This is a genomic window from Paraburkholderia ferrariae NBRC 106233 (assembly GCF_000685035.1).
Lineage (GTDB): Bacteria > Pseudomonadota > Gammaproteobacteria > Burkholderiales > Burkholderiaceae > Paraburkholderia > Paraburkholderia ferrariae.
Map to the genome: position 1 here is coordinate 1 of NZ_BAYB01000037.1, position 56,023 is coordinate 56,023.

At 65.1% G+C, this 56,023-nt stretch carries 54 protein-coding genes, 1 tRNA gene and 1 pseudogene (1 of these 56 cut by a window edge); 24 read left to right on the forward strand and 32 right to left on the reverse strand.

Features of this window, described 5'->3' with window-relative positions; all coding sequences use genetic code 11:
• The 6 genes and pseudogenes from BFE01S_RS40820 to BFE01S_RS30725 form a co-directional block, all read right to left on the reverse strand.
• Nucleotides 1-415 (reverse strand): annotated as a pseudogene (locus BFE01S_RS40820) (formimidoylglutamate deiminase); the annotation flags it as partial.
• A gap of 69 nt (nt 416-484) precedes the next feature.
• The gene (locus BFE01S_RS30705; protein ID WP_028228801.1) at nt 485-1,099 is read right to left on the reverse strand and encodes a HutD/Ves family protein; all 615 of its coding nucleotides are present in this window, start codon (nt 1,097-1,099) and stop codon (nt 485-487) included.
• Between the two features lie 46 nt (nt 1,100-1,145).
• The gene (locus BFE01S_RS30710; protein WP_028228802.1) at nt 1,146-1,913 is read right to left on the reverse strand and encodes an amino acid ABC transporter ATP-binding protein; all 768 of its coding nucleotides are present in this window, start codon (nt 1,911-1,913) and stop codon (nt 1,146-1,148) included.
• Nucleotides 1,910-2,578 carry an amino acid ABC transporter permease gene (locus BFE01S_RS30715; protein WP_028228803.1) on the reverse strand — a complete coding sequence of 223 codons (669 nt, stop codon included), beginning with the start codon at nt 2,576-2,578 and terminating at the stop codon, nt 1,910-1,912. Before BFE01S_RS30715 ends, BFE01S_RS30710 begins: the two co-directional genes overlap by 4 nt.
• Nucleotides 2,579-2,595: 17 nt before the next feature.
• Nucleotides 2,596-3,351 carry a transporter substrate-binding domain-containing protein gene (locus tag BFE01S_RS30720; RefSeq protein ID WP_028228804.1) on the reverse strand — a complete coding sequence of 252 codons (756 nt, stop codon included), beginning with the start codon at nt 3,349-3,351 and terminating at the stop codon, nt 2,596-2,598.
• Nucleotides 3,352-3,396: 45 nt separating this feature from the next.
• The gene (locus tag BFE01S_RS30725; protein ID WP_028228805.1) at nt 3,397-4,146 is read right to left on the reverse strand and encodes an IclR family transcriptional regulator; all 750 of its coding nucleotides are present in this window, start codon (nt 4,144-4,146) and stop codon (nt 3,397-3,399) included.
• A gap of 577 nt (nt 4,147-4,723) precedes the next feature.
• Between BFE01S_RS30725 and BFE01S_RS44740 the strand changes: the two genes are divergently transcribed.
• The gene (locus BFE01S_RS44740) at nt 4,724-5,056 is read left to right on the forward strand and encodes a hypothetical protein (RefSeq protein WP_156967215.1); all 333 of its coding nucleotides are present in this window, start codon (nt 4,724-4,726) and stop codon (nt 5,054-5,056) included.
• The gene (locus BFE01S_RS30730; RefSeq protein WP_028228806.1) at nt 5,053-5,487 is read left to right on the forward strand and encodes a lysozyme inhibitor LprI family protein; all 435 of its coding nucleotides are present in this window, start codon (nt 5,053-5,055) and stop codon (nt 5,485-5,487) included. Before BFE01S_RS44740 ends, BFE01S_RS30730 begins: the two co-directional genes overlap by 4 nt.
• Before the next feature lie 220 nt (nt 5,488-5,707).
• Here BFE01S_RS30730 and BFE01S_RS30740 read toward each other — a convergent pair whose 3' ends face one another.
• The 3 genes from BFE01S_RS30740 to acs all read right to left on the reverse strand — a co-directional run bounded on the left by BFE01S_RS30740 (nt 5,708) and on the right by acs (nt 10,203).
• A complete protein-coding gene (locus tag BFE01S_RS30740; RefSeq protein WP_028228807.1) occupies nt 5,708-7,726 on the reverse strand; it encodes a sodium:solute symporter family protein in 2,019 nt (672 codons plus the stop codon).
• Nucleotides 7,723-8,088 carry a DUF4212 domain-containing protein gene (locus BFE01S_RS40825; protein WP_028228808.1) on the reverse strand — a complete coding sequence of 122 codons (366 nt, stop codon included), beginning with the start codon at nt 8,086-8,088 and terminating at the stop codon, nt 7,723-7,725. The genes BFE01S_RS30740 and BFE01S_RS40825 overlap by 4 nt, the downstream gene beginning before the upstream one ends.
• A 132-nt stretch (nt 8,089-8,220) precedes the next feature.
• On the reverse strand, nt 8,221-10,203 hold the full coding sequence (gene acs / locus BFE01S_RS30750; RefSeq protein WP_028228809.1) for an acetate--CoA ligase: 1,983 nt from the start codon (nt 10,201-10,203) through the stop codon (nt 8,221-8,223).
• Between the two features lie 366 nt (nt 10,204-10,569).
• Between acs and BFE01S_RS30755 the strand changes: the two genes are divergently transcribed.
• From BFE01S_RS30755 to BFE01S_RS30795, 9 genes are all read left to right on the forward strand, one after another.
• Nucleotides 10,570-11,460 (forward strand): DMT family transporter, encoded by an 891-nt coding sequence (locus tag BFE01S_RS30755; protein WP_028228810.1) that lies wholly within the window; start codon nt 10,570-10,572, stop codon nt 11,458-11,460.
• A gap of 284 nt (nt 11,461-11,744) precedes the next feature.
• Entirely contained in the window at nt 11,745-12,335 is a 591-nt protein-coding gene (locus BFE01S_RS30760) for a TIGR00645 family protein (protein WP_028228811.1), read from the forward strand.
• An 82-nt stretch (nt 12,336-12,417) separates the two neighbouring features.
• Nucleotides 12,418-13,941: a fumarate hydratase gene (locus tag BFE01S_RS30765; RefSeq protein ID WP_028228812.1), complete on the forward strand. Its 1,524-nt coding sequence runs from the start codon at nt 12,418-12,420 to the stop codon at nt 13,939-13,941.
• Nucleotides 13,942-14,156: 215 nt separating this feature from the next.
• Nucleotides 14,157-14,636 (forward strand): bacterioferritin, encoded by a 480-nt coding sequence (bfr, locus tag BFE01S_RS30770; RefSeq protein ID WP_028228813.1) that lies wholly within the window; start codon nt 14,157-14,159, stop codon nt 14,634-14,636.
• Nucleotides 14,637-14,720: 84 nt separating this feature from the next.
• The gene (gene murI / locus BFE01S_RS40830; RefSeq protein ID WP_042339125.1) at nt 14,721-15,590 is read left to right on the forward strand and encodes a glutamate racemase; all 870 of its coding nucleotides are present in this window, start codon (nt 14,721-14,723) and stop codon (nt 15,588-15,590) included.
• A gap of 251 nt (nt 15,591-15,841) precedes the next feature.
• Entirely contained in the window at nt 15,842-16,093 is a 252-nt protein-coding gene (locus BFE01S_RS30780) for a (2Fe-2S)-binding protein (protein ID WP_028228814.1), read from the forward strand.
• A 242-nt stretch (nt 16,094-16,335) separates the two neighbouring features.
• Nucleotides 16,336-17,067: an energy transducer TonB gene (locus BFE01S_RS30785; RefSeq protein ID WP_028228815.1), complete on the forward strand. Its 732-nt coding sequence runs from the start codon at nt 16,336-16,338 to the stop codon at nt 17,065-17,067.
• Between the two features lie 50 nt (nt 17,068-17,117).
• On the forward strand, nt 17,118-17,837 hold the full coding sequence (locus BFE01S_RS30790) for a MotA/TolQ/ExbB proton channel family protein (RefSeq protein ID WP_028228816.1): 720 nt from the start codon (nt 17,118-17,120) through the stop codon (nt 17,835-17,837).
• A 14-nt stretch (nt 17,838-17,851) separates the two neighbouring features.
• Nucleotides 17,852-18,271, forward strand: a complete 420-nt coding sequence (locus BFE01S_RS30795; RefSeq protein WP_028228817.1) for an ExbD/TolR family protein — start codon at nt 17,852-17,854, stop codon at nt 18,269-18,271.
• A 396-nt stretch (nt 18,272-18,667) separates the two neighbouring features.
• On the opposite strand, the gene BFE01S_RS40835 is transcribed toward BFE01S_RS30795, so the two are convergent.
• Nucleotides 18,668-19,714: a LysR family transcriptional regulator gene (locus BFE01S_RS40835; RefSeq protein ID WP_084170253.1), complete on the reverse strand. Its 1,047-nt coding sequence runs from the start codon at nt 19,712-19,714 to the stop codon at nt 18,668-18,670.
• Between the two features lie 122 nt (nt 19,715-19,836).
• Between BFE01S_RS40835 and BFE01S_RS30805 the strand changes: the two genes are divergently transcribed.
• The 4 genes from BFE01S_RS30805 (at nt 19,837) to BFE01S_RS30820 (ending at nt 22,220) form a co-directional block, all read left to right on the forward strand.
• Complete coding sequence (locus BFE01S_RS30805) at nt 19,837-20,718, forward strand: pirin family protein (protein WP_028228818.1); 882 nt, start codon at nt 19,837-19,839, stop codon at nt 20,716-20,718.
• Nucleotides 20,719-20,859: 141 nt separating this feature from the next.
• Complete coding sequence (locus BFE01S_RS30810; RefSeq protein ID WP_028228819.1) at nt 20,860-21,258, forward strand: OsmC family protein; 399 nt, start codon at nt 20,860-20,862, stop codon at nt 21,256-21,258.
• A gap of 35 nt (nt 21,259-21,293) precedes the next feature.
• Complete coding sequence (locus tag BFE01S_RS30815) at nt 21,294-21,776, forward strand: SRPBCC family protein (RefSeq protein WP_028228820.1); 483 nt, start codon at nt 21,294-21,296, stop codon at nt 21,774-21,776.
• Between the two features lie 147 nt (nt 21,777-21,923).
• Nucleotides 21,924-22,220 carry a hemin uptake protein HemP gene (locus tag BFE01S_RS30820; protein ID WP_028228821.1) on the forward strand — a complete coding sequence of 99 codons (297 nt, stop codon included), beginning with the start codon at nt 21,924-21,926 and terminating at the stop codon, nt 22,218-22,220.
• A 272-nt stretch (nt 22,221-22,492) separates the two neighbouring features.
• Here BFE01S_RS30820 and BFE01S_RS30825 read toward each other — a convergent pair whose 3' ends face one another.
• From BFE01S_RS30825 to uvrB, 6 genes are all read right to left on the reverse strand, one after another.
• Nucleotides 22,493-22,906: a GlcG/HbpS family heme-binding protein gene (locus BFE01S_RS30825; protein WP_028228822.1), complete on the reverse strand. Its 414-nt coding sequence runs from the start codon at nt 22,904-22,906 to the stop codon at nt 22,493-22,495.
• Nucleotides 22,907-22,936: 30 nt separating this feature from the next.
• Entirely contained in the window at nt 22,937-24,364 is a 1,428-nt protein-coding gene (locus BFE01S_RS30830) for a 4Fe-4S binding protein (RefSeq protein WP_042339128.1), read from the reverse strand.
• A complete protein-coding gene (locus tag BFE01S_RS30835) occupies nt 24,361-25,209 on the reverse strand; it encodes an FTR1 family iron permease (protein ID WP_028228824.1) in 849 nt (282 codons plus the stop codon). Before BFE01S_RS30835 ends, BFE01S_RS30830 begins: the two co-directional genes overlap by 4 nt.
• 96 nt (nt 25,210-25,305) lie before the next feature.
• Complete coding sequence (locus tag BFE01S_RS30840) at nt 25,306-25,635, reverse strand: cupredoxin domain-containing protein (protein WP_407668256.1); 330 nt, start codon at nt 25,633-25,635, stop codon at nt 25,306-25,308.
• A gap of 125 nt (nt 25,636-25,760) precedes the next feature.
• The gene (locus BFE01S_RS30845) at nt 25,761-26,309 is read right to left on the reverse strand and encodes an iron transporter (protein WP_028228826.1); all 549 of its coding nucleotides are present in this window, start codon (nt 26,307-26,309) and stop codon (nt 25,761-25,763) included.
• A 375-nt stretch (nt 26,310-26,684) separates the two neighbouring features.
• Nucleotides 26,685-28,766 (reverse strand): excinuclease ABC subunit UvrB, encoded by a 2,082-nt coding sequence (gene uvrB / locus BFE01S_RS30850; RefSeq protein ID WP_028228827.1) that lies wholly within the window; start codon nt 28,764-28,766, stop codon nt 26,685-26,687.
• Nucleotides 28,767-29,138: 372 nt separating this feature from the next.
• Here uvrB and BFE01S_RS30855 point away from each other — a divergent pair, with 372 nt between their 5' ends.
• Nucleotides 29,139-30,338 carry an amino acid aminotransferase gene (locus tag BFE01S_RS30855; protein WP_028228828.1) on the forward strand — a complete coding sequence of 400 codons (1,200 nt, stop codon included), beginning with the start codon at nt 29,139-29,141 and terminating at the stop codon, nt 30,336-30,338.
• 145 nt (nt 30,339-30,483) lie between these two features.
• Here BFE01S_RS30855 and BFE01S_RS40840 read toward each other — a convergent pair whose 3' ends face one another.
• Both BFE01S_RS40840 and BFE01S_RS30865 read right to left on the reverse strand, forming a co-directional pair.
• Nucleotides 30,484-31,764 (reverse strand): patatin-like phospholipase family protein, encoded by a 1,281-nt coding sequence (locus BFE01S_RS40840; RefSeq protein ID WP_042339129.1) that lies wholly within the window; start codon nt 31,762-31,764, stop codon nt 30,484-30,486.
• 15 nt (nt 31,765-31,779) lie between these two features.
• Entirely contained in the window at nt 31,780-32,586 is an 807-nt protein-coding gene (locus tag BFE01S_RS30865) for a 3-hydroxybutyrate dehydrogenase (RefSeq protein WP_028228829.1), read from the reverse strand.
• Between the two features lie 205 nt (nt 32,587-32,791).
• Here BFE01S_RS30865 and BFE01S_RS30870 point away from each other — a divergent pair, with 205 nt between their 5' ends.
• Nucleotides 32,792-33,763 carry a potassium channel beta subunit family protein gene (locus BFE01S_RS30870; protein ID WP_028228830.1) on the forward strand — a complete coding sequence of 324 codons (972 nt, stop codon included), beginning with the start codon at nt 32,792-32,794 and terminating at the stop codon, nt 33,761-33,763.
• A 172-nt stretch (nt 33,764-33,935) separates the two neighbouring features.
• Nucleotides 33,936-34,781 carry a 23S rRNA (adenine(2030)-N(6))-methyltransferase RlmJ gene (locus BFE01S_RS30875; RefSeq protein ID WP_028228831.1) on the forward strand — a complete coding sequence of 282 codons (846 nt, stop codon included), beginning with the start codon at nt 33,936-33,938 and terminating at the stop codon, nt 34,779-34,781.
• A 37-nt stretch (nt 34,782-34,818) separates the two neighbouring features.
• Here BFE01S_RS30875 and BFE01S_RS40845 read toward each other — a convergent pair whose 3' ends face one another.
• The 3 genes from BFE01S_RS40845 to cueR all read right to left on the reverse strand — a co-directional run bounded on the left by BFE01S_RS40845 (nt 34,819) and on the right by cueR (nt 36,256).
• Entirely contained in the window at nt 34,819-35,169 is a 351-nt protein-coding gene (locus BFE01S_RS40845; RefSeq protein ID WP_052421031.1) for a hypothetical protein, read from the reverse strand.
• Nucleotides 35,170-35,382: 213 nt separating this feature from the next.
• Nucleotides 35,383-35,529, reverse strand: coding sequence for a DUF3563 family protein (locus BFE01S_RS44745; protein WP_156967216.1), 147 nt, complete (start codon nt 35,527-35,529; stop codon nt 35,383-35,385).
• A 298-nt stretch (nt 35,530-35,827) separates the two neighbouring features.
• Nucleotides 35,828-36,256, reverse strand: a complete 429-nt coding sequence (gene cueR, locus BFE01S_RS30890) for a Cu(I)-responsive transcriptional regulator (RefSeq protein ID WP_028228832.1) — start codon at nt 36,254-36,256, stop codon at nt 35,828-35,830.
• A gap of 187 nt (nt 36,257-36,443) precedes the next feature.
• Here cueR and BFE01S_RS30895 point away from each other — a divergent pair, with 187 nt between their 5' ends.
• Nucleotides 36,444-36,677, forward strand: coding sequence for a heavy-metal-associated domain-containing protein (locus BFE01S_RS30895; protein ID WP_028228833.1), 234 nt, complete (start codon nt 36,444-36,446; stop codon nt 36,675-36,677).
• 11 nt (nt 36,678-36,688) lie between these two features.
• Nucleotides 36,689-37,609, forward strand: coding sequence for a dTDP-4-dehydrorhamnose reductase family protein (locus BFE01S_RS30900; RefSeq protein ID WP_028228834.1), 921 nt, complete (start codon nt 36,689-36,691; stop codon nt 37,607-37,609).
• Between the two features lie 33 nt (nt 37,610-37,642).
• Here BFE01S_RS30900 and BFE01S_RS30905 read toward each other — a convergent pair whose 3' ends face one another.
• Genes BFE01S_RS30905 through imuA form a run of 3 tightly spaced genes read right to left on the reverse strand, consistent with a single transcriptional unit; the run spans nt 37,643 to nt 43,527 of the window.
• Nucleotides 37,643-41,161 carry an error-prone DNA polymerase gene (locus BFE01S_RS30905; protein WP_084170255.1) on the reverse strand — a complete coding sequence of 1,173 codons (3,519 nt, stop codon included), beginning with the start codon at nt 41,159-41,161 and terminating at the stop codon, nt 37,643-37,645.
• A 16-nt stretch (nt 41,162-41,177) separates the two neighbouring features.
• Complete coding sequence (locus tag BFE01S_RS30910) at nt 41,178-42,785, reverse strand: Y-family DNA polymerase (RefSeq protein ID WP_042339131.1); 1,608 nt, start codon at nt 42,783-42,785, stop codon at nt 41,178-41,180.
• On the reverse strand, nt 42,694-43,527 hold the full coding sequence (gene imuA / locus BFE01S_RS30915; RefSeq protein WP_028228837.1) for a translesion DNA synthesis-associated protein ImuA: 834 nt from the start codon (nt 43,525-43,527) through the stop codon (nt 42,694-42,696). Before imuA ends, BFE01S_RS30910 begins: the two co-directional genes overlap by 92 nt.
• 293 nt (nt 43,528-43,820) lie before the next feature.
• On the opposite strand from imuA, the gene BFE01S_RS30920 reads away from it, so the two are divergent.
• Nucleotides 43,821-44,504 (forward strand): hypothetical protein, encoded by a 684-nt coding sequence (locus BFE01S_RS30920; protein ID WP_028228838.1) that lies wholly within the window; start codon nt 43,821-43,823, stop codon nt 44,502-44,504.
• An 89-nt stretch (nt 44,505-44,593) separates the two neighbouring features.
• Here BFE01S_RS30920 and BFE01S_RS30925 read toward each other — a convergent pair.
• A tRNA-Pro gene (locus tag BFE01S_RS30925) sits at nt 44,594-44,670 on the reverse strand.
• Nucleotides 44,671-44,811: 141 nt separating this feature from the next.
• Here BFE01S_RS30925 and sixA point away from each other — a divergent pair.
• Entirely contained in the window at nt 44,812-45,276 is a 465-nt protein-coding gene (gene sixA / locus BFE01S_RS30930; RefSeq protein ID WP_028228839.1) for a phosphohistidine phosphatase SixA, read from the forward strand.
• Nucleotides 45,277-45,530: 254 nt separating this feature from the next.
• Nucleotides 45,531-46,349 (forward strand): GNAT family N-acetyltransferase, encoded by an 819-nt coding sequence (locus BFE01S_RS30935; protein WP_028228840.1) that lies wholly within the window; start codon nt 45,531-45,533, stop codon nt 46,347-46,349.
• Between the two features lie 130 nt (nt 46,350-46,479).
• On the opposite strand, the gene ppx is transcribed toward BFE01S_RS30935, so the two are convergent.
• The gene (ppx, locus tag BFE01S_RS30940; RefSeq protein WP_245621240.1) at nt 46,480-48,060 is read right to left on the reverse strand and encodes an exopolyphosphatase; all 1,581 of its coding nucleotides are present in this window, start codon (nt 48,058-48,060) and stop codon (nt 46,480-46,482) included.
• A 202-nt stretch (nt 48,061-48,262) separates the two neighbouring features.
• Here ppx and ppk1 point away from each other — a divergent pair, with 202 nt between their 5' ends.
• Nucleotides 48,263-50,326: a polyphosphate kinase 1 gene (ppk1, locus tag BFE01S_RS30945; RefSeq protein WP_028228842.1), complete on the forward strand. Its 2,064-nt coding sequence runs from the start codon at nt 48,263-48,265 to the stop codon at nt 50,324-50,326.
• A 125-nt stretch (nt 50,327-50,451) separates the two neighbouring features.
• Here the strand turns inward: ppk1 and phoR are convergent, their stop codons facing one another.
• The 6 genes from phoR to pstC form a co-directional block, all read right to left on the reverse strand.
• Nucleotides 50,452-51,765, reverse strand: coding sequence for a phosphate regulon sensor histidine kinase PhoR (gene phoR, locus BFE01S_RS30950; protein WP_028228843.1), 1,314 nt, complete (start codon nt 51,763-51,765; stop codon nt 50,452-50,454).
• 66 nt (nt 51,766-51,831) lie between these two features.
• Nucleotides 51,832-52,533, reverse strand: a complete 702-nt coding sequence (gene phoB, locus BFE01S_RS30955) for a phosphate regulon transcriptional regulator PhoB (RefSeq protein ID WP_027795211.1) — start codon at nt 52,531-52,533, stop codon at nt 51,832-51,834.
• Nucleotides 52,534-52,563: 30 nt separating this feature from the next.
• The gene (phoU, locus tag BFE01S_RS30960) at nt 52,564-53,268 is read right to left on the reverse strand and encodes a phosphate signaling complex protein PhoU (protein ID WP_028228844.1); all 705 of its coding nucleotides are present in this window, start codon (nt 53,266-53,268) and stop codon (nt 52,564-52,566) included.
• A 19-nt stretch (nt 53,269-53,287) separates the two neighbouring features.
• Nucleotides 53,288-54,136 (reverse strand): phosphate ABC transporter ATP-binding protein PstB, encoded by an 849-nt coding sequence (gene pstB / locus BFE01S_RS30965; protein ID WP_028228845.1) that lies wholly within the window; start codon nt 54,134-54,136, stop codon nt 53,288-53,290.
• A 15-nt stretch (nt 54,137-54,151) separates the two neighbouring features.
• Complete coding sequence (pstA, locus tag BFE01S_RS30970) at nt 54,152-55,048, reverse strand: phosphate ABC transporter permease PstA (protein ID WP_028228846.1); 897 nt, start codon at nt 55,046-55,048, stop codon at nt 54,152-54,154.
• On the reverse strand, nt 55,045-56,023 hold the 3' portion of the coding sequence (gene pstC / locus BFE01S_RS30975) for a phosphate ABC transporter permease PstC (protein ID WP_028228847.1). The gene runs 8 nt beyond the window's last position; the window shows 979 of its 987 coding nt (coding positions 9-987); the start codon falls outside the window, past its right edge; it ends in the stop codon at nt 55,045-55,047. The genes pstA and pstC overlap by 4 nt, the downstream gene beginning before the upstream one ends.

Consider the following 56,023-nt stretch of genomic DNA (forward strand, 5'->3'; position numbering starts at 1 on the left):
TTTCCGCATGGTGCACGTAGTGGAATTCGCAGACGGACGTATAGCCCGCCTTCAGCATTTCCACATAGAGCCAGCCCGCAATTGCGCCGAGGTCTTCAGGCGTGATGCGCGCGGCGAACCGGTACATGAGGTCGCGCCAGCTCCAGAAGCTGTCGGTGGGGTTCGCGCGATATTCGGTGAGGCCCGCCATCGCGCGTTGAAACGCATGCGAATGAAGATTAGGCATGCCAGGCATAACCGGGCCTGCCGCCTGCGGAACGCCCTCGGGCACGCGGGCGAAATCGGGTGTCACTGCTACGAGACGGCCTGCGTCGTCCCATTCGAGCAGGGCGTTGCGGCGCCAGCCGCCGGGCAGATACGCGTCGGCGGCGAAAAGTGCGCGTCCGGCTGACGTCGCCTTGATGCGGGTATTCATAGTTCGAGATCCGTTGCCGTACAGGTTCTGCCTGGACGGTCTGTGGAAACGTAAGGGGTACGCCTCGGGCTAAGTATCGAGTGCAACGACGAGAAGCACGCCGTCACCGAGCGATTCGATGGGCACCGCGCAGGCCGAGTCCACGCGCAACGTATCGCCCGTCGCCAGGCCGACGAAACCGGCGCCGGCCACGTTGACTTCGAGCGGGCCTTGCGCCGCATGCAGCAACACGGTCTGCGCCGCCACCGTGCGGCGCCCCGCCTCTCGCCATATCTGGAGCCCGCCGCGAACCGCGCCTCGAAGCACCATCAGATTGAAAACGCTCACCGGGCCATCGACAAGCCGCGCATCGACTGCAGATTCCCCGCCAAAGCAGACCGCGTCTCCCGTCAATGCGAGCGCATGACTAAGGCGCGACGTCGGCTCTGCAACGCGTGCTTCGTCAATCAGCAGGCCCGCACCGCTCGCCAGCACGAGTGTCCGGTCGATGTCTGCAAAGCGCGAAAAGGGCCCGTCTTGCGCGATATCCGCCAGACTCGCACGCCATGCAAACGTACTGAGCGACGCGCCCGCTTGTGGGAACGCCACGATCTCGCGCGTGACCCCGTTGCCGTTCTTCCAGGGCGAAGGCACAAGGTCGGCTCCGCGCAGTAGTTCAACCCGCGACGGCAGCGGCTGGCTCATCGCTTGCCCCCTGGCACCAGAATCTCAGCCCGTAAAGAACGCGGCGTCATGCTCGCGTCAGCACGGCTTGCAGAAAAGTCCGCGTACGCGGCTGCGCGGGCGCGGTGAAGATCTCCGAAGGCGGTCCCGCCTCGACGATCTCACCGCCATCCATCACCACCACGACGTCGGCCACCTCCCTCGCGAAACCCATCTCGTGCGTGACAACCACCATGGTCATCCCTTCGGCGGCCAGCAGCTTCATGACCTGCAGCACCTCGCCCACGAGTTCGGGATCGAGCGCCGAAGTCGGCTCATCGAACAGCATGACGCGCGGCTGCATCGCAAGTGCCCGCGCGATCGCCACGCGCTGCTTCTGGCCACCCGAAAGGCTCGCCGGCATGACATGCGCCTTGTGCGCGAGCCCCACTTTTTCGAGCAGAGCTAGCGCGGCCGCTTCCGCGTCGGATTTCGAAGCGCCGCGCAGCATGCGCGGCCCAACCGTAATGTTGTGCAGCACTGACAAATGCGGGAACAGGTTGAACGACTGGAAAACCATGCCGACTTCAGTGCGCAGCGCGTTGAGCGCGCGCTCCTTGAGCATCGCGCCCTCGTTGACGAGACGATGCCCGCAGATGTCGATGGTGCCGCCCTCGGGCTGTTCGAGTCCATTGCAGCAGCGCAGGAAGGTGCTCTTGCCCGAACCGCTCGGGCCGATCACCACCACCACCTGCTGCGGCTGGATATCAAAGTCGATACCGTTCAGCACGCGATGCGAGCCAAACGACTTGGTCAGTCCGCGAATGCGGACGATCGGATCGGGTTTGCTGCTCATTGAACCATCCCTCCTGCGCGCAGACGGCGCTCGACACGATGCAGCACATAGTTGGTTGTCTGCGTGAGGACGAGGTAGACCAGCGCAATCACGATGTACACCTCGAGAGACCGGTACGACACGCTGATGATCTTCTGGCCTTCGTGCATGAGATCGTCGATCGTCAGCAGCGAGACAAGCGCAGAATTCTTGATCAGCGCAATGAACTCGTTGCCGAGCGGCGGAATCATGCGCACGATGGCTTGCGGCAGGATAATCGCGCGCATCGCCTGCCCCGCCGACATGCCGATCGAACGCGCGGCTTCTGTCTGCCCGCGATCGACCGACTGGATCGCGCCACGCACGATTTCCGATACATACGCCGCCGAGTAGAGGCCGAGCCCCAGCATCCCGCAAACGAACGCGGGCAGCAGGATATTGAACTGCGGCAGCCCGAAGAAGAGCAGGAAGAGTTGCACGAGCAGCGGCGTGCCGCGGAAAAAAACGAGGTACGCGGTGCAGAAGCCATAAACGAGGCGTCGCTTTGGCGCAAGCCTCCCGATACCGATCAGGAGTCCTAGCATACAGCTCAGCACGAGCGAGGCTGCGGTCACTTCGACCGTGACCAGTGCGCCGTGCGCGATGTCCGCCCAGCCGGCAATCGCAGGAGAGAAGTCGAGTTGCATGGTTCAATTCTGCCATGTCACTTCGAAGTCGTACTGAACCACTTGTTCACGATCTGCGCATAGGTACCATCCGCCTTGATCTTGGCAAGTGCAGCGTTCAGCGCATCGCGCAGTTGCGGTTCGTCCTTGCGCACGGCGATGCCGTACTCCTCCTTCGTCAGCTCGGTGTCGAGCACGCGAAAGCCGGGCCGCGTGCGTACGAACTGATACGCGGCAGGCTTGCCAGTCACGGCAGCGTCCGCGCGGCCGATACCGACGAGGTCGAACATCTCCTGATTCTTTTCTACCTCGACGCGCGTGACCTTCGGGTAGTTGTCGCGCAGGTAATTCACCGACTTCGTGCCGACCTGTACCGATACCTTCTTGCCGTCGAGATCGGCCAGCGTCTTGATAGGCGAATCGGCCTTGACGAGCGCGACGAGCCCCCCTCTGAAGTAGGGCTGGGTGAAGTCCACGACCTGGCTGCGTTCTGGCGTGATGTAAATGCCCGAGATCGCAGCGTCGAAGCGATGTGCGATCAGCCCGGGAATCAAGCCTTTGAAGTCGATGTCGGTCCACTGGACCTGCTTGCCCATCGCTTTCGCCAGCGCGTTCATGAGGTCAACGTCGAAACCGGTACGCTGGCCGTCCTGGGTGAACTCCATCGGCGGGAAGGTCGCATCGGTTGCGACCTGGAGCACGTTCGCAGACTGCGCCCGGACGGTAGCCGGCGCGGCAGCGGCGAACATCGCCGCGAAGAGGCAGGCAGCGGACAGAATTTTATGCAGTTTCATGGCAGGACTCCTTATTGGATGGTTCTTGCATCGGGTGGCTGAACGTCAATCGGCTTGCAGCCTGGCGGAAATGGAGTGAGCCGTGCGCAAGGTCCAGTCGGCTAGCTGCAGCTCCCGACCGGCCACACGCGAAGACGGCGCCATCAAGGTGATCGAAGCGTTCGCAACCGCGCCGCGCGCGCTGCGCCGGAACACGGGGGCGCTCACGCCCCACACGCCCGGATCGACTTCGCTGTCGCTCACGGCATAGCCTCGAGCCCGGATCTGGTCCAGCTCTGCATCGATGGCGGCACGCCCCTGCGTGTCCGGGCCGAAGACACGGTCCAGTGTTTCGGCGCGCAATTTCTCGGGCAAAAATGCGAGCAACGACTTCGCCGAAGCACCGGCCTTGAGCGGAACCGCCCGTCCCTTTTCGAATGAGCAGCGCAAAGAATGGGGGCTCTCTACCATTTCGAGGCAGATCACCTGATCGTTGAGCACGACAACCAGCCCGACACTTTCCTGCGATGCCCGCGCGAGCTGGCGCATGCCTTCGCGGCTCGCTTCGACGAGCAGCGAATTGATGTCGAAGCCAAGTGCGAGCTGCAGACTCACCGGACCTGGCGCGTAGTAGCCCGAGTCCTCGGTCACGAAGCCCCAACGCTTGAGCAGCGCGATCTGGCGGTAGAGCGTGCTCTGGGCGAGCCCCGTGGTGCCGAGCATGTCCTTCACGGACATGGCCTTGCCATGGCTGGCGAGCGCCGTGAGGACCAGCAGCAGCCGCTCGGCACCGGTAACGCCGGGTTCCTGGTTCATCGGGAGAAAAAAGCCGAAATTGATGCAGTGAGCATGCCACGCGACTCCCGCAATTCAAAAATGTAATTCTCATTGGGTGAGAATCAAGGGTGAGGGTTTCCACCAATGCGGCAGGCGAGGTGCATTGGGCAAATCAGGGAAATAGGCGGGAGGCCCTGCGGCAGGCTTGCGTGGAAGGAGAGGAAATCAGGCAGTCCGGAAACGTACGGACTGTATGGTCAGGGAAAATCAGCGCTGCAGTATCGGCGCCGCGCCGTCGCACGGATGCCGGATGTAATCGACAAGCGCCGCCGTATAACCCCGTATGTAACGTTCCGCCGCATTCGCGGCGTGCGAAACGCAGCGTACAACTGGTGACTACCCGACACCCGAACCACGGGTGGTGATTGAACCCGCGTTGCGGTAGGCCCTCTCTGAGCCTTTCGGCGGTCGCACATCGTTGATGTTCGATCAACCCGGCCAATAAAACCAGGCAGCCGGTCCAAGCCAATTGAAGTCGCATCGTATTGTCCGATGCTAAGGTACTTCAGCCACGCGATCATCACGGAACACGAGCAGCATGTTGAGAGGACAACCGATGGCAAACGAAAATATGGGATTGATTCAGCCTGGCTGGGCCGCATTGCCCACCCGGGAACAAGCGGCCATGGCCCACTACAACGATCTGGCAAACAACTGTACCTACGGTGTGGGAACACTCGCCCACACCGGACCCTGCACGCCCGAAGAACTGCGCCGCCCGGTCACGATCTCCGAAGTCAATGCACAACTCGTTGTTCGCGTCAGTCGAGCGGAGTCCCACGTGCGCAGAACCGTGACACAACGCGCGATTTCCCGCGGTCCGCTCGACCGGCTCGTCAGTCGACGACATCTCGAAGCTGCTCCGTTCCAACCGCAGAGGGCTCGATGAAAAGGTACACCCTCTGGCTGCTTATGCTGGCATCAGTGGCTGCGCATGCAGACCAGACCCCGACCGACGAAATCTCGGCACGCAGCGGGCTGCCGGCTAGCAAGGTTGCCGCGCTGCTCAATGACTGTGATGCGAGCCAAACCAGCATGAACTTCTGCGCATGGCGTGACCAGATTGTCGCGGAGCATGAGTTGCAGAAGGTCCTGGACAAGCAGATCGAAGAGCATCCGGAGCACAAGGCCGCATTGGAGGAAAAAATCGCGAGGTGGAAGAAGGCCCGCGATGCTTCGTGTGAGAAGTCGGCGCGCAAGGAATGGGGCGACGGATCCATGCGTCCGGCCGCGCAAGCTATTTGCGCGACTGCGGCAACAAAACGGATGACAAGAAAACTTTCAATCGGCCCAGTAAACCGCCCCCCATCCAACCCTTAGCGATACTCATCAATCTCCACCGCACCGCCCAGCGATTCCATCAACGCGAGGATATCGGCAGGCACGTCAGGCACGCGGTCGCCGAGACAGTTGATCCCCATTGTCGATCCCGTTAATCAGCCCAATCGTTCAAGTCTGCGATATCGCCACCATCGAACCACACGTTGCCGTTGTCACGCCCTCACGCATCATAAGCAGTTTCAATGCTGGCGAACAATCCCTAAGGATGCCGAATATAATCCACCAATGCCTCCGTATAACCATCCGGCCGCCGATCCAGAAGGCTCACGACGATCGCCGCAAGAAACCCCGCCGGCACCCCGAACACCCCCGAGCTGATCGGCTCGATCCCGAACCACCTCCCCCCCTCAAACCCCGTCAGTTCCGTAAAGAACGGATAAGTCGCCACGATGTAATAAACGCACACCGCCAGCCCCGCAATCATCCCCGCCACCGCCCCCAATCGCGTCGTCCGCTTCCAGAACACCCCCAGCACGAGCACCGGAAACAGACTCGAAGCCGCCAGCGAAAACGCCGCGCCCACGAGAAACAGAATATTCCCGGTATTGAGCGAAGCCACCCACGAAGCGAACAGCGCCACCCCGAGCAGCAGAATCTTCGACATCGTCACGCGCCGCTGGCTCGAAGCCTCCGGATCGACCATGTGGTAATACACGTCGTGCGAGAGCACGTTGGAGATCGTGAGCAGCAACCCGTCCGCGGTCGAGAGCGCAGCCGCGAGCGCGCCGGAAGCAATGAGCCCCGACATCACATACGGCAGCCCCGCAATCTCGGGCGCCGCCAGCACGACCATATCGGGCTGCATCTGAATATCGCCCCAGCGCACGATACCGTCGCCATTCACGTCGGTAATGCTGATGAGATACGGTTCGAAGCGCCGCCACTGCATGACCCAATGCGGCAGATCGTCGATACGCTGCCCCACCAGATGCGAAAGGATCTCGTACTTGATCAGCACCGCCAGCACCGGCACGGTCAAATAGAAGATCGCGACGAAGAAGAGCGTCCACCCCACCGAACGCCGCGCCGATGCCACCGAGGTCGTCGTGTTGTAGCGCGTGAGAATATGCGGCAGGCTCGCCGTGCCGAGCGAGAGGCACAGCAGCAGCGAAAGGAAGTTGCGCTGATGAATGCGCCTCGCCTCTTCGTTCGCGGCCGGAAACGGCTCGTGCATGGGCACCGGAGTCGCCGCGCGCGCAAGCAGGTCGTCGCGCATTTGCGTCCACACCACGCGCGCCGCTTCCGGGTCGTGCGGGAACGCCGCCAGTTCGCGCTCTTGCGAATCGATCTCGCGCAGCGGCCCGTTGTGGCGACGCAGGTTCGCGAGCGTGTCCGCAATGCGGTTGCGCTCCTCCCTATACGACTGCGGCAGCGTATCGAGCCGCGACTGCCAGACCGCCGCGCGCCGCCGGTATTCGTCGCGCACGCTCTGCTCGGCGTTAGCGTCGCGGACGTTGCCCTCCAGCGTTTCCACCCGCTCCATCAGGTGGCCGTAGTCGAACTGCGGCAGCCAGCTCAATCCATCTCGATGCGCGATCAACGAAACGGGAATCAGGATCGCCGCAATCAGGATGATGTATTGCGCAACCTGGGTCCACGTCACCGCGCGCATGCCGCCCAAAAACGAGCACACGAGTATGCCCGCGAGCCCGCAGAAAATGCCGATGGCAAAATCCACGCCGATGAAGCGCATCGCAATCAGCCCCACGCCCTGGATCTGCGCGACGAGGTAGACGAACGAGCACAGGATGGTGGCGAGCACGGCGAGCGCGCGCACGAGGTTACTGGAGAAGCGCGTGCCGAGGAAATCGGCGATCGTGTAGCGCGCGAGCTTGCGCACGTAGGGTGCGAGCAGGAACGCGACGAGGCAGTAGCCGCCGGTCCAGCCCATCATGTACGCGAGGCCGTCGTAGCCGCTGGCGTAGAGCGAGCCCGCGAGCCCGATGAACGATGCCGCCGAAAGCCAGTCCGCCGCCGTGGCCATGCCGTTGAAGAACGATGGCACGCGGCGCCCCGCTACGTAGTACTCCACGAGATCCGAGGTGCGCGAGAGCAGGCCGATCACGGCATACACGGCGATCGGCACGAACAGGAACACATAACCGATCCACATGCCGGGACCGGTCACGAGTTCGATGCGCCACATCACATACACGAAGGCGAGAAAGCCGAGCGTGTAGAGCGCATACGAGCGGATCAACCGGTGCGCCAGCCTCATCGTTGCGGCGCCTTGCCGGCTTCGCGGATCGCGAGATCGGCTTCGAGCGCAGCCTGCAGTTCGCGGTCGGCGCGCTGCATCAGCAGGATATAGACGGCCACCAGCAGCACGTACACCAGAATCGCGCCCTGGGCGCCGACATAGAACGGCAGAGAAAAACCCGCGAAGCGCACGGTCGCAAGCGTGCGGGCAAAGAGCGGCACGACGAACGAGACGGCGAAGCCGATCGTCATGAGCACCGCGATCAACGCCATGTTGAAGCGCCAGTAGCGCCGATGGGCGAGCGCCATCGCCTCGCTGACCGGCGGCGGCTCAGGCAGGGGATTGACGTTGTTCCGGGGGGTAGGGTGTCGCGCGGCCATGCGCCTGTGTAGCAAAAACGCGCAGGGCCGGCAATCGGGAACAACCGGGGGGCGATCGGGGGGCGATCGGGGGGCTACCGGGGGGCGGCCGGACGCCATGCGTCCTGAGTCAAGCCCCCCGTTGGCAAACCGTTACAGCGACTCGCCGAGCTGATCGAGAATCGCCGGGTTTTCCAGCGTGGAGACGTCCTGCGTAATCGCCTCGCCCTTGGCGAGCGAGCGCAGCAGGCGCCGCATGATCTTGCCCGAGCGCGTCTTCGGCAGGTTCTCGCCGAAGCGGATGTCGCGCGGCTTGGCGATCGGCCCGATCTCCTTGCCCACCCACGCGCGCAGTTCGTTGGCAAGCTTCACGGCATCCTCGCCCTGCGGCCGCGTGCTCTTGAGCACGACGAACGCCACCACCGCTTCGCCCGTCGTGTCGTCGGGGCGGCCCACCACGGCCGCTTCCGCCACGAGCGGGTTCGCCACCAGCGCCGACTCGATTTCCATCGTGCCGAGGCGGTGGCCCGAAACGTTCAGCACGTCGTCGATCCGGCCCATGATCGTGAAGTAGCCCGTTTCCTTGTCGCGCACGCTGCCGTCACCGGCCAGATACAGCTTGCCGCCCAGTTCCTCGGGGAAGTAGCCCGACTTGTAGCGCTCGGGCTGGCCCCACACGTTGCGGATCATCGAAGGCCACGGGCGCTTGACGACGAGAATGCCGCCCTGCCCGTTCGGCACGTCCTGGCCGGTTTCGTCCACGATCGCGGCCATGATGCCCGGCAGCGGCAGCGTGCACGAACCCGGCACGAGCGGCGTGGCGCCCGGCAGCGGCGTGATCATGTGGCCGCCGGTTTCGGTTTGCCACCACGTATCGACGATCGGACAGCGCGAGCCGCCCACGTTCTCGTAATACCAGACCCAGGCTTCGGGGTTGATCGGCTCGCCCACCGTGCCGAGTATGCGCAGCGAGGAGAGGTCGTAGCTCTTCGGATGCACCTTCGCATCGGCTTCGGACATCTTGATGAGCGAGCGGATGGCCGTAGGCGCCGTGTAGAACAGCGTGACCTTGTGCTTCGCGATCATGTCCCAGAAGCGGCCCGCGTTCGGGTAGGTGGGCACGCCCTCGAACACCAGCTGGGTCGCGCCGATGGAGAGCGGGCCGTAGGCGATATAGCTGTGGCCCGTGATCCAGCCGATGTCGGCCGTGCACCAGAATACGTCGGCGGGCTGGTAGTCGAAGGTCCACTTCATGGTCTGCGCCGCCCACAGCAGGTAGCCGCCCGTGCTGTGCTGCACGCCCTTCGGCTTGCCCGTGGAGCCGGACGTGTAGAGGATGAAGAGCGGATGCTCGGCGCCGACCGGCACCGGTGCGCAGATATCGCTCTCGGCATCGGCCAGTTCGTGCATCCAGCAGTCGCGGCCTTCGTGCCATGCCACCTTGCCGCCCGTGCGCCTGTAGACGATCACGCTCGTCACGGCTTCGCAGCCGCCCATCGCGATCGCTTCGTCGGCAATGTTCTTGAGCGGCAGCGCCTTGCCGCCGCGCATCTGTTCGTCGGCGGTGATGAGCGCCACGGCGCCCACGTCCACCATGCGCTCATTGAGCGACTTCGACGAGAACCCGCCGAACACCACCGAGTGCGTGGCGCCGATGCGCGCGCAGGCCTGCATCGCGACGATGCCTTCGACCGACATGGGCATGTAGATCACCACGCGGTCGCCCTTCTTCACGCCGCGCTTCTTCAGCGCGTTTGCAAAGCGCGAGACGCGCGCGAGCAGGTCCTGGTAGGTGATGCGGGTGACGGTGCCGTCGTCGGCTTCGAAGATCACGGCCACGCGTTCGCCGTTGCCGGCTTCGACGTGACGGTCGAGGCTGTTGTACGAGGCGTTGAGTTCGCCGTCTTCGAACCATGTGTAGAACGGCGCTTTCGATTCGTCCAGTACCTTCGTGAACGGCTTCTGCCAGGTCAGGGTTTCGCGCGCGAGCCGCGCCCAGAAGCCTTCGTAATCGCGTTCGGCTTCGGCGACGAGCGCCTTGTAGGCGTCCATGCCGGACACGGTGGCATTCGCCACGGCTTGTGCGGAAGGCGCGAAAACGCGGCGCTCCTGAAGAACCGATTCAATCGCAGACATCGACAACCCCTTGGTGAAGATGAAACGTAAAACGTGTAGATACGCGCCGCGCTTTTCGTAGCGGAGCGCGCACCGTCTCCATACCGCCTCGTCCTGGCGTGCGCCCAAATGGGCACCGCAGGACGGCGGCGCTGTTGTTCCTGCTGCCCGCACCGGCTTGCGCGCGTGACGATGCGGCAACGCAGCATACATGGACCGCCGGCAAGGCCGCTCTGTCCATGGCGCCTAGATTAAGCGTAGCAACTTACCGGCCACTTACGTAACACAACTTCGCGGCCCAACCCGGCAGCCTCGCCCGATAAGTCTGTGACGCGGAAGTAAGCAGGCATTTAGAATGCTAACTGAACTGTGTGTCCGGATTCCAGCTTGAACCGCTATTCTCTCTTCCTCGTCGCCGCCATGCTGCTGGTGGGCAGCAATGTCGGCATCGGCAAGTCGATCGTCGCTTTCGTTCCCGTTCCGCTCTTCGCGCTGCTGCGTTTCGTCATCGCGCTCGCGGTGCTCGGCCCGCTGCTGCGCATGGCGAAGATGCGGCGCGTGAAGCGCGGCGAATGGATCAATCTGTTTTTGCAGGCCCTGTTCGGTACATTCGGGTTTACGCTGCTCATGCTCGGCGGCGTGCATCGCACGAGCGCCGTCGCGGCCGGCGTCATCACGAGCACGATCCCGGCCGTGGTCGCCCTCTTCTCGTGGCTCTTCCTGCGCGAGCGCCCGGACGGCCGCGCGCTCGCCTCGATCGTGCTCGCCATCGCGGGCATCGCCGTCATCAACCTGGCGCACGCCGACGCAGGCGGCTCGCCGCAGTCGTTCGCCGGCAATCTGATGGTGCTCGGCGCGGTGTGCTGCGAATCGCTCTACGTGATCCTCTCGCGCCGCCTCACACAGACGCTCGAACCCCTCGACATCTGCGCCTACACGCATCTGTTCGGCTTGCTGCTGATGCTGCCCGTGGGCCTGCCTTACGCACTCTCGTTCGATTATTCAGCGGTGCCCGCCGGCATCTGGGAGCTCTCGCTGTGGTACGGGCTTTCCGCCAGCATTTTCTCGTTCTGCCTCTGGATGAAGGGCATCCGGCACGTGCCGGGCAGCGTCGCGGGCGTGTTCACAGCCGTGCTGCCCGTGGCCGCCGCGCTCTACGGGATCGCCTTCCTCGGCGAGCGGCCCACGCCCGCGCACGGCGTCGCGCTCGCCTGCGTGATCACCGGCATCGCCCTCGCGAGCGTGAAGACGAAGCGGCTGCCGCCCGTCGCGTCCTGAGGCCGCGGCCCCAGCGGCCGGGCCGGGTTGGCGCCGGGTTGGCACCGCGGCCGGATTCGCAGCAGGGCTCACCGTCTGGGCCACGCTCGCTCCAAGGCTGCGCCACGGACGCCTCCCGCGCAGTCCGCCTTGCCCGTGAGCCGGCGAACCGCCGCGCCGACGCTGTACAATAGCGCGCGCCCGGCCCCATGCGGCGCGCATCCGCCGGTGGCGCCTCCATGCGCCGCCGCAGGCGGACAGCGCAGCCCCGCGGCCCGGCCCGATTAATCCCCACGTGATCGCCCATGTCCGCTGCACGTCCCTCGCCGCTTCCGCGCCGCACGCGCCTGCTGCCGCGCGTCATCTTCATGAGCCGCTGGCTCCAGGTGCCGCTCTACCTCGGCCTGATCGTCGCGCAGGCGGTCTACTGCGTGCTGTTCCTGAAGGAGGTCTGGCACCTCGTCACGCATGCCATGTCGCTCGACGAGACCAGCGTCATGCTCGCCGTGCTCGGCCTGATCGACGTGGTGATGATCTCGAACCTGCTCATCATGGTGATCGTGGGCGGCTACGAAACCTTCGTCTCGCGCATGGGCCTGGAAGGCCATCCCGACGAGCCCGAGTGGCTCGATCACGTGAACGCCGGCGTGCTGAAGGTGAAGCTCGCCATGGCGCTCATCAGCATTTCGTCGATTCATCTGCTCAAGACCTTCATCAATCCCGATGCTGTCTCCCCGCATACCGTGATGTGGCAGGTGATCATCCACGCCGCGTTCCTCGTTTCCGCGCTCGTCATGGCGTGGATCGACCGCCTCACCACGCACACGCACCCCGAGCACTACCAGGACCTCGCCGCGCGCCATCCGGTGCGAGCGGATGCCGTCGCGCCGGAGTGAGCACGCCGGCACGCCACTCCGGCCCACGAAACGCGCCACACGATACCGATTCAAAACACCCAGTCCCCACTGAAGCCTAGCCATGACCGTCATCAAACAGGAAGACCTGATCCAGAGCATTGCGGATTCGCTGCAGCACATCAGCTACTACCATCCGCAGGATTACATCGAGGCGCTCGGCCGCGCGTACGAGCTTGAAGAAAGCCCGGCCGCGAAGGACGCGATCGCGCAGATCCTCACGAACAGCCGCATGTGCGCCGAAGGCCGCCGCCCGATCTGCCAGGACACCGGCATCGTCACAATCTTCGTGAAGGTCGGCATGGACGTGCGCTGGGACGGCGCGACGATGGGCGTCACCGACATGATCAACGAAGGCGTGCGCCGCGGTTATCTGAACCCGGACAACGTGCTGCGCGCCTCGATCGTGAGCCCGCCCGAAGGCGGCCGCAAGAACACGAAGGACAACACGCCGGCCGTGATCCACTACGAGATCGTGCCGGGCGACAAGGTGGACGTTCAAGTGGCGGCCAAGGGCGGCGGCTCGGAAAACAAGTCGAAGTTCGTGATGCTGAACCCGTCCGACTCCATCGTGGACTGGGTGCTCAAGACCGTGCCGACGATGGGCGCGGGCTGGTGCCCGCCGGGCATGCTCGGCATCGGCATCGGCGGCACCGCTGAAAAGGCGATGCTGATGGCCAAGGAATCGCTGATGGAGTCCATCGACATCCAGGACATCATCAAGCGCGGCCCGAAGGACTGGATCGAAGAACTGCGCGTCGAGCTGCACGAGAAGGTCAACGCGCTCGGCATCGGCGCGCAGGGTCTCGGCGGCCTCGCCACCGTGCTCGACGTGAAGATTCACGCGGCGCCCACGCATGCGGCTTCGAAGCCCGTCGCGATGATCCCGAACTGCGCCGCCACGCGCCACGCGCACTTCGTGCTGGACGGCTCGGGCCCGGCGAAACTCGAAGCGCCCTCGCTCGACGCCTGGCCCAAGGTCAACTGGGAGCCGAATACGGAAACCAGCAAGCGCGTGGATCTGAACACGCTCACGCCGGAAGAAGTGGCTTCGTGGAAGCCGGGCCAGACGCTGCTGCTCTCGGGCAAGATGCTCACGGGCCGCGACGCCGCGCACAAGCGCATCGCCGACATGCTGGCGAAGGGCGAAAAGCTGCCGGTGGACTTCAGGAACCGCGTGATCTACTACGTCGGCCCGGTCGATCCGGTGCGCGACGAAGTGGTGGGCCCGGCCGGCCCCACCACTGCCACGCGCATGGACAAGTTCACGGAAACGATGCTCGCGCAAACGGGCCTCATCTCGATGGTCGGCAAGGCCGAGCGCGGCCCCGTTGCCATCGAGTCGATCAAGAAGCACAAGGCCGCGTACCTCATGGCCGTGGGCGGCGCCGCCTACCTCGTTTCGAAGGCGATCCGCGGCTCGAAGGTTCTCGCGTTCGAAGACCTCGGCATGGAAGCGATCTACGAGTTCGACGTGCAGGACATGCCGGTCACGGTGGCCGTCGATTCGTCGGGCACCTCGGTGCACAAGACCGGCCCCGCCGAATGGCAGGCAAAGATCGGCAAGATTCCGGTTGCGACGGCCTGATGCCAGGCCATCGGTTCGTACCGATGCACAAAACCGGGGCCTCGCGCCCCGGTTTTTTTTCCGCTTTATCGTGATTAATGCGAAACAGACTGAGATTAATTCTCAGCACCCTGCAAAGGTCTGAATAGAATCGGGATTCGGTCTTGGCAATTGCCGGCACAGCGTTTATTGTTCAGTACCAGAACCCACACCGCCCCACCAGGTAAGGAAAAATTATGCAAGGCGACAAGAAGGTCATCGAATATCTGAATGCGCAGCTCAAAAACGAGCTCACCGCAATTAATCAATATTTTCTCCATGCGCGCATGTACCGGCATTGGGGACTCGAAAAACTCGGCAAGCACGAATACGACGAATCGATCGGCGAAATGAAGCATGCCGACTGGCTCATCGAACGCATCTTCATGCTCGACGGCCTGCCCAACCTTCAAGACCTGCACAAGCTCCTGATTGGCGAAGAGACCAAGGAAATCCTCGAATGCGATCTGAAGCTCGAGCAGATTTCCCAGTCCACCTGCAAGGAAGCCATTGCTTACTGCGAATCGGTGCGCGACTTCATTTCGCGCGAGATCTTCACGAAGATCCTCGACGACACCGAAGAGCACATCGACTGGCTCGAAACGCAGATCGACCTCATCGACAAGGTCGGCATCCAGAACTACCAGCAGTCGGCCATGGGTTCGGTAGAATCCTGATCGCCGTCCGGCTCGCGCGGCGCATTCGTCCCACCGGCGAATGCGCTTTTTTCACCCTGCCCCGCCTCCCCTGAACGACTCGTCGTGAACGCCACGCCCAACGCCTGCACCGCGCCCGTCGGCATCTTCGACTCCGGTCTTGGCGGCCTCTCGGTGCTGCGCGCCGTGCGCACGCTGCTGCCTGCCGAGCGGGTCGTCTATGTCGCCGACTCGCGCTATGCGCCTTATGGCCAGCGCGACGACGATTTCATTGCCGACCGCACGCTGGCGATAGGCGAATGGCTCGTGCGCCAGGGGGCCAAGGCGCTGGTCGTGGCCTGCAATACGGCCACGGCGCAATCCATCGAACTCGTGCGCGGGCAGTTGCCGATTCCGCTCGTGGGCGTGGAGCCGGGCGTGAAGCCCGCCGCGCTGCAGTCGGTCTCGCGCGTGGCCGGCGTGCTCGCCACCCAGGTCACGCTGCGCAGCGCGCGCTTCCAGGCGCTGGTGGCGCGCCACGCGGGCGACCTGCGCGTGCTCAGCCAGCCCGGCCACGGCCTCGTAGAGGCGGTGGAACGCTGCGACGTGGGCTCGCCCGAACTGCTCGTGCTGCTGCGCGGCTATCTGCAGCCCATGCTCGACGCCGGTGCCGATACGCTCGTGCTCGGCTGCACGCACTACCCGTTTCTGGATGACGCGATCCGCTCGATCGTCGGCGAACGCATGACGCTGATCGACACCAGCGTCGCCATCGCGCGCCAGCTCGAACGCGTGCTCGCCCAGCACAGGCTGCTCGCCGAGGCGCCCGAAGGCGCCGCGGAGCCGGCCCCCACGCGCTTTTGCTCGACGAGCGACGGCGCGCACCTGCGCCTGCTCGCCGCGGCGCTGCTCGGCATCGACGCCGCGGTCGAAACCGTGCAAATCCCCTCGCGCCGCACGCTTGAACTCGACAAGCTGGAAAAGTCGGCCGCCTGATCGGCGTGACACCCGGCTACCCCTCTTGTTTCCACCCTTTTAGCCTGCCAAGGTCGTCCGCCTTGCTCCGCGGGCCTTCGGCCCTTCTGCCCCCGATTCCCCGCCCCGCGTCGCGCCGGACGCCGTCCTGACCCTGAGCAAAATCCCTGCTAAGGGTCCGGTTTTGTTACAAATTTTCCGTCAAGGCGCTTGCCAAGCGCATCAAACATAATGATAATAATTCGCATTAACTCTCTCTATCGCGCTTCATCATGATTGTCTGCGTGTGCAAGTCCGTTTCCGACCGGACGATTCGTGCCTCGATCGCGGAAGGCATGGACTCCTTCGACGAACTCCAGTTCGAGCTCGGCGTCGCCACCTGCTGCGGCAAGTGCGAAGAGTCCGTGCGCGATGTCATGTCGCAAAGCGGCGTCTGCGCGAGCCGCTGCGGCGTGACGCACGCGCACCCGGTCGCGGTGCCTGCCGTGCAACCTCTCATGTTCTACGAGCGCAAGGCCGCCTGAACACCGCGGCGCGCCGCCGGCCACTCCGCCGGCATCGCGCGCCGCGTTCGTGCCGACAGCAAGCCAGTTTCACGACCAGCCAGCTACCGCTCGTTCCCCTCTCTCAGGAGGCCGGAATGGAATTGCTGATCGGATTCGTGACTACGCTGTGCATTTCGCTGTTGATATTCCGCAAATGAATTTGTCCGACACGGTGCGCCGGCAAGCCGGCGCACCGTCTTTTGTCCGGCCCCCACGCTAACATGCAGGCTCTCCACACTACAGCCGGCACGTTGCCGGGTTCCCCCTTACGCGCGAACCGCCGTATCGTCGTCGCGACGGCCCTCGTACTGGCCGCCCATGCGGCACTCATCGCCTTCGTCCTCGCGAACCGCGACACGGCCGTGCCCGTCGCGCTTCAGTCGCACACGATCACGGCCGAGCTGATCCAGCCCGATCCGGTTGCCGCACCCGCCGCGCTCCAGTCCACGCCCACGCCGCCACCGCCCAAACCGGTGCCGCACGTGACGCGGGAAAAGCCCCGGGTCCAGCCGAAGCCCAGGCCCACGCCGCTGCCCGTCGCCGAGGCGCCCTCGCAGCACGCCGTCGAAGCGCCCGCCCCCGCGGACCCGACGCCGCCGCCCGCGGCCCCGACGCCTGCGCCCGCAGCGGCGGCCGCACCCGCAGTGGGCAAGCCCACCATGGCCATCGACGCGCCGAAGAACGTCTCGCACCTCGACTGCAACATCGTGAGCCCCGATTACCCGACGCTCTCGAAGCGCCGCGGCGAAACCGGCGTGGCCTACGTGCGTTTCGTGGTGGGTCTCACGGGCAAGATCGAGAACATCGAACTGAAGAAGAGCAGCGGCTACAGCCGGCTCGACGACGCCGCGCTCGCCGCCATGCGTGACAGCGCATGCAAGCCCTATACGGAGAACGGCCAGCCCGTGCGCGCGGCCTATACGCAGCCTTTCGACTTCAGCCTGCACGACTAGCGCGGCCGAAGCCACACCGCTTTCATGAATTGAATAACGAGGAATTGAGAATGCAGAACTACGGTATCGCCCACGTCTGGGCGCAAGGGGATTTCGTGACGCGCGGCATCGCGCTCGCGTTGCTGGTGATGTCGGTGCTGTCGTGGTGCGTGATCCTCGTGAAGGGCTGGAACGTCATACGCCTGAAGCGCCTCACGAAGAACGCCGAGCAGTCGTTCTGGCATTCGGACGATTTCGACGACGGCATGAAGAAGCTCGGCAGCGGCACCCGCGACGACAACCCGTTCCTCGCCCTCGCACTCTCGGGCCAGGAAGCCTCCGAGCACCATCATCAGACGCAGCCGCACCTGCACGACCGCATGGACGTTTCGGACTGGGTCACGCGCTGCCTCAAGGACGCGATGGACGAATCGATCGCGAAGATGCAAAGCGGCCTCGCCATTCTCGCCTCGATCGGCAGCACGGCGCCGTTCGTGGGCCTTTTCGGCACCGTATGGGGCATCTATCACGCGCTGCTCACGATCGGCGCAACGGGACAGACGTCGATCGACGCCGTCGCGGGCCCGGTGGGCGAAGCGCTCATCATGACGGCGTTCGGCCTGTTCGTCGCGATTCCGGCCGTGCTCGGCTATAACGCGCTCACGCGCGCCAACAAGGCGCTCGTCACGAAGCTCAATCGCTTCGCGCACGGCCTGCATGCGTTCTTCGTCACGGGCGCGCGCCTTTCGTCCACCAAGGGCAACCTGCGCGTCGCCGCGCGCACGCACTGAAACGGAGGCGCACCATGGCGATGAGCCCTTTTGTCAGCGATGAAGACGACGGCCTGATGAACGAAATCAACATGACGCCGCTCGTCGACGTCATGTTGGTTCTCCTGATCGTTTTCATGGTGACGATTCCCGTGATCCGTCACGCCGTGAAGATCGACCTGCCGCACGCGAGCAGCCAGAAAGAAGACACGAAGCCCGCGCAGATCAACGTCTCCATCGAAGCGGACGGCACCGTGCTGTGGGACGGCACCGCCGTGGACGACAAGACGCTGCGGGCAAAGATCGCGGCCGCCGCGCAAACCGAGCCGCAACCCGAGTTGCACCTGAACGCGGACCGCAAGGTGGCCTACGAGAAAGTGGCGCAGGTGATGTCGGCGGCGCAAAGCGGCGGGCTCACGAAGCTCGGCTTCGTGACGGATCCCGCGCATCGCTGAGGCGGGCGCGCTGCCCGCGCCATTGCTGTTTTTCCTGCGTTTTTCCTGCGCTGCAAAGTAAAAGGCCTTCATCGTCAGATGAAGGCCTTTTTTCGTGCGCACGCAGCGCATTCGGGCGGTATCGACACTCACCGTCGGCCAGTTCGTGCCGGCACATGCGACATGCCGTGGGCAACACGGACAGCGCTCTCAGCCCTGAAGGCCCACTATGATAGCGGCCATCAATTCCCGCTCAAGACCGGTCTTGGCGAGAGGGATTTCAATATATTCCTCTCGCCCTGCGCATTCAAGACTTTGCCCATTGAAAGTAACGATTGCCGGCGACGCTTAAATGCGAAAAGACATAGGCATGTCGCTGCTTACATCAACGCTTGCATCACCGGGATGCAACCGGGCTCATGCCGTTTCGATGTTGCGGCCCGGCTTGGGGCGCACTGCCGATGTATGCGGAGACGCGGTCTCGCCCTGCGCTTCGCGATAGCGCTCCAGCAGCGGCGCGATCTCGCTGCGCAGCGGACACTCCTGTTGCAGATGCTTGTCCGCATCGAGCACTTCGACGAGGTAATCGACGAACGCGCGCACCGCGGGCACCATCCCCTGGCGTGACAGAAACACCGCATAGAGCTGCGGCACCGGCAGCGTCCAGCCCGGCATCACCGGCGAAAGCTTGCCCGTGCGCAGCGCGGCGCCGTACATCATCTCCGGCATCGCCGCGATGCCGAGGCCCGCAAGCGCGGCCTCGCGGATCGTCGTGAGGTCCGCGGTAATGAGGCGCGGCTCGTGCTCGTGCGAATGGCGCGTGCCGTCCGGTGCGATCAGATGGAACACGTGGCGGCCATCGCTCGTGGGCGTGTCGAGTGTTTCGAAACGTGCGAGGTCGTCGGGCGTGAGCGGCGGCGCGTTCTGCGCCAGCAGGCTCGGCGCCCCCACCAGCATCTGCTCGGTGCGCCAGAGCGGCCGCACCACGATGTTGGCGTTTTGCGGCGGCTCGGAGCGCACGCGCAACGCGATATCCACGGAATCTTCGAACAGGTCGATCACGCGGTTCGTCACGCGCATCACCACGCGCACTTCCGGGTAGCGATGCATGAACTCCGGCATGATCTGCGAAAAGATCGTCTGCGACAGCGTGACCGGCACGCTCACGCGCACCGTGCCGCGCGGCGACGAGCGCAGCGACTGGACGACGTTGACGGCCGCCTGCGCTTCGGAGAGCATGGCGCGGCAATGCTGGTAGAAAAGTTCGCCCGCTTCGGTAAGGGCCAGCTTGCGCGTGGAGCGCTGCAAAAGACGCACGCCCAGCGACGCTTCGAGTTCGCTCACCCGGCGCGACAGACGCGACTTCGAAATACCCAGCACGCGTTCGGCCGCGGAAAAGCCACCGTGCTCGACCACCTGCGAGAAGTACATCAGGTCGTTCAGGTTATGCGAGTCGATCTTCATGTCGTCGTTCCAGCGCTGGGACAATCCATTGCGTCAGGGCCCTAAAACAGGCCGAATGGGCTACCTATAATAGCGGTTTGTTTCGCATATCGCGCAATTCCCATATTTTCGAGGTGACATCCATGACGACCACCCGCACGATCGAACGCGTCTTCCCCGCGGTTCGCACCACCGAGGGCGCTGGATTCATCGTCCATCGACCGTTCCCTACCCGGCAGTTGATGGACTTCGATCCGTTCCTGCTGCTCGACGAAATGGGGCCGGTGGACTATGCGCCGGGCACGGCCAAGGGCGCGCCCGACCATCCGCATCGCGGCTTCGAAACCGTCACCTATGCGCTCGAAGGCAGCTTTGGCCACAAGGATTCGGCGGGACACTCCGGCACGCTCGGCCCCGGCGACGTGCAATGGATGACCGCCGGCGCGGGCGTGGTTCACAGCGAGATGCCCGACCCCGAATTCGTGCGCAGCGGCGGCCGCGTGCACGGCCTGCAACTGTGGGTGAACCTGCCCGCGCGCGACAAGATGATCGCGCCGCGCTATCAGGAGATGCCCCACGCGCGCATTCCGGTGGGCCGGTCGGCGGACGGCAAGGTGTCGGTGAAGGTGATCGCGGGCGAAGCGCTGGGCGTGAAGGCCGCGATCGAAACGCGCACCCCCATCCTCTATCAGCACTTCACGATCGCGCCGGGCGGCCGCGTCGAGCAGCCGGTGCCGCGCGCGTGGAACGTGTTCGCCTACGGCCTCGCGGGCACCGGCAGCTACGGGCCGGGCGGCGAGCGTATTGCGGCGCAGCAGATGGTGAGCTTTGCCGGCAACGGCGATTCGGTGGTGCTCGCCGCGCCCGACGACGCGACCGAACCGCTCGAGGTCCTGCTGATCGGCGGGATGCCGCTCAACGAGCCGGTGGTACGCTATGGCCCCTTCGTGATGAACACGGAGGCCGAGATCCGCCAGGCGGTGCTCGACTACCAGGCCGGACGCATGGGCAGCATCGCGCACTGAAACCCCGGCGTCAGGCAACTTTTCGCAGCTTCGTCCGCTTTCGGTCACAATAGGATTTCGAAGGGGCACGCGGCACCCGGCGCGCGCGTCCCGTCCTTATCCCCTTTGTCCACCGTTGTCCGCACCGCTTGCGAGGAGCGCATGGCCGAACCCATCGTCACTGCACACATCGGCTCAACCGACTACCAGGTTCAATTCGACGACGGCACGCACACGTGGATCGCCGACGAACCCGCCTCGCTCGGCGGCGGCGACCGCGGCCCCTCGCCGTTCTCGCTGCTGCTGTCGAGCCTCGGCGCCTGCACCTCGATCACGCTGAAGATGTATGCGCAGCGCAAGGCATGGCCGCTCGACGGCGTGCGCGTGAAGCTCTCGATAGAGACCGGCAGCGAAGGCGCGACCATCGATCGCCAGATCGCGCTGGAAGGCGCGCTGAGCGACGAGCAGCGCGAACGGCTTTTGCAGATCGCGAATGCGTGCCCGGTTCACAAGGTGCTCACGAACACGATCACGATCCGCTCGGGGCTCGTGGCCGTGTGAGCGGCGGCGGACATCGCTACAGGAAGCCATCGACCTTGAATTTCGAACACCTCATCCAGATCAACGACCCGTCGAATCCGCTCGTCCAGACCATGACGCGCGATCAGCTCTGGGAAGGCCTCGTGCTGCGCGCCGAGCAGCCGCAACTCTTCGTGCTCGGCCTCGACAGCTGCACGATCCTCGCGCGCGAGGGCAATACGCTCGAGCGCGAGCTGCACTACGGCCAGGCCACGGTGCGCGACCGCGTCACGCTCACGTTGCGCGAAAGCGTGCGCTACGACATCCTCCCCACCGAGACCTACGTGGGCGGCTCGCTCACCATGAGCATCGAGGAGCCCGAGGAAGCGCAGCTGTTCCTGCGCTTCGACTACCGCACCACGCTCCCCACCGCCGACACCGAAGACGACCGCCAGACCTCCGAGATCGTGAAGTCGGCCTACCGCGAGTCGGACATCGACACGGTGCGGCTGATTCGCCAGTACGTGCTCGGCCTCGGCGACCCCGAAGCGCGGCACTGATCCTCTGCGTGTGCTGCGCGCGCCGAACGCCGCACACGCGCCTTTCCCCAGACTATCGCTGCACGAATCCGATGAATTTGTCGTAGTTGAAAATAGGAACGATTATCATTTAGAATCACTCCATCGTATCGAGAAAGACGTCACTTCATGACCGACTTCAACCGCTCATCCACACTCAGCCTGCGCCGTTCCGGCGGTCCGGCACTAACGGCCCCGCGTGCTGCATCGACCCAGGCGCCCAAGGCAGCCGTGCCGGCGCAAACGCGCAAGAGCGCGCCCGCTCACGAGGGCGCAAATGCCGCCGCCAACGGCGCGCCCAGCAACGAGCGCACGCTCGACAGCACGGCGCTGCTGCAAGGCCGCAGCCACGTGAGCATCCTGCATAACGGCGAGACGTATCAGTTGCGGGCCACGCGGCTCGGCAAGCTGATCCTCACCAAGTAGTTCGTACCGGGTATTGTGGGGACCGCCTCCTATCGAGAGGCGTTGGGCACTAGCCAGTCACGACGGCTTGCACGCGAGATCTAGACCCCTTCGTGCAGACATTCTTCACGCCAGCCGTCGCAGCCAGCCACGCCATTTTTTTGTTCTCACCATGAAAGCGGACGGCACGCCCCCAAGGGCATGCCGTCCATGGCAAGAGGCCGCGGCAAGTCCGCGGCCTTTGTCTTTTGCGCTGATCTTGCGATGCGGCTGCGTTTAAACGTAGCGCCGCATCAACCTTGCTCGACGCCGAGTGCCGCAATGCCCGCACGGGCGATGGCGGCATCCTGATCGGACTTCACGCCCGATACGCCGATGGCCCCAATCACGTCGCCGTTGACGATCACGGGCACCCCGCCCTCCAGCATCGCGGGCAGCGGCGCGCTCAGGAAGGCCGTGCGTCCCTGGCGGATCACTTCCTCGTACACCTTGCTCTCGCGGCGCCCGAGCGCCGCCGTGCGCGCCTTGGAGGCCGCGATTTCGGCCGACACGGGTGCTGCGCCGTCGAGCCGGCGCAGCCACAGCAGATGCGCGCCCTCGTCGACAATCGCAATCGTCACGTGCCATTCGTTGGCACGCGCGTGCGCGATGGCCGCGTCGCCCATTTTCACGATGTCTTCGTCAGTCAGTGCCGCCCTGGTGCGCATGGTTCGCTCTCCGATCGGTTGAACGGCCGGTCAGTGCGCCCAGCCCCAGAACATGAGCCACCACGCGCTGTCGACCACGGCAAGCGCGGCGGCGAATGCCGTCGTCGCCAGAACGCGTTGCCCGAGCGACTGACTGTATCGGCCGGTTACCCGCCACGCAAGCCAGCCACTCCACATATTGAATATGCCGAGAATCGCAAGTCGCACATCCGATGCCCAGTCGATCGGCACGTGCTCCGCGCGCAACAGGGAGAGCGTGGTGGCGGAAAGTCCGAGGAATACGCCCGCGCCCGCGAGCGGGATCAGCGCCTGCGCGAAATGGTGCAGGCGGCGCAGGTCGAAGCGGCCGAACACCGCGCTTGCGCCGGCGAGCAGCGCAAAGAGCGCCGTGCCGTACACGAGCCCGGTCGCGACGATATAGCCGACGATCATCGTGCCGTCGAGCCACGAGAACACATCGTTTTGCTCGGGATAATGCGTGAGCAGGAACCAGGGCGCGTTCGTTTCCAGCGGCCAGGTGATGTCGCGGTCGATGAGCCAGCCCGCAACGGATTGCTTGAGATCGATGAACCATGGCGAGGCGGTCCAGTGGAACGCGCCGATGGCCACGCCGAGGAGGCCGTAGAGGATCAGCGCCGTGTCCCAGCCGCTCGCTTGGCGCCCGCCCAGATCGACCACCTCTTCGGCGGGCGAGCGCCAGGTCAGGTCGATGGCGTCGCGGTGGCCCGCGCAGCGCCCGCACATATGGCACGCGGCCGCGCCCTTCATGTTGCGCAGCGGCACGAGCGGCGCGCAGTTGACGGGAACGACGCGGTGGCCGCCGTGCTCGCCTGCCGTGTAGGAGCGGCGCCAGGCCTCTTCATCGACCTTGTAGTGAAACGGCGCAAGACGCGCCAGTAGCGAAAAGACCCCGTTGACGGGGCACAGATAGCGGCACCAGACGCGCTTCTCGCGCCCGTAGAGAAAGCCGATCACCATCGCGCCGAGCGTCGATCCGCCCAGCACCAGCAGCACCGCCTTCGGGTACTGATAGACGCTCACCATCTGCCCGTAGATCGTGGTGAGCCCGAAGGCGACGAAAGGCCAGCCGCCCCAGCGCATCCAGCGCGGAATCGCGCGGCCACGCCCGAAGCGGCTGGCGAACTCCGTGAGCGTGCCTTCCGGACACAGCACGCCGCACCACACGCGGCCCAGCATAACCATAGAAAGGAGTACGAACGGCCACCAGATGCCCCAGAACACGAACTGCGCGGCAAGCGTGAGGTTGTTCCAGAGATGCGCGGTGTCGTCGGGCAGCGGCGTTGCCGCGGGCACGAGAATCAGGAACGCGTAGACCGCGACGACAACCCACTGCACCGCGCGGATCGCCGCGCCGTGACGCTGCATCCACTGGCCGGCTGGCGCGAGCCAGCCGCGGCGCTTCGTCAGCGTGGCCGGTTCGGGCGAGCCGCAGCTCATGCCGCCTTCCTCTTGCCGGGCGCCGACGCGGCACGCGCACCGGCGCGGCGCACGAGGAACCCCACCACGAGCCAGTACGCCGCGTACGCGATCAGGTTCATGAGCGCCGGATGCGCGCGGTAGCCCGTGAGCGTCGCGACGAGCGAACCGAAGGTACTCGAGTCGTCGAGCAGCGCCGACGAGTTCCAGACCTGATCGACGAGCGTCGGCAGAATCTCCTTGTCGATCAGCTTGTCCACGCCGCTCTGGAACAGGCCCGCGCCGAGAAACAGCAGCATGATTTCGGTGACGCGGAAGAACTGGCGCCACGAGAACACCTTGCCGCCCAGTTGCAGCACGTAGAACGTGAGGAATGCGAGCGCGAGGCCGATCAGCACGGCGAGGTACTGGCTCGCGTCCACGTGGCCCGACTGGCCGAAACCGAGGCCGTAGAGAAAGATCACCGTTTCGCTGCCCTCGCGGGCGATGGCGAGTGCGACCAGCACCGTCACGCCCCACCAGTTGGCGTCGCGCGCGGTCTGTTCGAGCGAGGTTTCCATGTCGCGCTTGAGCGTACGCCCGTGCTGCTTCATCCACAGCACCATCTGCACGATCAGCACGCAGGCGACGAGCACCATCGCCGTCTGGAAGTAGTCCTGAGCATCGCCGGACAGCACTTCGGTGAACCCTACCAGCGCCGCGCCGAGGCCCACCGCCGCGAGGAGGCCGAGCGCCACGCCGCCCCACAGGTACGGCAGCCCGCGCCGCGCGTCGGCGTCGCCGTTCTTCAGCCACGCATGGAGAATGCCGACGACGAGCAGCGCCTCGACGCTCTCCCGCCACACGATGAACATCACCTGACCCATTCAATCCTCCTGCCACCGGCGGCTGCGCCGGCTACCTTTGCTGCCTGCGCGGCGACGGCCCGTGCGCGCCGCTTCGCCACGCTCACCTTGCAACACTCATTTGGCAACAATCACGCCCTGCGCCTGCTGATGGAAGTCGTCGAAGAACTTGTACTCTCCCGGATCGAGCGGCGCGATCACGACGAACGACTCCGCGCCCGGCGCCAGCACCTTCTCCTTGCGCAGTTGCACGCTTTCGAACTCCACGGCACCCTTGCCGGTGTTGCGCACCTCGATCTTGATGCGCTTGCCCGCCGGCACCTCGATGCGCGCGGGGCTGAGCTTGCCGTCGGCCATGTCCAGCCTGAAGGTCGGCAGATCCTCGGCGTGCGCCGCGCCGGCGAAGAGCGGCAGGCCAAGCGTTGCGGCCAGCGCGAGTGCGGCCATCTTCCTGATTCCAGTCATCCGTTGTTCCTGCTCGAATTCCACCCGGGCCGCGCATACGGCACGCATACGGCACTCATATGGCACCCACGCGACACTGCCGGGCCGCATGCGCGAAACCTGCCACGTTAGTAACCGCCCTTCTTGCCGATGCCCGCGAACGGGAAGTCGTATTCGAGCGTGAACGGCTTGAACCACGGACCCACGCCGGTTTCCTTGTCCACGTGGCGGCCGAACGCCATGTGGCCGGTCTGCATCGGCGGTTCCACGATCAGCTTCAGGTGGTACTTGCCCGGGCCCGCCAGCTTCACGTTGTCGCCGTAGTGCGGGCCGTCGTTGGCGACCATGCCCATCAGGTCACCCTTCTGCACGTAGTTCGAGCCCGGCTTGGTGAGTTCGTAGTGGACCTGCAGGTAGGGCATCCAGTCGCCTTCGGCGAAACCCGTCGGGTTGTTCTTGACCGCGTGAATGTCCGCTTCGAGGTGAATGTCGGAATCCGACGCCTTGCGCATCATGCCTTCGGGCTCCATGGTGATCGGCTGCAGATAGACCGCACCGATTTCCATGCCGCCCTGGATCTGCTGCTTGCCGATCGGGTATTCGGCAGCACTGGCGGCGCAGGTAGCCGCGGCGGCCGCGACGAGCGCCGCACCGCGCAAGAAAGAGTGAATCCGCATCGAAACTCCTGGTTTTTATTGGAAAGACACGAGAACACCGCACCGACGACCGAAACGTTAATGCGAACAATTCTCAATATGCAAAGAGTTTAGCATCGATAGGGAAACGTAACAATTGAAAGTACACGACGGGTTTGATGCAAGTAGGGCTTTGTACGGAAAGGCCGGGACGTCGGGTGACGTCTTACACGATGTAGGAAGTGTAATGAGCAGAGGAATTGGAAGGCGAATTTCGCGGCGTGGCTCTTGGGGGCTGGGGGGCTTGGGGGGCTGGGGGCTGGCTGCCCCGACAGGCCGCCGGCGCCCCCCAAGCAAAACGGGCGGCCCTCGATCGCCGAGGCCGCCCGCCGTTCTGCCCTGCGTCCCGTGCCGCAATCAGGCCGGATGGTCGCCGACGTTCGCCCCGAACACGCGCCTGCGCAGCGTCGCCAGCTGGTCGCGCGTCTGCGCGGCCTTCTCGAATTCGAGGTTCTTGGCGTAATCCATCATCTGCTTTTCGAGGCGCTTGATCTCCTTGGCGATCTGTTTTTCGGACATATCTTCGAACTTCGCGCGCTCCTGCTCCTCGCGCAGTTCGGCGCGCGCCTCGTCCACGTTGTACACGCCGTCGATGATGTCCTTGATGCGCTTGACCACCCCGCGCGGCACGATGCCGTGCGCCTCGTTAAAGGCGATCTGCCTGGCGCGGCGGCGCTCGGTTTCGTCGATCGCGCGGCGCATCGAGTCGGTCATGCGGTCGCCGTAGAGGATCGCCTTGCCGTTCACGTTGCGCGCGGCGCGCCCGATGGTCTGGATCAGCGAACGCTCCGCGCGCAGAAAGCCTTCCTTGTCGGAGTCGAGAATCGCCACGAGCGACACCTCGGGAATGTCGAGCCCCTCGCGCAGCAGGTTGATGCCCACGAGCACGTCGAAGGTGCCGAGGCGCAGGTCGCGGATGATCTCCACGCGCTCCACCGTGTCGATGTCGCTGTGCAGATAGCGCACCTTCACGCCATGATCGGCAAGAAACTCGGTCAGTTGCTCCGCCATGCGCTTCGTGAGCGTGGTGACGAGCACGCGCTCGCCGACCGCCACGCGCTCGTTGATCTCGCCGAGCACGTCGTCCACCTGGGTGGAGGCGGGCCGCACCTCGATCACCGGATCGACGAGGCCCGTCGGCCGCACCACCTGCTCGGCGATCTGGCCCGTCACCTTCTTTTCGTAGTCGGCGGGCGTGGCCGAAACGAACACCACCTGACGCATCTTGCGCTCGAATTCGTTGAACTTGAGCGGCCGGTTGTCGAGCGCCGAGGGCAGCCGGAAGCCGTAATTGACCAGATTCTCCTTGCGCGCGCGGTCGCCGTTGTACATGCCGTTCAACTGGCCGATCAGCACGTGCGACTCATCGAGGAACATCATGGCGTCGGGCGGCAGGTAGTCGACGAGCGTGGGCGGCGGCTCGCCGGGCAGCGCGCCCGAGAAGTGTCGCGAGTAGTTCTCGATGCCCTTGCAGAAGCCGAGTTCCTGGAGCATTTCCAGGTCGAAGCGCGTGCGCTGCTCGAGCCGCTGCGCCTCGACGAGCTTGCCTTCGGTGTGAAAAAACTCGAGGCGCTCGCGCAGTTCCGCCTTGATCGTTTCGACGGCGCGCAGCACGGTGTCGCGCGGCGTGACGTAGTGCGAGGACGGATAGACGGTAAAGCGCGGGATCTTCTGCCGCACGCGGCCCGTGAGCGGATCGAAGAGCTGCAGCGTCTCCACTTCGTCGTCGAAGAGCTCCACGCGCACGGCCATTTCCGCGTGCTCGGCCGGGAAGATGTCGATGGTGTCGCCGCGCACGCGGAACGTGCCGCGCTGGAAGTCCTGCTCGTTGCGCGTGTACTGCATGGCGATCAGCCGCGCGATGACGTCGCGCTGGCCGAGGCGGTCGCCCTGGCGCAGCGTGAGGATCATCTGGTGGTACTCGGACGGATTGCCGATACCGTAGATCGCCGAAACGGTGGCGACGATCACCACGTCGCGCCGCTCCATCAGGCTCTTGGTCGCCGAAAGCCGCATCTGCTCGATGTGCTCGTTGATCGACGAATCCTTCTCGATGAAGAGATCGCGCTGCGGAACGTAGGCTTCCGGCTGGTAGTAGTCGTAGTACGAGACGAAGTACTCGACCGCGTTGCGCGGAAAGAACTCGCGGAACTCGGCATAGAGCTGCGCGGCGAGCGTCTTGTTCGGCGCGAACACGATGGCCGGGCGGCCGAGCCGCGCGATGGTGTTCGCCATCGTGTAGGTCTTGCCGGAGCCCGTCACGCCCAGCAGGGTCTGGAACGCGAGGCCGTCGCCTATGCCTTCCACGAGCGTTTCGATGGCCGTGGGCTGGTCGCCGGCGGGCAGGTACGGCTGGTAGAGCTGGAACGGCGAGCCCTCGTACTGGACGAACTTCGACTCGTCGAGCGCGGGCGCGTCGGCAACGGTATGGTCGGACATGGGGGCGACATCCTGAGCCTTGAGCAAACAACTATTCTAGCGTCTTGCCGATGGGCGGGCCGAGGGTGGTCCAGGGCGCGAGCCGGCGCGGCGACGGGTGGCGACGAGGGGCGACGGGCGGCTCCGGAAAGCAAAGCGGGCAAAGAAGGGCCGGAAAACACGGGCGAAGTCTGTGCGCAGGAGGGGAAAGCTACGCGCAACCTTCGCGCAGCGGGCGAAAACGCCGCACAGATTCGTTACAATAGCGCGTTGCGTGGCCGGCCGGCTGCGCCGCCCTGCCCCCCGCCCAAGGCGCTGCGGGCCACGCGGCGGCGCGAGAGCCAGCGCAAGCGGCCAACCAGGTTGTCCATCCTTGACTATTGCCGAACCATCATGTCCCTCTTTTCCGCTGTCGAACTCGCCCCTCGCGACCCTATCCTGGGTCTGAACGAAGCCTATAACGCCGATGCGCGCACCGCGAAGGTGAACCTCGGCGTGGGCGTGTATACCAACGAGGAAGGCAAGATCCCGCTGCTGCGCGCGGTGCGCGAGGCGGAAAAGGCCCGCGTCGAAGCCGGCCTGCCGCGCGGCTATCTGCCGATCGAAGGCATCGCCGCCTACGACGCCGCCGTGCAAAAGCTGCTGCTCGGCGACGATTCGCCGCTGATCGCGGCGGGCCGCGTGGTGACCGCGCAGGCTCTCGGCGGCACGGGCGCGCTGAAGATCGGCGCCGATTTCCTCAAGCGCCTGAACCCGAACGCGAAGGTCGCGATCAGCGACCCGAGCTGGGAAAACCACCGCGCCCTCTTCGAGAGCGCCGGTTTTGAAGTGGTGGCCTATCCGTACTACGACGCGCAAACCAACGGCGTGAACTTCGAAGGCATGCTGGCCGCGCTGAACGGCTACGCGGCAGGCACGGTGGTCGTGCTGCACGCGTGCTGCCACAACCCGACCGGCGTGGACCTGACCGTCGATCAGTGGAAGCAGGTGGTGGAAGTCGTGAAGGCGCGCAACCTCGTGCCGTTCCTCGACATCGCCTACCAGGGCTTCGGCGACGGCATCGAGGCCGACGGCGCGGCCGTGCGCCTCTTCGCCGCTTCGGATCTGAACGTGTTCGTTTCGTCGTCGTTCTCGAAGTCGTTCTCGCTGTACGGCGAGCGCGTGGGCGCGCTGTCGATCATCACGAACAGCAAGGAAGAATCGGCACGCGTGCTCTCGCAGCTCAAGCGCGTGATCCGCACGAACTACTCGAACCCGCCCACGCACGGCGGCTCGGTGGTCGCCGCGGTGCTCGGTTCGCCGGAACTGCGCGCGATGTGGGAATCCGAACTGGGCGAGATGCGCGAGCGCATCCGCGCCATGCGCACGGGCCTCGTCGAGCGCCTGACGGCCGCGGGCGTGGACCGCGACTTCAACTTCATCAACGTGCAGCGCGGCATGTTCTCGTACTCGGGCCTCACGGCGGCGCAAGTGGATCGCCTGCGCGAAGAGTTCGGCATCTATGCCGTGAGCACGGGCCGCATCTGCGTGGCGGCGCTCAACACGCGCAACCTCGAGGTGGTCGCACAAGCTATCGCGCAAGTGCTGAAGTAAGCCGCGTCTCGCGCATGCTGCCGCGTTGCGGCAGTACGCGAAATCCGCGAAGTCCGCTTCGGGCGGACGAAAGCAAACGGCGTCCGTTCTTCCGAACGGACGCCGTTTGTGTTTTGGCGCAGGGCTTTGTCGACTCGCACGCGGTTCACACGCTGTCGTCTCCCGGGCTGCGATGCGCCCCGTGTGCGTCGCGATGGATGTCGTGCGTGACGAAGCCCGCATCGTTATCGGGCTTGTCAAGCCAGCCCGGCTGCGAGAGCGTGGCGCGAATGTCCTGCAGGCCGCTCGCCCAGTGCTCGCGCATGGTGGAGACGCCGAACTGGAAGTCCTTGAAGTGCCCTTCGTACTCCTTCTGACGGTAAATCAGATGGATCACGTTGTACTTCCTGGAGCACGACAATTCGTTCGCCAGTTCGACCCACATATCCTGCTGATGCTCGGGCGCCACGCGATCCAGCACCTGGCGCAACACGTGACGAAAACGCTGCGAACGCTGCAGCATGTCGGTCACGAGACGCGTGCGGCTCGAATACTGAATGTCCTTCACGCGGCCCTGCACGTCGGTGATGTTGTCGGGCACGGGCCCGCGCGCGCTCCACAGATCGACCTGGAATGCGAGCGTGTCGCGGCGCGGCGTGGTCTGGATCACTTCGTAGAGCGGCGTGTTCGACATCAGCCCGCCGTCCCAGTAATACTCGCCGTCGATCTCCACCGCTGCGAAGCCCGGCGGCAGCGCGCCGGAAGCGATGAAATGCTCGGGCCGCAGCTTGCAGGTGGTGTTGTCGAAATAGACGAAGTTGCCGGTGCCGACGTTTACGGCGCCCACGGAAACGCGAATTTCCTTCGAATTGATGCGATCGAAATCGCACAGGCGCTCGAGCGTTTCCTTGAGCGGCCGCGTGTCGTAGTAGCTGGCCTTTTCGGGATGCCCCGACGCATTCGGCAACGGCGGCGGAAAGCGCGGCACGAAGAAGCCCTTCTGCCCTTCCACCACCGCACCGGCCGCCTGCATGGCGGTGAACGTCTTGCGGATCGCATCGCCCGAGTTGAAGAGCGCATGCTCGACGAAGGCGGGCAACGGCACGCTGTAAGCGGGCTTGCAGATGGTTTCCCAGAACTCGCGCAGCCTCGCGACCCGATGCTCGGGCGGATTGCCCGCAATGATCGCCGTATTGAGCGCGCCGATGGAAATCCCGGCGATCCAGTTGGGCGCAATGCCGGCCTCGGCCATGCCCTCGTAGACGCCGGCCTGATAGGCACCGAGCGCGCCGCCGCCCTGCAGCGTCAGCGCGACGGTTTCCCACTGGGCAGATTCGCCGCCGCAATACCCGGGACGCGGCCGCGGCCGCGGCGCGGCGCCGGTATGCACAGCGCTCTCTTCACCGACCGCACTGGACTGCACCTGCCCCTTCTTGCGTTGCGCCATGGCCGCACCTCCCGCTTATTGCATGAACCAGCCGTGGCTGACGATGAACGACTGGCCCGTGAACGCGGCCGTCGGAAACGCGGAGAGGAACAGCACCGTCTGCGCGACGTCTTCCACGGTCGTGAAAATACCATCCACCGTGCCGCCCAGCATGACGCGCTTGACCACTTCCTCTTCGGAAATGCCAAGCTCCCTGGCCTGCTCGGGAATCTGCTTGTCGACGAGCGGCGTGCGCACGAAGCCCGGGCAAACCACGTGCGAGCGCACGTTGTGCTTTGCGCCTTCTTTCGCGAGCACGCGTGCGAGACCGAGCAGGCCGTGCTTGGCCGTGACGTAGGCCGACTTGAGCGGCGACGCCTCGTGCGAGTGGACCGAACCCATGTAGATCACGACGCCGCCGCGATCGTCCTTGTACATGTGCTTGAGCGCTGCCTTGGTGGTGAGGAACGCGCCGTCCACGTGAATGGCCTGCATTTTCTTCCAATCGGAAAACGCGTAGTTTTCAATCGGATTCACGATCTGGATGCCGGCATTCGAAACGAGGATGTCCACCGAACCCAGTTCGGCTGCCACGCGGTCGATGCCCTGGTTCACGGCGTCTTCGTTCGTGACGTCCATGGCCACGCCGATGGCCTTGCCGCCTGCCGCCTTGATCTCCTCGGCAACCGCGTCTGCGCCGCTCTGGTTCAGGTCGGCGATGGCGACCGCGGCCCCCGCCTGGGCGAAGGTGAGCGCGATCTGCTTGCCGATACCGCTGGCCGCGCCGGTGACGACGGCGACCTTACCGTCCAGTTTGGTGTTGAGAGAGAGAGACGACGACATCGAGCACCTCCAGGTAGTGAACGAGATGAAACCTCGACTCGCGCATGCCGGCAACCCGGCCAGACGACCTATGCCGTCCGGCAGAATGCTGCACCGCGGCCAACCGCGCTATTGTGCATGAAGCCGGCGGCACCGCGCATTGAGTGCGGCACGCGTTCCGCGCGCTGGCGGTAATATCGGGCTTCTTCCCCTTCTGGAGGCGTTCATGAACTATCGGCGACTCGGCCGCTCCGGCCTGCAGGTCAGCGAACTGTCCATTGGCTCGTGGGTCACGTACGGCAATCAGGTCGACCGCAACCTCGCGCGCGAATCGCTCGCTGCGGCGCGCGATGCCGGCGTCAATTTTTTCGATAACGCGGAAGCCTACGCGGGTGGCAAGTCGGAAGAGATCATGGGTGCGGCGCTCAAGGAGCTCGGCTGGTCGCGCGTGAGCTACGTGGTTTCGACCAAATTCTTCTGGGGCTTGAGCGAAGCGCCGAACCAGTATCACACCCTCAACCGCAAGTATCTGCTGAATGCCATCGACGGTTCGCTCAAGCGCCTGCAACTCGATTACGTCGATCTTGCGTTTTGCCACCGGCCCGACCCGAATACGCCCATCGAGGAAACCGTGTGGGCGATGAGCGACATGGTTACGCGCGGCAAGGCGCTCTATTGGGGCACCTCGGAATGGAGCGCCGACGAGATCCGCGCGGCGTGGGAGATCGCCGAGCGCCACCACCTGCACAAGCCGGTCATGGAACAGCCGCAGTACAACCTGTTCCACCGGCGCCGCGTGGAGGACGAATACCGGCGGCTTTATGAAGACATCGGCCTCGGGCTCACGACGTGGAGCCCGCTCGCCTCGGGCCTGCTGACGGGCAAGTACCGCAGCGGCGTACCCGCCGACAGCCGCGCGCAGTTGCAGGGCTACGACTGGCTGCGCAAGTCGCTCACCAACGCGGAGAAGAACGCCATCGTTGCGAAGCTCGCCGATCTGGCCGCGCAACTGGGCTGCACGGTCGGGCAACTGGCCATCGCGTGGATCCTGAAGAATCCGCAGGTGAGCACCGTGATTACGGGCGCTTCGCGTGTCGAGCAGATCGGTGAAAACATGCAGGCGCGCGAGGTCGCCGAAAAGATCACGCCGGAAATCAAGACGCAGATCGAAGCGATCGTCGGCGACGCCTACGACTGACGTCCACCAGAACGTTACGGGCCGCGGCCGCGCGCGCACCTCGCGTACCCTCGCGTACAATACGCGGCCTCGCCGTCGCGCCCAGCCCTACCGGGCGGCGCGACGTGTCCCGCGAAAAGCGCATGGCACGCTTCATCGCCCGTTTTTGTCCGATCTTCCGTTCCCGCCCATCATGCTGAGCTACCGCCACGCCTTCCACGCAGGCAACCATGCCGACGTCCTGAAACATGCCGTTGTCGTGCAGCTACTGCGCTATCTGGGCAAGAAAGACAAGGCGTACTGGTATATCGACACCCACGCGGGCGCCGGCGCCTATGCGCTGCGCGAAGGCTACGCCACGAAAACGGCCGAGTTCGAAACGGGCATCGGCAAGCTCTGGGGCCGCACCGACCTGCCCGCGCCCCTCGCCGAATACGTGGACGAAGTAGCGGCCCTCAACCCGGACGGCGAACTTCAGTTCTATCCCGGCTCGCCCTATCTGGCCTGGCGGCTCATGCGCGAACAGGACCGCATGCGCCTCTTCGAACTGCACAGCACCGAAATCGACGTGCTGCGCCACCGGTTCCGCGACGCGGGCCGCCGCGTGATGCTCTACGACGGCGACGGCTTCGAAGGCATCAAGGCGCTCCTGCCCCCGCCGCCGCGCCGTGCGCTGGTGCTGATCGACCCCTCGTTCGAAGACAAGCGCGACTACGCCCGCACGCTCGCCTGCGCCGGGGAAAGCCTCAAGCGCTTCGCCACCGGCACCTATGCAATCTGGTATCCGCAGGTCACGCGTCCGGAATCGCAGCGGTTTCCGGAGCAGCTCAAGCGCCTGCAGGAGAAGAGCTGGCTGCACGTCACGCTCACGGTCAGCCAGCCGCCTTCGGATGGTTTCGGCCTCTACGGCAGCGGCATGTTCATTCTGAATCCGCCCTACACGCTCGAAGCCGCCATGAAAGAATCGCTGCCCTGGCTCGTGAAGACGCTGGGGCAGGATCAGGCGGCGCAATTCAAGATCGAATCGCGCGGCGATTGATTCTGGTTTGACTCCGGCTTGATCTAACCGCCACGCCCTACTGGGCAGGGGCCGTCTGCGGCGCCGGTCTCGGCCGCGGCGGATTGGGGCGCGAGCCGCCCCCGCCCGGCACCTCGATATACGGCGCGACGATGTAGGGCGGCGAGGGATCGGTCGCCAGCCCCGCGGGCGCGGCCGGTTGCTTCGCTGCGACCATCGGCTCGTGCGATAGCGGCGCGTTTTGCAGCACGAGCCCCTTCTGGCCGTCGCTGATTCCCTTTTGCGTATCGAGTATCAAAGGCGGCCCGTCCGCGCATGCGCAGGCAGGCGCCAGCGCGAGCACGCACGCCGTTGCGGCGGCAGACAGCCAGGCGGTCAAAGGCTTGTGGAAGATACGGTCTGACACCATGAGCGGTCCCCGGAAGCGTGGCTTGTCCTGTACGGCGATATCGGCCAATCTCAAAAAGGACTTTACCTTACCGCAATGGCAAGGTTCAGACTGATGTGCAGTGGCGGTTCGAGCGGGTGAGGGAGCGTCCCGGAGCGCGTCGCGAAAGTGCGACGCCAGAAATGACAAAGCCCCGCAATGCGGGGCTTCAGACTGCCGGGCTATGAGCCTGACTTACTGCGAGTAGCCGTTCGTTTCGAGCGAGCGGATGCGCTGTTCGAGCTGGACAATGTCCGACGACTGCGCAAGGTAGGCTTCGCGGCGGGTGCGCTCTGAGACTTCAAACCAGTTGCTCATTGCTTCGAGGATATACGCAAACATGATGTTGTTCTCCAAGGATCGATGTATCCCCGGTGGATTTGCATCAGGGATTACCCTATTAAGGGATAACCCGAATTATAACGATCTTTCGGAACTTTGCCAGTGAATTGCACGAATGCCGTGCATTCCAATCTGGAATGCACCAGATCACGCCATTGGCAAATGCATGATTTATCGGCACATTTTTCGGCGCGTTAGCCGGCGATCCGGGCAGAGTCTCAAAATGCACCAATTTTGCGCACTCCTTGAAACAAGTTGCGACAATTTGCCTGCCGCGGTTGCACCTGCGCCCATGGCGTCAGGTGTGGTGGCAGGCCTGCGCATCATGCGCGAGGGGTTGCGGATCGGCGAGTTGTTCGAGGATCGGGCAATCCGGCCGGTCGTCGCCGTGGCAGTGGGCCGCCAGATGCGCGAGCGTGTCGCGCATCTGGGTGAGTTCGGCGATGCGGTGGTTCAGTTCGGTCACGTGCGCGAGCGCAATGGACTTGACTTCCGCGCTCGCGCGCGAGCGGTCGTGCCACAGCGCGAGCAGCCGGCGGATATCGTCCACGAGAAAGCCCAGCCGCCGCGCCTGGCGAATGAAGCGCAGGGCATGCACCTCCTCCGCGCCGTACACGCGGTAGCCCGACTCCGTGCGGCCCTTGGGCGCGAGCAGTCCGACGCTTTCGTAGTAGCGGATCATTTTTGCCGTGACGCCCGACTCGCGCGCCGCTTCGCCAATGTTCATGGGTGCCTCCCCGCTTCGATCGATGCGCCGATCGTACACCTTGCCATGGTGGGAAGGTCCAGCGGACATCGTCGGGACCGTCGCGGGCCGTCGAAAGCCGTCGTCTTGCCGGCTGGCATAATCCCGCGACGCCCTCATATCCATATCGCCCCTCGTTAAGCAGGCCTCTTTAGAAAAGGAAGACACCATGATCCAGTTCAATGTCGAAGGGATGAGTTGCCAGCATTGCGTGGGCGCCGTTACCCGCGCGATCCGCGAACACGATGCCGAAGCGAAGGTCGAGGTCGATCTGCCCTCGGGCCGCGTGACGGTCGAATCGAAGCAGAGCGCCGACGTGCTGAAAACCGCGATCGACGAGGCCGGCTACACGGTCGTCGCCGTCAGCGGCAGCGGCACCGTCGCCGGTCCGGCGAACGCGTGACGCGCCCCGCCATGTTCAAGGTCGCCGTGATCGGCGCATCGGGCTTGCTCGGGCGCGCCATCGTTCGGGAACTGGTGTCGGAGACAGACTGGCAGGTCGTGCAGACCGGCTTGCGCCACGTGGGGCCGCAGCAGGTTGCGCTCGACGTGCGTGACGAAGCGGCCGTCGATGCCTTCGTCGCACGCGAGGCACCCGATGCAATCGTCCTCGCCGCCGCGGAACGCCGCCCGGACGTGTGCGAAAACGATCCGGCCGCGGCCCGCGCGCTCAATGTGGATGCCGTGCGCAGCATTGCGCGGGCGGCGCGCCCGCGCGGTGCGTGGGTGCTGTCGATCTCGACCGACTACGTGTTCGACGGCACGCAGCCGCCCTACCGCGACGGCGACACCCCGAATCCGCTCAACGCCTATGGCCGCAGCAAGCTCGAAGGCGAGCGGGCGCTGCTCGAAGCGAGCAGTCATGCCCTCGTGCTGCGCCTGCCGCTGCTCTACGGTCCGGTCGTGGACTGGCAGGAATCGGCCGTGACGAGCCTCGTGCCGGCCGTGCTCGCATCGTCCCAGCCGGATGCGCCGGCCGCCGCGATGGATGCCTGGGCCACGCGCTACCCCACGTTCACGCCCGATGTCGCATTCGCGATCCGCGAGTTACTGATGCGCTGCGCGGACGGCCATGCAGTCTGCGGCATCGCCCAGTGGTCGGGCGACGAGCCGATGACGAAGTATCAGATCGCGCAGCGCCTCGCCCGGGCGCTGGGCGTGAATGCGCGTCTTCTGGCGCAGACCCGGCCTGCCGATGCGACACCGCGTCCGCGCGACTGCCACCTCGATTCGAGCCGTCTCGAAGGGCTCGGCATCGGCCGCCGCACGCCGTTCGATGCGGCGATTGGCGCGGTGCTCGGCGGCTTCGAGGCACGCAGCGGCACGGCGGCATAGAGGCCACGAAGCAGCGGTGCCCGAGTCGCCCGCTCAATGAAAATTCCGGCTCTCGGTCGCAAGCCGCCCGAGCAGCCGGCTGTGATCCTCCAGGCGGCGCGCGACGAGGTGCACCACTTCGCCTTCGCGCTGCACCACGCCCTCCACCGCCATCAGCGACGATCCGAGCAACACCTTGCGCTGCGCCTCCACGAGCGCTTCGTGCACGATCACGTTGATCGAACCGGTCTCGTCTTCCAGCGAAACGAAGATCGTCCCCTTGGCCGTTCCCGGCCGCTGCCGCACCGTGACGATGCCGCACACGCGCACGAACCGGCCGTGACGGCAATGCGCCAGTTGTACGGCCGTGCGAAAGCGCTGCTTCGCGAGCCCCGGCCGCAGTAATTCGAGCGGATGGCGATTCAGCGTGAGCCGCAGACTGGCGTAGTCGGCAACGATCTCCGCGCCCTCGGAGGCACGCGGCAGCGCAAGCGGCGCTTCCGTGAGCGGCGCATCGCGCAGCAGCGCCGGCACCGCATGCTGCGCGGTCACGGCCCACCAGGCTTCGCGCCGGTGCCCGGCAATGCTCGCGAGCGCGTTCGACGCCGCGAGCGCCTCCAGTTCGCGCCGCGTGAGCGCGGCGCGGCGCGCGAGATCGTCGACGTCGGTAAAGGGGGCAGCCGCGCGCGCCGCCATCACGCGCTGCGCGGCTTCCTCCGGGAAACCCTTCATAAGGCTGAAGCCGAGCCGCACGGCCGGTCCGCGCAGGCCGTAGCGGCCAGGCGGCAGCCTGACCCGGGCGTGCCGCCGGCCCGCAATCCAGCGGATGAAGCCGCTCGCGAACCGGGGCCGGCTGTGCGGCCACACGGCACGTAACTGGCGCTGTTGCTGCATCACCTCGGGCCGTCGCGTCCAGGCTTCGCCTGCACCGATCCGTATGCCCGGCTGGTCGCGCTCCTCCAGCACCGACTCCCAGTCGCTCAACGCGATATCGGGCGGCAGCACCTGCACGCCGTGGCGCTTCGCGTCCTGTACGAGTTGCGAGGGTGAATAAAATCCCAGCGGCTGACTGTTCAGTAGTCCTGCCAGAAAGGCGGCCGGTTCGTAGCGCTTGATCCACGAGCTCGTATAAACGAGCAGCGCAAAGCTCGCGGCATGGCTTTCCGGAAAGCCGTAATCGCCGAAGCCCTCGATCTGCTTGCAGATGCGGTCTGCGAAGTCCGCCGTATAGCCCTTCTCTATCATCCGGCGCTTGAGGTCGGCCTGATAAGGCCGCAGGTCGCCATCGCGCCGCCACGCGGCCATCGCGCGGCGCAGCTTGTCGGCTTCCTCGGCGGTGTAATCGGCGGCCACCATCGCCAGATGCATGACCTGCTCCTGGAAGATCGGCACGCCGTACGTACGTTCGAGCACCGGCCTTAAGTCTTCCTTCGCATATTCGACTTTTTCCTCCCCCGCCCTGCGCTTCAGATACGGATGCACCATGTCGCCCTGAATCGGCCCGGGCCGCACGATCGCCACCTGGATCACAAGGTCGTAGTAGGCGCGGGGCTTCAGGCGCGGCAGCATGCTCTGCTGCGCGCGCGACTCGATCTGGAACACACCCACCGTGTCGGCATGACAGCACATTTCATAGACGGCCGGATCTTCGCGCGGAATGTCCTGCACGTCGAACCTGGGCAACCCATACCGCAACGCGACGAACGCCAGCGAACGCCGGATGGCCGAAAGCATGCCGAGCGCCAGCACGTCCACTTTCAGAAGCCGCAGCGTGTCGATATCGTCCTTGTCCCACTCGATCACATAGCGGTCCTTCATCGCGGCATTCTCGATCGGCACGAGGCGCGAGAGCTTGTCCTTCGCGATCACGAAACCGCCCACGTGCTGCGAGAGATGGCGCGGAAAGCCACGCAATTCGCGCGTGAGCCGGATGAGTTGTTGCGTGACGTGCGAGTCCGCAGCAAAACCCGCCTCCGCCAGATGATGGGCGATCGAATCGGGACCGTCCCACCACTGCTGCGCGCCCGAGATCTTTTCGACGAGCGCGGCGTCGAGCCCGAGCGCCTTGCCGACGTCGCGTAGCGCACTGCGCGAGCGGTACGTGATGAGCGTGGCCGCGAGCGCGGCGCGGCGGGTTCCGTACTTTCGATAGATATACTGAATGACTTCTTCGCGCCGCTGGTGCTCGAAATCGACGTCGATATCGGGAGGCTCATTGCGCGCGCGGGACAGAAAGCGCGCGACCAGCATGTTCATCTGCACGGGGTCGATCTCGGTGATTCTCAGGCAGTAGCACACCACCGAATTCGCCGCCGAGCCACGGCCCTGGCACAGGATGTTTTGCGAACGCGCGTAACGAACGATGTCGTGGACAGTCAGGAAATACTTCTCGTATCTCAGTTCCTCGATCAGCTTCAGTTCCTCTTCGATCTGCCCTTTCCGCTTCTCGTTCATCCCGTCGGGCCAGCGCTCCCGCACGCCCTGCATCACGAGACGACGCAGCCACGTCGTGGGCGTTTCGCCGGCCGGCACCAGTTCCTCGGGATATTCGTAGGCCAGTTCATCAAGCGAGAACGTGCAGCGGCGCGCGACGTCGAGCGTCGCGTCGAGTGCTTCGCGCGGATAGAGCACGCCTAGGCGCACGCGCGAACGCAGATGCCGCTCGGCGCTCGGCTCCAGCGCGCGGCCGCACGCGACGAGCGGCCGGCCAATGCGGATTGCGCTCAGCGTGTCCTGCAACGGCTTGCGCGAGCGCGCGTGCATCAGCGCGCCGCCCGCGGCAACCAGCGGCAAGCCGGTTTCCTGCGAGACGTAGCGCAATGCTTCGATCTGCGTATCGTCGCCGCCGGTTTGCCAGAGTTCGAGCGCGAGCCATGCGCGCTCCGCCGCGAAACCCGCCAGCCAGTGGGCGGCGCGCAGCGTCTGCGAGAGCGTTGCCGTGCGCTGCGGCACCAGCAGCAGGACACAGTCGCGCAAATGCTTCAGATGTTCGAAGCCGGGCTCCGGGTCGGTGAAATCGTCCGGATACACCCGATAGCCGCCCTTTTCCGCCCGCGAGCGCGCAAGCGTAATCAGCTCGCACAGGTTGCCGTAACCCTCCCGGTTCATTGCGAGCGCAACGAGCGTGCAGAACGGTTCTTCCTGCGCCCTGGCCATCTCGTTCTTCACGACGAGATTCAGCTCGCTGCCGATCAGCAGATGCAGCGACGGCGCAAACGACCCCAACCTCGCCGCGGCCACCGCGCCATCGCTCGCCTGCGCTTTGCGCACGGCTTCTTCGTGTGCCTTCCTGAGCGGTTCGTCATGCTCGTTCAACGCGCTGAACGCGCGCACGATACCGGCGAACGAGCATTCGTCGGTGATGGCGAGCGCCTTGTAGCCATGCTGGATCGCCCGCTCGACCAGCTCCTTTGGGCGCGAGGCGCCGCGCAGGAACGTGAAGTTGGTGAGGCAGTGCAGCTCCGCATAATCAGGCAGATACGCCGAAGCAGCCGGCCCGGACGCCTGGGCGCCCGGCTGCGCGGAAGCAAAGAAAGAGGCGGCGCGCGGCACCTCGTCCGCAGGACCCGACATCGACATGATCGCCGTGCTAGCCGAAAAGCCCTTGCAGATACCACTGCCCGCCCATGCGCTCGCGATAGAGCCAGAACATGCGGCCCTGATCATCGGCAGCCACGTAATAGTCGCGGCCGATCGCTTCGCCGTCCCACCAGCCGGCCTCGATGCGTTCGGCACGCGTGAGCGTTTTCAAGGGCCGCCGGTACACCGGGCGGTCGCCGCGCATGGCAAGCTTGAGCGGTTTTTCGAGCAGCCATGCCGGACGCGGCTGCGACGGCAGCGGCACCTCGGGCAGATCGAGCAAGGACTGCGGGGACGGCGCCGGCTCCGCATCCTTCGCCAGGTTGCGGGGCCTGGCCGCTTTGGCTGATTTCCCGCCCGACGACCGCCGCGCATTCGCACGATACGGGCGCGCCGCCATCGCGTGCTCGGGCCGATGATCGTCCTCGACAAAAAGCTGCAGCACGTTCTGCTCGCCCACCCGCGCGCCTATGCGCTCGAACAACTGCGTGAGCGACGCTTCCGACGCTTCGGGCATCGGGAACAGCGTGTCGTTGGGCGCAGCGTATTCGCTCACCTCGGTGGCAACGAGCGCGAGGCCGATCACCGGCGCGGCCAGCTCGGTCTGGTTCAGCTTCTCGCGCAACAGCCACAGCAGATGCCCGGCGTCGCGCGAGGGCGACGCCCACGCGAGCGTGAGGCTCGACGTGCGCGGCGCGTGGCGCGACGCCAGTTCGTGCTCGAGCCGCAACTCGAAGGCGGTGAGCGCCACGTGTTGCGCGGCGAGCCAGCCCGCCAGCTGCATCACGAGACGGCGCGCGGCGAAGAGCAGCGCCTCGGCGCTTTCCACGCGCGCCTGCAATTCGAGCGCGGCCTGAAACGTAGGCGGCGCGCTGAACGCCACGCGCGGATCGGGCGCCTCGCCGCGCGCCTGGGCCAGCCACGTGAGCACGCCGTCACCGAAGCGGCGCACGACACCGTCACGCGGCAAACGGCGCAGATCGGCAAAAGTCGCGCAGCCGATCTGCGTGAGCGCGTGCTCGTGCTGGGCGGCGAACGGCGCGAGCGTGACCGGCAACGCGTCGAGCACGCGCGCGAGCGTCGCTTCCTTGAGCACGTGCCAGCGGCGCGCAGCCTTCGTGGCGCGCGCCTGCGCGAGCGTCCACGCGCCCCAGGCCGTGGGCGCGCAGGCGATGCGCGCGGCGTGACCGCAGCCGGCCACCGTGGCCGCCACCTTCGCGAGCAGCGCGCGTACGCCGCCGAACAGGCGCAGCCCGGAACCGACTTCCAGCAACAGCGTATGCGACGGCGCGAACGACACCTTCGGCGTATACGCGAGCAACGCAAGCGCGAGCGCTTCGAACGCACGGGTCTCGCGCGCCGGATCGGGTTCGAGCAGCACGAGCCCCGGCGCAAGCGCGAGCGCATGGGCGCGCGTGCCGTCGGTGCGCACGCCGAGATGAAACGCGTCGAGATCCGGAATCAGCACGCGCGCGTGATCGGCCAGCGCATAGCAGCGGGCGTGCTGCCCGTCCTGCGGCTGCGCGTCAGAGGGAGGCAGACACGCCCGGCCCGGGAGAGACAGCGGCCTCACGGCCTCCAGCGGCAAGAGCGGCAAGGTGACGGCGATCCACAACATGATTGACCCCGGGCCGCGACGCTGCAAAGGCCGGCCCCGCGGGGGGCAGCACGGCATCCTGCAGCGGCAGCGTAACGACGAGTGGCTGGGCGGGCGGCGGCCCGCGGCGTTTGAAAATATCGACGGACATGGCGGCAAGCTGCATCCACTGGCGCCGGTTGAGACTCGCATCCGCGGGCGGCGGCACCGGTGTGCAGACCATGCGCAACGGCGCCGGCGACGACTGGTTGCGCGCGGCAGGCGGGCGGACCAGGAATGCGAGCGCCTGCGAGTCCTGGGCGGCAACCTGCAGGCGGCGCACCGCGTCGGGACGCGCCTTCGCCTGCCAGAGCAGCACGGCGCCAATGCCCTCCTGACGCAGCGCCTGCTCAGCGACCCAGGGCGCCTCGGCCTCGCCCGCGCGCACCCAGATCACGCGTTCCAGCGCGAGACCCCAGGCCTGCAGCGCGCAGGCATACGGCTGCCAGGGCGGCCCGACGAGCAGCACATGCTGGCCGGCCGTTGCCGTCAGCGTACGCAGCGCCGGCGCGACGAGCCGCATCTCGCCGATGCCGCCCTGCTCCACCAGCAGCTCAGTCAGGCTGCCCGCGGGCCAGCCCGCGCCGGGCAGGAGCGCGTCGAGCGCGGCGTGGCCGCTCGGCACCGTGCGTTCGAGCGCGTGCGCAAGCTGATCGCCTTGCCAGATCCGGCTTTGCAGCCGGGGCGGCAGGTGCGTCGCCGCAAGCTGAAGTGCTGCTGCCATGAGTGCGCTCGGTCAAAGGGCCTGGTCAAGAGGGCTCAGTCAAAAGGGAATACGCCTTCCTGCCCGGCCTGAAAAAGGGGGCATGTCGGGAAGGCAGCCCGGCGCAAAAACCGCACCGTCACCTGTATATTTATACAGTATTTTTTGGGATTTGGGAAAGAGGGGCGCGCGATGAATCCGGCGGAATTCTCCCGGCCAAATCGGCGCAACGCAGCGCCTGGCCGCCGTCCCCCGCTGTTTTAGAGATAAATGCTATAACGCGCGGATCACACGCCCGTTTGCAAACAGAATGCTTGACCAGCCAGGGAGAGCGACATGAAAAACAAAGCGCCGCGAGCGGCAGTACGGGCATTGCCATCAACATCGCGCAAGGCGCGACGGGCAGCTATGTGCTTGCGAGCACACCCACACCGTTCTCTGTCGATACTTCGAGCACCATCACGAACAACGGCGCGCTCTCGTTGTCCGGCAACGGCACCGGTGTAGCGAACCGCGGTGCGATGCTGATCGGCGTGAACAACGGCAACACGATCACCAATGCCTCGACGGGCGTCATCACCACGACGGGCGCCTATAACACGCTCGTCAACAACGGCACGATCCAGACCACGGGCACCGCGTCGAGCAGCGGCAATGTGGACGCCGTCGTGTCGAACACGGTGGGCAGTTCGTTCACGGCAACGATCACGAACCTCGCGGGCGGCCAGATCATCAGCGACAACGGGATCGGCGTGCGTTCGACCAACGGCAACACCACGATCACGAATGCCGGCCTCATTCAGGGCGGCGGCGGCACCGCAATCCAGAACGGCAACGACATGCTGATCCTGCAGTGCGGACTCGTGCTCCGCGACACGCGGGTACAGGGACTGGGGAATGATGTGCGCTCGAATCAGGGACTTCGTTTCGCCGCAAAAGCGGCAAATGCCGACGCGCATCGCTTCTCCCCGTGGCTGTTACCTGTAGCGTTACCTTAGCGCCATTTTTCCGCGGCCAACGCGCGGTCTAACCAAAAACGAAAAACCCCCGAAGCCTTACGGCGCGGGGGTTTCGCGGTTTGCATACGTGGTCGGAGCGATAGGATTCGAACCTACGACCCTCTGATCCCAAATCAGATGCGCTACCAGGCTGCGCTACGCTCCGACGAATCAGAGATTGTAGCGGCTCACACCCTCCCCCGTCAAACCCCAACGCCACGCCTTGCTGCGGCCATCCCGGGCGTGCAAGATGCGGGGACCGAGCAACCGCCCCATCCACGGGCTCCCCTTGATTCAGGAGAAGCCGATGAACCTCATCCTCTGGCGCCATGCCGAGGCCGAAGACATGGCCGCCAGCGACCTCGCGCGCCAGCTCACCCCCCGCGGGCGCAAGCAGGCGCAGAGCGTGGCGAAGTGGCTGCGCGCGCGTCTGCCCGACGACGCGCTCATTCTGGCGAGCCCTGCCACCCGCACGATCCAGACCGTCGAGGCATTGACCGATCAGTACCGCGTCGTGCGCGAACTCGCCCCCAATGCGAGCGTGAGCGACGTCCTCAACACAGCAGGCTGGCCCGAGGGCGTTGCATCCACCGTCGTCATCGTCGGCCATCAGCCCACGCTCGGCGAGGTGGCCGCGAGTCTTCTGTCCAGCGGGCAGGACCCGCGCAGCTGGGCGCTCAAGAAAGGCGCCCTGGTGTGGATCGCAAGCCGCGAGCGCAACGGCGACGAACAGGCGGTCCTGCACGCCGCCATCACGCCCGACCTGATCTAAAGAAGATCCCCGGAAAGAAGACCGCACCCCGCCGTTACCGGCGCGCAACACCCCTCTCCTCCCGCTCCCCGCCATGCCCGCAGCGTGCATCGGCGGGGATCCGCCACGCCGCCGGCCATCCCGCGCCACACCCCTCTGCGCCTACACGGGCCTTTCAGGGCGTCATCGAATCGTCATTGCAATGCCATGTAACCGTAACCGCGCGTTACTACATTTGCCGGAAAAGTTCCATTACCTTCCGACCAGGACGCCCCATGCGAGATCTGCCGACGCCCATCCTGCCGCTCGCCTCGACGCTGTTCGAGTCGCACCGGCGCCTGCCGCGCGCCGAAGAAACGGTCACCCCGCAGCATCGGCTGCAGATGGCCTGGGCTCGCAGCGACGAAGAGCTGCGCGAAGCGCAGCGCCTGCGCTACCGCGTGTTCGCCGAGGAAATGGGCGCGCACCTCGCGGGCCCCGCGGGCCTCGATGTCGATGCGTTCGACCACTACTGCGACCATCTGCTCGTGCGCGACCTCGATACGCTCAAGGTCGTCGGCACCTACCGCGTGCTGCCGCCGCACGAGGCGCTGCGCATTGGCCGCCTCTACGCCGAAAGCGAGTTCGACGTGTCGCGTCTCGCGCATCTGCGCCCGAAGATGGTCGAAGTGGGCCGCTCCTGCGTGCACCCCGACTACCGCAGCGGCTCGGTCATCATGTCGCTGTGGGGCGGTCTCGGCGCCTACATGACGCACAACGGCTACGAGACCATGCTCGGCTGCGCCAGCGTTTCGATGGCCGACGGCGGCCACTATGCGGCCAATCTCTACGCGGCGCTCGGCGAACATGCGCTGACCGCTCCGGAATATCGCGCGTTCCCGCACACGCCGCTGCCGGTCGAGGAATTGCGCACCGGTGCATCGGCCGTACCGCCGCCGCTCATCAAGGGATATCTGCGCCTCGGCGCGAAGATCTGCGGCGCGCCCGCCTGGGACCCCGACTTCAACTGCGCCGACTTCCTCACGCTGTTCCGTCTTTCGGAAATCAACGAACGCTACGCGCGCCACTTCCTCGGCGAAGCGGCCCCGCGCTGAGTCCGCCTCGTCATCGCGCAACCGCGCAAGCGGTAGCCGCCGCGCAAAAAGCACAACGCCCGGCTTGCAGATTGAACTGCAAGCCGGGCGTTTTTCTTTCTCGCGCCGCGGCACAGGCAGCGGCGAACAATCAGTCCTCCGTATAAACCACGCGATACGGAATGCCGATCTTGCCCCACTCCGCCGCTTCCTGAACGAGGTTGTAGTCGGTGAGCGGATTGTTCTGCACCCATGCGCTCGGCAGGCGCACTTCATAGCCGCTGCCTTCCTGCGCGACGGTAATCTGGGGCAGCCCCACGTCGGCGCGGCGGCGGCACAGCAGCGCGGCAAGCCGCAGGCAGAACAGCAGCGGCCACTCCACGTCGCGCGTTTGCGAAAGCTTGCCGAGCTTGCCGACGTGCCCCAGCACGAGCGCCGCCAGGCGCGCCTGGTCGGTGCGCGAGAAGCCCGGCATGTCGGCGTTGCTGGCGATATAGGCCGAATGCTTGTGATAGGCGCTGTGCGAGATCGAAAGCCCGATTTCGTGCAGCGAAGCCGCCCAGCCGAGGAACATGCGGCTTTCCTCGCGGCGCTCCTTGTCGGCTTCGCCCAGCTGGTCGTAGAAGTTCATGGCTAGTTCGCCGATGCGGCCCGCCTGAGCGCGATCGACGCCATAGCGGCGCATGAAGCCCTCCACCGTCACCGTGCGCATGTCCTCGTGCTGCGAACGTCCCAGCAGGTCGTACAGCACGCCGAGGCGCAGCGCGGCGTCGGTGGTATCGGCATAGTCGATGCCGAGTTCGTCGAACACGGCAATCATGATCGAGAGGCCGCCCGCCAGCACCGGAATGCGATCCGGCTTGAGCGCGACGAGCTTCAGGCGGTTCACGTTCTCCGCCTTGATGAGCGCGCGCTTGAGGCGCTCGAGGCCGCCGCGCGTGATGCCGTGCGTGACGCCCGGATCGTTGAAGCCATTCGCCTCCACGAGTTCGGCCAGCGCGCGCGCCGTGCCCGACGAGCCGATCGCCTGCTCCCAGCCGGTCTGGCGATAGTCGGCGGAAATGATCTGGATCTCGCGCGTGGCGGCGAGTTCGGCCTGGCGCATGGTGTACTCGTCCACGTTGCCGGCCGGGAAGAACTGCCGGCTGTGGCTCACGCAGCCGATATAGAGGCTTTCCATGCGGATCGGCGTGTAGTGCGCGCCGATGATGAACTCGGTCGAGCCGCCGCCGATATCGACGACGAGCCGCTTGCCCGCGCTCGCCGGCACCGAATGCGCGGCGCCTGCATAAATGAGGCGTGCTTCTTCACGCCCCGCGATCACTTCGATCGGGAAACCGAGTGCGTTTTCGGCTTCGCCGAGGAATTCGCGCGAGTTCTTGGCGACGCGCAACGTGTTGGTCGCCACGGCGCGCACATGATCGGGATGGAAATCGCGCAGCCGTTCGCCAAAGCGCTTGAGGGCATCCCAGCCGCGCACCTGCGAGGCGCGGTCGAGCATCTTGTCCTTCGAGAGGCCGGCGGCAAGGCGCACCGGCTCGCGCAGGGCATCGACGGGGTAGATCTGGCTGCCGGCCCCGGTTTCTTCGATCCGGCCGACGATCAGACGAAAGCTGTTCGAACCGAGATCGACGGCGGCAAGCAGTTGCGGATTGGTGACCATCGAGGGGGCGGGCTCCATGCGTGCGAGTGCGGCCATCCGGGCGGCGGCCGCACTGTTCAAATATGTCATTTTAAGCGTACCCGCTTTCACGATGTCGCTCCTCACGCTGGCGAGCATGAACCACTGTGCATGATTACGGGGCGACTTGTCGTTTTCGTGAAAATGGGGCGTAAAATTTATGACACACCGAATGTCACAACAACGTCATCATACTGTGCGAATTTCCGAGCGTCCGTTCGAATTAAATCCTGACATTCCGTTTTCACTGCCGATGTCCATCCGCTACCCCCTACTGAATCGCGAGCTGGGCATTCTGGGATTCAACGAGCGCGTGCTCGCGCAGGCCGCCGACCCCGCGGTCCCGCTGCTCGAACGCCTGCGCTTCATCTGTATCACCAGCAGCAACCTCGACGAATTTTTCGAAGTCCGCATGGCCGGGCTTCAGGAACAGATGCGCGACAATCCGGGCGCCCTCTCGCCCGACGGCATGTCCCTGCAGCATGTGTACGACCTCGTGGTCGAACGCGCGCAGCGTCTCGTGCACCGCCAGTACGCCATGCTGCACGACACCGTGCTGCCGGCGCTCGAGCAGGAAGGCATCTACTTCCACGGCACCGACGCCTGGAACGAGGCGCAGACCGAATGGGCGCGCAACATCTTCCTCGACGAACTGCTGCCCGTTCTTACCCCGATCGGTCTCGACCCCGCGCACCCGTTCCCGCGCGTGCTCAACAAGAGCCTGAATTTCGTGGTCGAACTCGAAGGCAAGGACGCTTTCGGGCGCCAGGCCGTCATGGGCATCGTGCAGGCGCCGCGCGCGCTGCCGCGCCTCGTGCGCATGCCGCAGGAGCTCTCGGGCTTCCAGCACGGTTTCGTGCTGCTCGGCTCGCTGCTGCAGCGCTTCGTGGGCGAATTGTTCCCGGGTCTCGTCGTGCGTAGCTGCAATCAGTTCCGCATCACGCGCAACAGCGAGCTCTTCGTCGACGAAGACGAAATCACCAATCTGCGCGTCGCCCTGCAGGGCGAACTGCCGGCGCGCCACCTCGGCAATGCGGTGCGGCTGGAAGTATCGGCGGAAACGCCGGTGCATCTCGCCAAGCGCCTGCTGGACGAAAGCGGCCTGAACGAAAAGGACTGCTATTACGTCGATGGCCCCGTGAATCTCGTGCGCCTCATGCAGTTGCCCGAGATGGTGGATCGCCCCGACCTCAAGTTCGTGCCTCACGTGCCCGCCATTCCGAAGCGCATCGCCGCGAGCAGCAACATGTTCGACGTGATCGATCAGGGCGACGTGCTGCTGCATCACCCCTACGAGAGCTTCCAGCCCGTGCTGGAACTGCTCCTGCAGGCCGCGAACGATCCGAACGTCGTGGCGATCAAGCAGACCATCTACCGCACCGGCACCGATTCGCCGCTGATGGACGCGCTCATGCAGGCCGCGCGCAACGGCAAGGAAGTGACGGTGGTGGTGGAACTGCTCGCGCGCTTCGACGAGGAAACCAACATCAACTGGGCCTCGCAGCTCGAAGCCGTGGGCGCGCACGTGGTGTATGGCGTGGTGGGCCACAAGTGCCACGCGAAGATGATGCTGATCGTGCGCCGCGTGCCGCACAACGGCCGCATGGTGCTGCGCCGCTACGTGCACCTCGGCACCGGCAATTACCATCCGCGCACCGCGCGCCTCTATACCGACTTCGGCCTCATGACGTCCCAGCCGAGGATCTGCGAGGACGTGCACTACGTGTTCCAGCAGCTCACCGGCATTGGCGGCGAGCTGCCGATGCACGAGTTGTGGCAGTCGCCGTTCACGCTGCTTCCGCGCCTCATCGATGCCATTCGCGCCGAAGCCGATGCTGCGCGCGCCGGCAAGAAGGCGCGCATCGTCGCGAAGATGAATGCGCTGCTCGAACCCACGGTGATCGACGAGCTCTACGAAGCGTCGCAGGCCGGCGTGAAGATCGACCTGATCGTGCGCGGCGTCTGCTCGCTGCAACCCGGCGTGGCGGGGCTTTCCGAGAACATCACGGTGCGCTCGATCGTCGGGCGCTTTCTCGAGCATCACCGCATCTACTACTTCTATGCGGGCGGTGCGGAAAACGTCTATCTGTCGAGCGCCGACTGGATGGACCGCAACCTGTTCCGCCGCGTGGAAGTGGCCTTCCCGATCGACGACCGGCGTCTCAAGCGCCGCGTGATCGCCGAAGGGCTCTCCACCTTCCTCGGCGACAACCAGTCCGCGTGGCTCATGCAAAGCGACGGCCACTACCGGCGCCGCCGCGCGGGCAAGTCGGTGCGCAACGCGCAGTTGAGCCTGCTCGCGAAATTCTGCCCGTGAGTACGGGATGCCGCGCTTCGTGCGGCATCCGCTGAAAGAACGAAGGCCGCGCAATTTTGCATTGCGCGGCCTTTTTTATGGTCCTGGCGGGAAGCCGGGTTTCAGGTCGACTTCACAAGTCACCCTCAAGCCGGCGCCGGATGCCGTCGCGCCGTGCGCGCCACCGGGAAGCGCACCGTGAACGTGCTGCCGCGCCCCTCCTCGCTCTTCACTTCGAGCGCCGCGTCGTGGCGCTGCAGCACGTGCTTGACGATCGCAAGACCGAGCCCCGTGCCGCCCGTGTCGCGCGAACGGCTGCGATCCACGCGGTAGAAGCGTTCGGTGAGCCGCGGGATATCGGCGGCCGGAATGCCAAGGCCGCTGTCCGTCACCGAGAACACGGCACTGCCGCCCTCGGCGCGCCACGACAGATGCACCGTTCCGCCTTCGGGCGTATAGCGCACCGCGTTCGTCGCAAGATTGCCGAGCGCACTCAGCATTTCGGTCTCCGAACCATTCACACTGAGACTGTCGTCGAAGTCGGCCGTGATGCGATGATGGCCGCCCGAGAGATTCTCCGCGTCCTCGCGCACGTGGCGAAGCACCGCGCGCATATCGATCATCTGGTCGCCAGGCTGCCGCCCTTCCCCTTCGAGCTGCGCGAGCACGAGCAGGTCCGTCACGATATGGCGCATCCGCGCGGCCTGCTGCTCCATGAGATCGAGGTAGCGCGCCCGCTCGCTCTCCGAAAGCGGCAGTTCGCGCATCGTCTCCAGAAAGCCCGAGAGCACCGTGAGCGGCGTCTTCAGTTCGTGCGAGACGTTCGCCACGAAGTCGCGCCGCATGGCGTCGGTGCGTTCGAGTTCCGTGATGTCCTGCGAAAGCACCAGCTTGCGGTTGTCGCCATACGGGAACACCTGCACCGAAATCACGTTCTGCCGTTTTGCGCCCATGCCGCGCATGATCAGCATGGCTTCGTAATGGTTCGAGTTCAGGTAGCGCACGAAGTCCGGCTGCCGCACGAGGTGCGTGATGTGCTGGCGCAGATCGCGTTTCGCATCGAGCCCGAAGTGCAGTTCGGAGATCGCGTTGCACCACTCGATCTGGTCGTGGTCGTCGAGCATCGCCACGCCGTTGGGCGAGGCCTGGATCGCCTGAATGAACCGCGAATGCTGCTGCTCGACCTGGCGCACCTGGGCATGCCAGCGCTTCGCGAGCTTGTGCAGGCGGTAGTAGATTTCGCCCCACACGCCGGGGGCGCTCGGAACTTCGCCGTAGACCGGCGCGTCGAGCAGGCGCCAGAGGCGCTGCTTGTGAAACGTGCTGAAGAAGAGTTGTGCGAGCAGTGCGGCAACGGCCAGCACAAGCGCGACTTTCACGCCGAACAGCGCGCCGGCGCCCGTACAGACGAGCGCGAGCAGGACCACCGAAACAAGGGAGCGCGCCCAGATAATATTCATGTTCCTGCGATCCAGGAGAGACAGTAAGAACGGGGACGCCGGATCCGGGGCGCGGTGTATCGTGCGTCAGGCGCTCTTCGCGAGACGGTAGCCGCTGCCGCGCACCGTTTCGATCATAGCATCGCACCCTGCCGGCTTGAGCGCGGCACGCAGTCGCTTGATGTGCACGTCCACCGTGCGCTCCTCCACGAACACGTGATCGCCCCACACCTGGTCGAGCAGTTGCGTGCGGCTGTGCACGCGTTCCGGGTGCGTCATGAAGAAGTGCAGCAGCCGGAACTCGGTCGGGCCGAGGTCGAGCTTGATCTCGCTGCCTTCCGCGTGCGCGGCCACGCGGTGCGTAGCCGGATCGAGCTTCAGGCCGTTGATCGCGACCACGTCCTCGGTAAGCTGCGGCGCACGGCGGCGCAGCACCGCCTTGATGCGCGCCATCAGCTCCTTGGGCGAGAACGGCTTCGTGACATAGTCGTCCGCGCCGATCTCGAGGCCGAGCACCTTGTCCTGCTCGTCGCCGCGGGCGGTCAGCATGATGATCGGGATATGCTTCGTGCGCTCGTTGTTGCGCAGGTCGCGCGCGAACGAAACACCCGACTTGCCCGGCAACATCCAGTCGAGCAGGATGAGGTCGGGCAGCACGTCGCTGATCAGGTTCTGCGCCTGTTCCGCGTTGTACGCACGAATCGGGCAATGGCCCGCGTGCTGCAGGTTCACGGAAATCAGCTCGGAAATCGCGGGCTCATCTTCGATGACGAGAATGCTGCTAGGCATCGGCACCTCTTGACCTTGTAACCAGTGAAATTAGCTCAGTGCTTCGCGTTCGAGGGCGTCGCGCGACTTGTGCCGCACGTCGGTGCCCTTGACGATGTAGATGATGAATTCGGCGATGTTCTTGGCATGGTCGCCGATCCGCTCGATCGCCTTGGCAATGAACAGATAATCGAGCCCCACCGAGATCGTGCGCGGGTCTTCCATCATGTAGCTCACGAGCTTGCGCACGAACGCGCGGAATTCCTCGTCGATCGCCTTGTCGTCGCGCACGATCTGCGCGGCGGCCACGGTGTCGAGGCGCGCGAATGCGTCGAGCGCGCGGCGCAGGATCGAGACGGCCATCTCGCCCGAGACCTTGATCTCGGCGATGTTCACGCTGCGCGAAGCGCCGTCTTCGAGCAGGCGCCGGGTGCGCTTGGCGATCTTCTCGGCTTCGTCGCCGGCGCGCTCGAGGTTCGTGATGGTCTTCGAGATCGCAAGCACGAGGCGCAGGTCGCGCGCGGCCGGCTGGCGGCGCGCAATGATGTTGCTGCACTCCTCGTCGATCTCGACTTCCATCGTGTTCACGGTGTCTTCAGCCGCGATCACGCGGTCGGCGGCTTCGCCGTCGAACTCGTTGAGCGCCTGCATCGCCGTGATGATCTGCGATTCCACGAGGCCGCCCATTTCGAGGACCTTCGAAGAAACGAGGTTGAGGTCGGCGTCGAACTGGCTGGACAGATGCTTGTCGGACATAGCGTACTCCCTCTTCCGGTTAGCCGAAGCGGCCGGTAATGTAGTCTTCCGTTTCCTTGCGGACCGGCTTGATGAAGATCTTTTCGGTGTCGCCGAATTCGATCAGTTCCCCCAGGTACATATACGCAGTGTAGTCCGAACAACGCGCGGCCTGCTGCATGTTATGGGTGACGATCACCACTGTGTAGTCGCTCTTGAGTTCCGCGATCAGCTCTTCGATGCGGCCCGTCGAGATCGGGTCGAGCGCCGAGCACGGCTCGTCGAGCAGCAGCACTTCGGGGCGGATCGCAATGCCGCGCGCAATGCACAGGCGCTGCTGCTGGCCGCCCGAGAGGCCGTAGCCGCTCTGGCCCAGCTTGTCCTTCACTTCGTTCCAGAGCGCGGCCTTGGTGAGCGCCCACTCCACGCGGTCGTCCATTTCGGGACGCGAGAGCGTTTCGAACATCTTCACGCCGAACGCGATGTTGTCGTAGATCGACATCGGGAACGGCGTCGGCTTCTGGAACACCATGCCGATGCGCGCACGCAGCAGCGAAATGTCGCGCTTCGTGGTCAGCAGGTTCTCGCCGTCCATGAGAATTTCGCCTTCGGCGCGCTGCTCCGGATAGAGCGCGAACATCTTGTTGAAGGTGCGCAGCAGCGTGGACTTGCCGCAGCCCGACGGGCCGATGAACGCCGTCACCTTGCCTTCGGGAATCTGCAGGTTGATGTTCTTCAGGGCGTGGTACTTGCCGTAGAAGAAGTTGAGGTCCTTCACTTCGATCTTCGGCGTGCCGAGCGACTGCGGCTGCGCGGCCTGGGCGGGATCGAAGCCTGCTGGCGATGCGGCGCGGCCAGCGGTATTGATGTGCGTTTCTGCCATGTTCATCGGATAACTCCGCCCTTACTTTTTCGAGAAGACCGTGCGCGCGAGGATGTTCAACCCCAGCACGCCCAGCGTGATCAGGAACACACCCGCCCACGCAAGCGATTGCCACTGTGCGAACGGGCTCATCGCGAACTTGTAGATCGTGACCGGCAGGTTCGCCATCGGCTGGTTCATGTCTGCGCTGAAGAACTGGTTCGACAGCGCCGTGAAGAGCAGCGGCGCGGTTTCGCCGGCAATGCGCGCGATGGCGAGCAGCACGCCCGTCACGATGCCCGCAATCGATGCCTTCAGCGTGATCGAAAGAATCATCTTCCACTTCGGCGTGCCGAGCGCGAAAGCCGCTTCGCGCAGCGCGTTCGGCACGAGCTTCAGCATGTTCTCGGTCGTGCGGATCACAATGGGGATTTCCAGCAGCGCCAGCGCAATCGCACCGGCCCAGCCGCTGAAATGCCCCATCGTCGCGACGACGAGCGCATAGACGAACAGACCCACCACGATCGAAGGCGCCGAAAGCAGGATGTCGTTGATGAAGCGCGTGAGGCCGGCGAGCCAGCCCTTCTGGCCGTACTCGGCCAGATACACGCCCGCGAGAATGCCGATCGGCGTGCCGACGAAGGTGGCGATCGCCACGAGCATCAGACTGCCGACGATGGCGTTGGCGAGGCCCCCGCCATCGGTGTTCGGCGGCGGCGTGGACTGCGTGAACAGTTCGACCGAAAGACCGCCCACGCCGAGCGAGAGCGTCGTATAGAGAATCCACACGAGCCAGATGAGGCCGAACGCCATGGCGGCGAGCGACAGCGTGAGGGCGATCGCGTTGGTCACGCGGCGGCGGCTTTGCAGCTTGCCGCGCATCTTGTCCAGTTCGGGGCCGTAGATGGCACCCGGAATCTTCATCAGCGGCTCGCTCATCGTGCGCCCTCCGATTTTTCAAGGCGCAGGAGCAGGATCTTGGAGATCGAGAGCACGATGAACGTGATCACGAACAGGATCAGGCCCAGTTCCATCAGCGCAGAGGTATGCAGGCCCGGGCTCGCTTCGGCGAACTCGTTGGCGAGCGCCGAGGTGATGCTGTTGCCGGGCGAGAAGAGCGACACGTTGTCGAGCAGGTTGGTGTTGCCGATCACGAACGTGACGGCCATGGTCTCGCCAAGCGCGCGGCCAAGGCCCAGCATCACGCCGCCGATCACGCCGGTCTTCGTGAACGGCAGGACGATCTTCCACATCACTTCCCACGTCGTGCAGCCGATGCCGTAGGCCGACTCCTTGAGCAGCACGGGCGTGACTTCGAACACGTCGCGCATCACCGAGGCGATGTACGGAATGATCATGATCGCGAGAATCACGCCGGCGCACAGGATGCCGATGCCGATGGGCGGCCCCTGGAACAGCGCGCCGATGATCGGCATGCCGCCGAGCAGCGTGCCGAGCGGCTTTTCGAACCACTGCGCGAAGATCGGCGCGAACACGAGCAGGCCCCACATGCCGTACACGATCGAGGGGATCGCGGCCAGCAGTTCGATGGCGATGCCGAGCGGGCGGCGCAGCCAGGCGGGCGACAGCTCGGTGAGAAAGAGCGCGATGCCGAAGCTCACGGGCACGGCAATGACGAGCGCGATGAGCGAGGTTGCGATGGTGCCGTAGATGGGCACGAGCGCGCCGAACTGGTCGCTGGGCGGATCCCAGTCGGCAGTCCAGAGGAATGCGAAGCCGAACTTCTCGATCGTCGGCAGCGAAGCGACGATCAGCGACACGATGATGCCGCCGAGCAGCAGCAAGGTGACGATGGCGGCAAGGCGCGCGAGGCCGCCGAAAATAACGTCGCCGGCCGGGCTGGGTGCTTTTTGCTGCGCAGCGCTGCCGGGCGGATTCGACACGAGCGGGACG

Coding starts and splice junctions, on each gene's coding strand:
- BFE01S_RS30705 (WP_028228801.1), bottom strand. CDS start 1,099: ATGAGCCAGCCGCTGCCGTCGCGGGTTGAACTACTGCGCGGAGCCGAC.
- BFE01S_RS30840 (WP_407668256.1), bottom strand. CDS start 25,635: ATGGCCGCACTCGCGCTGGCCGCAACGCTTGGCCTGCCGCTCTTCGCC.
- uvrB (WP_028228827.1), bottom strand. CDS start 28,766: ATGTCCGACCATACCGTTGCCGACGCGCCCGCGCTCGACGAGTCGAAG.
- BFE01S_RS30785 (WP_028228815.1), top strand. CDS start 16,336: ATGCAGGCTCTCCACACTACAGCCGGCACGTTGCCGGGTTCCCCCTTA.
- BFE01S_RS30795 (WP_028228817.1), top strand. CDS start 17,852: ATGGCGATGAGCCCTTTTGTCAGCGATGAAGACGACGGCCTGATGAAC.
- BFE01S_RS30935 (WP_028228840.1), top strand. CDS start 45,531: ATGCGAGATCTGCCGACGCCCATCCTGCCGCTCGCCTCGACGCTGTTC.
- BFE01S_RS30865 (WP_028228829.1), bottom strand. CDS start 32,586: ATGTCGTCGTCTCTCTCTCTCAACACCAAACTGGACGGTAAGGTCGCC.
- BFE01S_RS30910 (WP_042339131.1), bottom strand. CDS start 42,785: ATGTTGTGGATCGCCGTCACCTTGCCGCTCTTGCCGCTGGAGGCCGTG.
- BFE01S_RS30810 (WP_028228819.1), top strand. CDS start 20,860: ATGGCCGAACCCATCGTCACTGCACACATCGGCTCAACCGACTACCAG.
- BFE01S_RS30765 (WP_028228812.1), top strand. CDS start 12,418: ATGACCGTCATCAAACAGGAAGACCTGATCCAGAGCATTGCGGATTCG.
- BFE01S_RS30780 (WP_028228814.1), top strand. CDS start 15,842: ATGATTGTCTGCGTGTGCAAGTCCGTTTCCGACCGGACGATTCGTGCC.
- ppk1 (WP_028228842.1), top strand. CDS start 48,263: ATGTCCATCCGCTACCCCCTACTGAATCGCGAGCTGGGCATTCTGGGA.
- ppx (WP_245621240.1), bottom strand. CDS start 48,060: ATGACATATTTGAACAGTGCGGCCGCCGCCCGGATGGCCGCACTCGCA.
- sixA (WP_028228839.1), top strand. CDS start 44,812: ATGAACCTCATCCTCTGGCGCCATGCCGAGGCCGAAGACATGGCCGCC.
- BFE01S_RS30805 (WP_028228818.1), top strand. CDS start 19,837: ATGACGACCACCCGCACGATCGAACGCGTCTTCCCCGCGGTTCGCACC.
- BFE01S_RS40835 (WP_084170253.1), bottom strand. CDS start 19,714: ATGAAGATCGACTCGCATAACCTGAACGACCTGATGTACTTCTCGCAG.
- BFE01S_RS44745 (WP_156967216.1), bottom strand. CDS start 35,529: ATGTTTGCGTATATCCTCGAAGCAATGAGCAACTGGTTTGAAGTCTCA.
- phoB (WP_027795211.1), bottom strand. CDS start 52,533: ATGCCTAGCAGCATTCTCGTCATCGAAGATGAGCCCGCGATTTCCGAG.
- BFE01S_RS30825 (WP_028228822.1), bottom strand. CDS start 22,906: ATGCGCACCAGGGCGGCACTGACTGACGAAGACATCGTGAAAATGGGC.
- acs (WP_028228809.1), bottom strand. CDS start 10,203: ATGTCTGCGATTGAATCGGTTCTTCAGGAGCGCCGCGTTTTCGCGCCT.
- BFE01S_RS30725 (WP_028228805.1), bottom strand. CDS start 4,146: ATGAACCAGGAACCCGGCGTTACCGGTGCCGAGCGGCTGCTGCTGGTC.
- BFE01S_RS40825 (WP_028228808.1), bottom strand. CDS start 8,088: ATGGCCGCGCGACACCCTACCCCCCGGAACAACGTCAATCCCCTGCCT.
- BFE01S_RS30855 (WP_028228828.1), top strand. CDS start 29,139: ATGTCCCTCTTTTCCGCTGTCGAACTCGCCCCTCGCGACCCTATCCTG.
- pstA (WP_028228846.1), bottom strand. CDS start 55,048: ATGAGCGAGCCGCTGATGAAGATTCCGGGTGCCATCTACGGCCCCGAA.
- BFE01S_RS30715 (WP_028228803.1), bottom strand. CDS start 2,578: ATGCAACTCGACTTCTCTCCTGCGATTGCCGGCTGGGCGGACATCGCG.
- imuA (WP_028228837.1), bottom strand. CDS start 43,527: ATGGCAGCAGCACTTCAGCTTGCGGCGACGCACCTGCCGCCCCGGCTG.
- BFE01S_RS30740 (WP_028228807.1), bottom strand. CDS start 7,726: ATGAGGCTGGCGCACCGGTTGATCCGCTCGTATGCGCTCTACACGCTC.
- BFE01S_RS30870 (WP_028228830.1), top strand. CDS start 32,792: ATGAACTATCGGCGACTCGGCCGCTCCGGCCTGCAGGTCAGCGAACTG.
- BFE01S_RS30820 (WP_028228821.1), top strand. CDS start 21,924: ATGACCGACTTCAACCGCTCATCCACACTCAGCCTGCGCCGTTCCGGC.
- pstB (WP_028228845.1), bottom strand. CDS start 54,136: ATGAACATGGCAGAAACGCACATCAATACCGCTGGCCGCGCCGCATCG.
- BFE01S_RS30905 (WP_084170255.1), bottom strand. CDS start 41,161: ATGTCGGGTCCTGCGGACGAGGTGCCGCGCGCCGCCTCTTTCTTTGCT.
- BFE01S_RS30710 (WP_028228802.1), bottom strand. CDS start 1,913: ATGAGCAGCAAACCCGATCCGATCGTCCGCATTCGCGGACTGACCAAG.
- BFE01S_RS40845 (WP_052421031.1), bottom strand. CDS start 35,169: ATGGTGTCAGACCGTATCTTCCACAAGCCTTTGACCGCCTGGCTGTCT.
- BFE01S_RS30835 (WP_028228824.1), bottom strand. CDS start 25,209: ATGGGTCAGGTGATGTTCATCGTGTGGCGGGAGAGCGTCGAGGCGCTG.
- BFE01S_RS30790 (WP_028228816.1), top strand. CDS start 17,118: ATGCAGAACTACGGTATCGCCCACGTCTGGGCGCAAGGGGATTTCGTG.
- BFE01S_RS30875 (WP_028228831.1), top strand. CDS start 33,936: ATGCTGAGCTACCGCCACGCCTTCCACGCAGGCAACCATGCCGACGTC.
- BFE01S_RS30845 (WP_028228826.1), bottom strand. CDS start 26,309: ATGCGGATTCACTCTTTCTTGCGCGGTGCGGCGCTCGTCGCGGCCGCC.
- cueR (WP_028228832.1), bottom strand. CDS start 36,256: ATGAACATTGGCGAAGCGGCGCGCGAGTCGGGCGTCACGGCAAAAATG.
- BFE01S_RS40840 (WP_042339129.1), bottom strand. CDS start 31,764: ATGGCGCAACGCAAGAAGGGGCAGGTGCAGTCCAGTGCGGTCGGTGAA.
- bfr (WP_028228813.1), top strand. CDS start 14,157: ATGCAAGGCGACAAGAAGGTCATCGAATATCTGAATGCGCAGCTCAAA.
- BFE01S_RS30895 (WP_028228833.1), top strand. CDS start 36,444: ATGATCCAGTTCAATGTCGAAGGGATGAGTTGCCAGCATTGCGTGGGC.
- phoR (WP_028228843.1), bottom strand. CDS start 51,765: ATGAATATTATCTGGGCGCGCTCCCTTGTTTCGGTGGTCCTGCTCGCG.
- BFE01S_RS30720 (WP_028228804.1), bottom strand. CDS start 3,351: ATGAAACTGCATAAAATTCTGTCCGCTGCCTGCCTCTTCGCGGCGATG.
- BFE01S_RS30900 (WP_028228834.1), top strand. CDS start 36,689: ATGTTCAAGGTCGCCGTGATCGGCGCATCGGGCTTGCTCGGGCGCGCC.
- phoU (WP_028228844.1), bottom strand. CDS start 53,268: ATGTCCGACAAGCATCTGTCCAGCCAGTTCGACGCCGACCTCAACCTC.
- BFE01S_RS44740 (WP_156967215.1), top strand. CDS start 4,724: ATGGCAAACGAAAATATGGGATTGATTCAGCCTGGCTGGGCCGCATTG.
- BFE01S_RS30830 (WP_042339128.1), bottom strand. CDS start 24,364: ATGAGCTGCGGCTCGCCCGAACCGGCCACGCTGACGAAGCGCCGCGGC.
- BFE01S_RS30730 (WP_028228806.1), top strand. CDS start 5,053: ATGAAAAGGTACACCCTCTGGCTGCTTATGCTGGCATCAGTGGCTGCG.
- BFE01S_RS30760 (WP_028228811.1), top strand. CDS start 11,745: ATGTCCGCTGCACGTCCCTCGCCGCTTCCGCGCCGCACGCGCCTGCTG.